General features: G+C 62.5%; 58 protein-coding genes and 1 tRNA gene (2 of these 59 only partly in view). 31 read left to right on the top strand and 28 right to left on the bottom strand.

Annotated elements, in window-relative coordinates:
- The 3 genes from NLY43_RS32160 to NLY43_RS32150 all read right to left on the bottom strand — a co-directional run.
- A protein-coding gene (locus NLY43_RS32160; RefSeq protein ID WP_023710588.1) for an alpha/beta fold hydrolase crosses the window boundary here: on the bottom strand, positions 1 to 527 show its 5' portion. The gene continues 241 nt to the left of window position 1, outside the view; 527 of the gene's 768 nt are visible here — the first part of the coding sequence; it begins with the start codon at positions 525 to 527; the stop codon falls past the left edge of the window.
- A 10-nt stretch (positions 528 to 537) separates the two neighbouring features.
- A complete protein-coding gene (locus NLY43_RS32155) occupies positions 538 to 1110 on the bottom strand; it encodes a DUF192 domain-containing protein (protein ID WP_023691205.1) in 573 nt (190 codons plus the stop codon).
- Positions 1111 to 1223: 113 nt separating this feature from the next.
- Entirely contained in the window at positions 1224 to 1820 is a 597-nt protein-coding gene (locus tag NLY43_RS32150) for a cold-shock protein (protein ID WP_031198162.1), read from the bottom strand.
- Between the two features lie 355 nt (positions 1821 to 2175).
- On the opposite strand from NLY43_RS32150, the gene NLY43_RS32145 reads away from it, so the two are divergent.
- Together NLY43_RS32145 and NLY43_RS32140 are read left to right on the top strand one after the other, a co-directional pair.
- Positions 2176 to 2616 (top strand): VOC family protein, encoded by a 441-nt coding sequence (locus NLY43_RS32145; RefSeq protein WP_023667513.1) that lies wholly within the window; start codon positions 2176 to 2178, stop codon positions 2614 to 2616.
- Positions 2617 to 2749: 133 nt separating this feature from the next.
- Positions 2750 to 3043, top strand: a complete 294-nt coding sequence (locus NLY43_RS32140) for a DUF2218 domain-containing protein (RefSeq protein ID WP_023702485.1) — start codon at positions 2750 to 2752, stop codon at positions 3041 to 3043.
- A 105-nt stretch (positions 3044 to 3148) separates the two neighbouring features.
- Here the strand turns inward: NLY43_RS32140 and NLY43_RS32135 are convergent, their stop codons facing one another.
- Genes NLY43_RS32135 through ilvA form a run of 3 tightly spaced genes read right to left on the bottom strand, consistent with a single transcriptional unit; the run spans position 3149 to position 5312 of the window.
- Positions 3149 to 3484, bottom strand: a complete 336-nt coding sequence (locus NLY43_RS32135; RefSeq protein ID WP_023695392.1) for an outer membrane protein — start codon at positions 3482 to 3484, stop codon at positions 3149 to 3151.
- Positions 3481 to 4059, bottom strand: coding sequence for a DUF1697 domain-containing protein (locus NLY43_RS32130; protein ID WP_023713253.1), 579 nt, complete (start codon positions 4057 to 4059; stop codon positions 3481 to 3483). Before NLY43_RS32130 ends, NLY43_RS32135 begins: the two co-directional genes overlap by 4 nt.
- Entirely contained in the window at positions 4056 to 5312 is a 1257-nt protein-coding gene (ilvA, locus tag NLY43_RS32125) for a threonine ammonia-lyase IlvA (protein ID WP_023710591.1), read from the bottom strand. Before ilvA ends, NLY43_RS32130 begins: the two co-directional genes overlap by 4 nt.
- A gap of 124 nt (positions 5313 to 5436) precedes the next feature.
- On the opposite strand from ilvA, the gene NLY43_RS32120 reads away from it, so the two are divergent.
- The 3 genes from NLY43_RS32120 (at position 5437) to NLY43_RS32110 (ending at position 9314) form a co-directional block, all read left to right on the top strand.
- Complete coding sequence (locus tag NLY43_RS32120; protein WP_023710592.1) at positions 5437 to 6840, top strand: aminopeptidase P family N-terminal domain-containing protein; 1404 nt, start codon at positions 5437 to 5439, stop codon at positions 6838 to 6840.
- A gap of 100 nt (positions 6841 to 6940) precedes the next feature.
- On the top strand, positions 6941 to 8014 hold the full coding sequence (locus NLY43_RS32115; RefSeq protein WP_023710593.1) for an alpha/beta hydrolase: 1074 nt from the start codon (positions 6941 to 6943) through the stop codon (positions 8012 to 8014).
- A gap of 133 nt (positions 8015 to 8147) precedes the next feature.
- The gene (locus NLY43_RS32110) at positions 8148 to 9314 is read left to right on the top strand and encodes an alpha/beta hydrolase (RefSeq protein WP_023710594.1); all 1167 of its coding nucleotides are present in this window, start codon (positions 8148 to 8150) and stop codon (positions 9312 to 9314) included.
- A 21-nt stretch (positions 9315 to 9335) separates the two neighbouring features.
- On the opposite strand, the gene ade is transcribed toward NLY43_RS32110, so the two are convergent.
- Positions 9336 to 11147 (bottom strand): adenine deaminase, encoded by a 1812-nt coding sequence (gene ade, locus NLY43_RS32105; RefSeq protein WP_023710595.1) that lies wholly within the window; start codon positions 11145 to 11147, stop codon positions 9336 to 9338.
- 262 nt (positions 11148 to 11409) lie between these two features.
- Between ade and NLY43_RS32100 the strand changes: the two genes are divergently transcribed.
- The 5 genes from NLY43_RS32100 (at position 11410) to NLY43_RS32080 (ending at position 15650) form a co-directional block, all read left to right on the top strand.
- Entirely contained in the window at positions 11410 to 12261 is an 852-nt protein-coding gene (locus NLY43_RS32100) for an alpha/beta fold hydrolase (RefSeq protein ID WP_023695399.1), read from the top strand.
- Positions 12262 to 12388: 127 nt separating this feature from the next.
- Positions 12389 to 13051: an outer membrane protein gene (locus tag NLY43_RS32095; protein ID WP_023710596.1), complete on the top strand. Its 663-nt coding sequence runs from the start codon at positions 12389 to 12391 to the stop codon at positions 13049 to 13051.
- A 128-nt stretch (positions 13052 to 13179) separates the two neighbouring features.
- Positions 13180 to 13265 (top strand) — tRNA-Leu (locus NLY43_RS32090).
- 1097 nt (positions 13266 to 14362) lie between these two features.
- A complete protein-coding gene (locus tag NLY43_RS32085) occupies positions 14363 to 14530 on the top strand; it encodes a hypothetical protein (protein WP_023710598.1) in 168 nt (55 codons plus the stop codon).
- An 871-nt stretch (positions 14531 to 15401) separates the two neighbouring features.
- Positions 15402 to 15650: a hypothetical protein gene (locus NLY43_RS32080; RefSeq protein ID WP_023695401.1), complete on the top strand. Its 249-nt coding sequence runs from the start codon at positions 15402 to 15404 to the stop codon at positions 15648 to 15650.
- Here the strand turns inward: NLY43_RS32080 and NLY43_RS32075 are convergent.
- A complete protein-coding gene (locus tag NLY43_RS32075; protein WP_023710599.1) occupies positions 15647 to 16510 on the bottom strand; it encodes an ATP-dependent DNA ligase in 864 nt (287 codons plus the stop codon). The genes NLY43_RS32080 and NLY43_RS32075 overlap by 4 nt on opposite strands.
- Before the next feature lie 85 nt (positions 16511 to 16595).
- On the opposite strand from NLY43_RS32075, the gene NLY43_RS32070 reads away from it, so the two are divergent.
- On the top strand, positions 16596 to 16817 hold the full coding sequence (locus tag NLY43_RS32070; protein ID WP_023710600.1) for a hypothetical protein: 222 nt from the start codon (positions 16596 to 16598) through the stop codon (positions 16815 to 16817).
- Positions 16818 to 17562: 745 nt separating this feature from the next.
- Positions 17563 to 17718: a hypothetical protein gene (locus NLY43_RS32065; RefSeq protein WP_156935492.1), complete on the top strand. Its 156-nt coding sequence runs from the start codon at positions 17563 to 17565 to the stop codon at positions 17716 to 17718.
- 416 nt (positions 17719 to 18134) lie between these two features.
- On the opposite strand, the gene NLY43_RS32060 is transcribed toward NLY43_RS32065, so the two are convergent.
- Together NLY43_RS32060 and NLY43_RS32055 are read right to left on the bottom strand one after the other, a co-directional pair.
- Positions 18135 to 19106, bottom strand: coding sequence for an ATP-grasp fold amidoligase family protein (locus tag NLY43_RS32060; protein ID WP_023710602.1), 972 nt, complete (start codon positions 19104 to 19106; stop codon positions 18135 to 18137).
- A gap of 89 nt (positions 19107 to 19195) precedes the next feature.
- Positions 19196 to 19774, bottom strand: a complete 579-nt coding sequence (locus NLY43_RS32055; RefSeq protein ID WP_023667531.1) for an NUDIX domain-containing protein — start codon at positions 19772 to 19774, stop codon at positions 19196 to 19198.
- A 143-nt stretch (positions 19775 to 19917) separates the two neighbouring features.
- Between NLY43_RS32055 and NLY43_RS32050 the strand changes: the two genes are divergently transcribed.
- The 4 genes from NLY43_RS32050 (at position 19918) to NLY43_RS32035 (ending at position 21969) form a co-directional block, all read left to right on the top strand.
- Entirely contained in the window at positions 19918 to 21015 is a 1098-nt protein-coding gene (locus NLY43_RS32050; protein WP_023710603.1) for an NADH:flavin oxidoreductase/NADH oxidase, read from the top strand.
- 7 nt (positions 21016 to 21022) lie between these two features.
- Positions 21023 to 21307 carry an SH3 domain-containing protein gene (locus NLY43_RS32045; RefSeq protein WP_023710604.1) on the top strand — a complete coding sequence of 95 codons (285 nt, stop codon included), beginning with the start codon at positions 21023 to 21025 and terminating at the stop codon, positions 21305 to 21307.
- Between the two features lie 84 nt (positions 21308 to 21391).
- Positions 21392 to 21670, top strand: a complete 279-nt coding sequence (locus NLY43_RS32040; RefSeq protein ID WP_032891817.1) for a DUF982 domain-containing protein — start codon at positions 21392 to 21394, stop codon at positions 21668 to 21670.
- A gap of 59 nt (positions 21671 to 21729) precedes the next feature.
- A complete protein-coding gene (locus NLY43_RS32035; RefSeq protein ID WP_023667535.1) occupies positions 21730 to 21969 on the top strand; it encodes a DUF2188 domain-containing protein in 240 nt (79 codons plus the stop codon).
- Between the two features lie 116 nt (positions 21970 to 22085).
- Here NLY43_RS32035 and NLY43_RS32030 read toward each other — a convergent pair whose 3' ends face one another.
- Positions 22086 to 22358 (bottom strand): hypothetical protein, encoded by a 273-nt coding sequence (locus tag NLY43_RS32030; protein WP_023710605.1) that lies wholly within the window; start codon positions 22356 to 22358, stop codon positions 22086 to 22088.
- A gap of 64 nt (positions 22359 to 22422) precedes the next feature.
- Positions 22423 to 23424 (bottom strand): alpha/beta fold hydrolase, encoded by a 1002-nt coding sequence (locus NLY43_RS32025; protein WP_023710606.1) that lies wholly within the window; start codon positions 23422 to 23424, stop codon positions 22423 to 22425.
- A gap of 174 nt (positions 23425 to 23598) precedes the next feature.
- Between NLY43_RS32025 and NLY43_RS32020 the strand changes: the two genes are divergently transcribed.
- The 7 genes from NLY43_RS32020 (at position 23599) to NLY43_RS31990 (ending at position 27963) form a co-directional block, all read left to right on the top strand.
- Entirely contained in the window at positions 23599 to 24339 is a 741-nt protein-coding gene (locus NLY43_RS32020) for a competence/damage-inducible protein A (protein WP_023681539.1), read from the top strand.
- Positions 24340 to 24437: 98 nt separating this feature from the next.
- Positions 24438 to 25271, top strand: a complete 834-nt coding sequence (locus NLY43_RS32015) for a universal stress protein (RefSeq protein ID WP_023681540.1) — start codon at positions 24438 to 24440, stop codon at positions 25269 to 25271.
- An 86-nt stretch (positions 25272 to 25357) separates the two neighbouring features.
- Complete coding sequence (gene gpt / locus NLY43_RS32010; protein ID WP_023667540.1) at positions 25358 to 25858, top strand: xanthine phosphoribosyltransferase; 501 nt, start codon at positions 25358 to 25360, stop codon at positions 25856 to 25858.
- A gap of 206 nt (positions 25859 to 26064) precedes the next feature.
- A complete protein-coding gene (locus NLY43_RS32005) occupies positions 26065 to 26562 on the top strand; it encodes an NUDIX hydrolase (protein ID WP_023667541.1) in 498 nt (165 codons plus the stop codon).
- A 185-nt stretch (positions 26563 to 26747) separates the two neighbouring features.
- Positions 26748 to 27068, top strand: coding sequence for an ArsR/SmtB family transcription factor (locus NLY43_RS32000; RefSeq protein ID WP_023681541.1), 321 nt, complete (start codon positions 26748 to 26750; stop codon positions 27066 to 27068).
- On the top strand, positions 27065 to 27529 hold the full coding sequence (locus NLY43_RS31995) for an SRPBCC family protein (protein WP_023688339.1): 465 nt from the start codon (positions 27065 to 27067) through the stop codon (positions 27527 to 27529). Before NLY43_RS32000 ends, NLY43_RS31995 begins: the two co-directional genes overlap by 4 nt.
- 20 nt (positions 27530 to 27549) lie before the next feature.
- Positions 27550 to 27963, top strand: coding sequence for a GFA family protein (locus tag NLY43_RS31990; protein WP_023710607.1), 414 nt, complete (start codon positions 27550 to 27552; stop codon positions 27961 to 27963).
- A gap of 43 nt (positions 27964 to 28006) precedes the next feature.
- On the opposite strand, the gene NLY43_RS31985 is transcribed toward NLY43_RS31990, so the two are convergent.
- The 6 genes from NLY43_RS31985 to NLY43_RS31960 form a co-directional block, all read right to left on the bottom strand.
- The gene (locus tag NLY43_RS31985; RefSeq protein ID WP_023710608.1) at positions 28007 to 29824 is read right to left on the bottom strand and encodes an ABC transporter ATP-binding protein; all 1818 of its coding nucleotides are present in this window, start codon (positions 29822 to 29824) and stop codon (positions 28007 to 28009) included.
- 389 nt (positions 29825 to 30213) lie between these two features.
- Positions 30214 to 30624 carry a GNAT family N-acetyltransferase gene (locus NLY43_RS31980; protein WP_023710609.1) on the bottom strand — a complete coding sequence of 137 codons (411 nt, stop codon included), beginning with the start codon at positions 30622 to 30624 and terminating at the stop codon, positions 30214 to 30216.
- Between the two features lie 70 nt (positions 30625 to 30694).
- Complete coding sequence (locus tag NLY43_RS31975; protein ID WP_027050400.1) at positions 30695 to 31645, bottom strand: diacylglycerol kinase catalytic domain-containing protein; 951 nt, start codon at positions 31643 to 31645, stop codon at positions 30695 to 30697.
- Between the two features lie 13 nt (positions 31646 to 31658).
- Positions 31659 to 32543, bottom strand: coding sequence for an SPFH domain-containing protein (locus NLY43_RS31970; RefSeq protein ID WP_023691182.1), 885 nt, complete (start codon positions 32541 to 32543; stop codon positions 31659 to 31661).
- A gap of 34 nt (positions 32544 to 32577) precedes the next feature.
- Positions 32578 to 34293: an NAD+ synthase gene (locus NLY43_RS31965; RefSeq protein WP_023691181.1), complete on the bottom strand. Its 1716-nt coding sequence runs from the start codon at positions 34291 to 34293 to the stop codon at positions 32578 to 32580.
- A gap of 62 nt (positions 34294 to 34355) precedes the next feature.
- A complete protein-coding gene (locus NLY43_RS31960) occupies positions 34356 to 35072 on the bottom strand; it encodes a DNA-3-methyladenine glycosylase I (protein WP_023710610.1) in 717 nt (238 codons plus the stop codon).
- A 91-nt stretch (positions 35073 to 35163) separates the two neighbouring features.
- Between NLY43_RS31960 and NLY43_RS31955 the strand changes: the two genes are divergently transcribed.
- Both NLY43_RS31955 and NLY43_RS31950 read left to right on the top strand, forming a co-directional pair.
- Positions 35164 to 35727 carry a DUF1003 domain-containing protein gene (locus tag NLY43_RS31955; RefSeq protein WP_023681550.1) on the top strand — a complete coding sequence of 188 codons (564 nt, stop codon included), beginning with the start codon at positions 35164 to 35166 and terminating at the stop codon, positions 35725 to 35727.
- Positions 35724 to 36332 carry a DedA family protein gene (locus NLY43_RS31950; RefSeq protein WP_023710611.1) on the top strand — a complete coding sequence of 203 codons (609 nt, stop codon included), beginning with the start codon at positions 35724 to 35726 and terminating at the stop codon, positions 36330 to 36332. Before NLY43_RS31955 ends, NLY43_RS31950 begins: the two co-directional genes overlap by 4 nt.
- A gap of 3 nt (positions 36333 to 36335) precedes the next feature.
- Here NLY43_RS31950 and NLY43_RS31945 read toward each other — a convergent pair whose 3' ends face one another.
- From NLY43_RS31945 to NLY43_RS31935, 3 genes are all read right to left on the bottom strand, one after another.
- Positions 36336 to 36923, bottom strand: coding sequence for a hemerythrin domain-containing protein (locus NLY43_RS31945; protein WP_023681552.1), 588 nt, complete (start codon positions 36921 to 36923; stop codon positions 36336 to 36338).
- A gap of 43 nt (positions 36924 to 36966) precedes the next feature.
- Complete coding sequence (locus NLY43_RS31940; protein WP_023681553.1) at positions 36967 to 37326, bottom strand: diacylglycerol kinase; 360 nt, start codon at positions 37324 to 37326, stop codon at positions 36967 to 36969.
- A 75-nt stretch (positions 37327 to 37401) separates the two neighbouring features.
- Positions 37402 to 37821, bottom strand: a complete 420-nt coding sequence (locus NLY43_RS31935) for a GFA family protein (protein ID WP_023681554.1) — start codon at positions 37819 to 37821, stop codon at positions 37402 to 37404.
- A gap of 338 nt (positions 37822 to 38159) precedes the next feature.
- Here NLY43_RS31935 and NLY43_RS31930 point away from each other — a divergent pair, with 338 nt between their 5' ends.
- From NLY43_RS31930 to NLY43_RS31920, 3 genes are all read left to right on the top strand, one after another.
- Entirely contained in the window at positions 38160 to 39230 is a 1071-nt protein-coding gene (locus tag NLY43_RS31930) for a GGDEF domain-containing protein (RefSeq protein ID WP_023681555.1), read from the top strand.
- Positions 39231 to 39335: 105 nt separating this feature from the next.
- On the top strand, positions 39336 to 39731 hold the full coding sequence (locus NLY43_RS31925) for an MbcA/ParS/Xre antitoxin family protein (RefSeq protein ID WP_023667557.1): 396 nt from the start codon (positions 39336 to 39338) through the stop codon (positions 39729 to 39731).
- Positions 39691 to 40461: an RES family NAD+ phosphorylase gene (locus NLY43_RS31920; RefSeq protein ID WP_023710613.1), complete on the top strand. Its 771-nt coding sequence runs from the start codon at positions 39691 to 39693 to the stop codon at positions 40459 to 40461. Before NLY43_RS31925 ends, NLY43_RS31920 begins: the two co-directional genes overlap by 41 nt.
- Positions 40462 to 40519: 58 nt before the next feature.
- On the opposite strand, the gene NLY43_RS31915 is transcribed toward NLY43_RS31920, so the two are convergent.
- The gene (locus tag NLY43_RS31915) at positions 40520 to 41893 is read right to left on the bottom strand and encodes a class II 3-deoxy-7-phosphoheptulonate synthase (protein ID WP_023710614.1); all 1374 of its coding nucleotides are present in this window, start codon (positions 41891 to 41893) and stop codon (positions 40520 to 40522) included.
- Between the two features lie 271 nt (positions 41894 to 42164).
- On the opposite strand from NLY43_RS31915, the gene NLY43_RS31910 reads away from it, so the two are divergent.
- Positions 42165 to 42494: a hypothetical protein gene (locus NLY43_RS31910; protein WP_198025442.1), complete on the top strand. Its 330-nt coding sequence runs from the start codon at positions 42165 to 42167 to the stop codon at positions 42492 to 42494.
- Entirely contained in the window at positions 42491 to 42772 is a 282-nt protein-coding gene (locus NLY43_RS31905; RefSeq protein ID WP_023710616.1) for a hypothetical protein, read from the top strand. The genes NLY43_RS31910 and NLY43_RS31905 overlap by 4 nt, the downstream gene beginning before the upstream one ends.
- On the opposite strand, the gene mfd is transcribed toward NLY43_RS31905, so the two are convergent.
- Together mfd and NLY43_RS31895 are read right to left on the bottom strand one after the other, a co-directional pair.
- Complete coding sequence (gene mfd, locus NLY43_RS31900) at positions 42769 to 46260, bottom strand: transcription-repair coupling factor (protein WP_023710617.1); 3492 nt, start codon at positions 46258 to 46260, stop codon at positions 42769 to 42771. The genes NLY43_RS31905 and mfd overlap by 4 nt on opposite strands.
- A 10-nt stretch (positions 46261 to 46270) precedes the next feature.
- Positions 46271 to 46558: an FAD assembly factor SdhE gene (locus NLY43_RS31895; RefSeq protein ID WP_023681561.1), complete on the bottom strand. Its 288-nt coding sequence runs from the start codon at positions 46556 to 46558 to the stop codon at positions 46271 to 46273.
- 314 nt (positions 46559 to 46872) lie between these two features.
- On the opposite strand from NLY43_RS31895, the gene recG reads away from it, so the two are divergent.
- Positions 46873 to 48981 (top strand): ATP-dependent DNA helicase RecG, encoded by a 2109-nt coding sequence (recG, locus tag NLY43_RS31890; RefSeq protein ID WP_023710618.1) that lies wholly within the window; start codon positions 46873 to 46875, stop codon positions 48979 to 48981.
- Here the strand turns inward: recG and NLY43_RS31885 are convergent.
- The 4 genes from NLY43_RS31885 to NLY43_RS31870 all read right to left on the bottom strand — a co-directional run.
- On the bottom strand, positions 48933 to 49703 hold the full coding sequence (locus NLY43_RS31885; RefSeq protein ID WP_031193123.1) for a DUF502 domain-containing protein: 771 nt from the start codon (positions 49701 to 49703) through the stop codon (positions 48933 to 48935). The two genes, recG and NLY43_RS31885, sit on opposite strands and share 49 nt — an antisense overlap.
- Before the next feature lie 92 nt (positions 49704 to 49795).
- On the bottom strand, positions 49796 to 51619 hold the full coding sequence (glmS, locus tag NLY43_RS31880; protein ID WP_023710619.1) for a glutamine--fructose-6-phosphate transaminase (isomerizing): 1824 nt from the start codon (positions 51617 to 51619) through the stop codon (positions 49796 to 49798).
- A 195-nt stretch (positions 51620 to 51814) separates the two neighbouring features.
- Complete coding sequence (gene glmU, locus NLY43_RS31875; protein WP_023710620.1) at positions 51815 to 53188, bottom strand: bifunctional UDP-N-acetylglucosamine diphosphorylase/glucosamine-1-phosphate N-acetyltransferase GlmU; 1374 nt, start codon at positions 53186 to 53188, stop codon at positions 51815 to 51817.
- Between the two features lie 792 nt (positions 53189 to 53980).
- Positions 53981 to 54511, bottom strand: the 3' portion of a protein-coding gene (locus NLY43_RS31870; RefSeq protein ID WP_023710621.1) for a cytochrome c biogenesis CcdA family protein. 219 nt of this gene lie beyond the right edge of the window; the window shows 531 of its 750 coding nt (coding positions 220–750); its start codon lies off the right edge, out of view; its stop codon occupies positions 53981 to 53983.

Here is a 54511-nt window from a genome sequence, read left to right as displayed (position 1 = left end):
AATGCCCGGCGGTCGCTGCGCGTCTGATCGGCAAAGGCGCGAAAGGAGCGACCGCGCGGATGGCTGGTGGCGGCCGGATCGTCGGCCAGCAGCGCCTCGGCGATCGGATCCCAGTCGCCGACGCCGTCGACCATGCCGATGCCGAGGCCGCCGAAGACCAGCGTCGCCACCTTGTCGGGATCGGACAGCGCCAGGAACGCCGCGATGCGCGCGCCCATCGAATAGCCCATGACATGCGCGCGGCCGATGCCGAGATGGTCGAGCAGGGCCGCCGCGTCCGAAGCCATTTTGGCCGGGGTGTAGTCGGCCTCGTCATAGCTTTTCAACGACGAGCCGTGGCCGCGATTGTCGAAGGCGATGGCGCGATAGCCGGCATCGTTCAGCGTCTTGAACCAGCCGGGCGATACCCAGTTGACATAGTGGCTGGAGGCAAAGCCGTGGATCATCAGCACCGGATCGCCCGCCCCCGACGCCGGCCGGCGGTCGAGGAAGGCGAAGTCGAACCCGTCATGGGAGAAGAATTGCATCGGGAGCGGCTCAGCCGGCGCCGGGCGTGGGCGCGTTGCCCTTGTCCGATGGCGGCATGCCGGGGCCGGACACCGTGCCGACGGCCGGATGGCGCAGCAGATCGCCATGGTCGATGCCGTTTTTGGCGGCGGTGCCGGCCTTGAGCTCCAGCACGAAGCGCACTGGCACACCCGGCGAGATGACTGCATCGGACAATGGAGTGCCGTGCTTGACGGCCCGGACCTTGCCGTCCTGTCCAACAAAGATCAGGTCGAGCGGCATCGGCGTGTTGTGCATCCAGAAGCCGACCTGCTTCTGCATCTCGAAGACGAACAGCATGCCATGATTGTCGGCCATATCCTGGCGATACATCAGGCCGGCCTCGCGTTCCGAGTCGGTGTCGGCGACTTCGATCGAAAAGGATTTATCGCCCCCTTTCGTCGCCACGACCAAGGGTGTCGGATCGACGGGAAGGATCATCGCCTGACCGCCGGCGATCGTCTGCTGGGATGCGGTCGGCTGCCCGGAATAGAAGTAAGCGCCTGCGGCTACCGCAACGATGACGCAGAGCGCGCCCGCTGTCAGCCAGTTCCTGTACGCCATTGGAAATCCTCGACCAAAGACCATGATCCCTAAAAGTGGTCTCAGGTATTCGGATAAGATCGTGGTGAAACCAAGAAAAACGCCGTCCTGACTTCCTCAGGAAGGCTCGCGTCCTAATGCGCGACCGGCAAGGTGCCCATATCGGGGTGAATCTCGGCAGCCATGAGGCCCTTGTCACCGCGTCCGAATCGCACCAGCACGACCTGTCCGGGCCTGAGCTCGGTGATGCCATAGCGGCGCAGCGTCTCCATATGGACGAAGATATCCTCGGTGCCCTCGCCGCGCGTCAGAAAGCCGAAGCCCTTGGTGCGGTTGAACCACTTGACCAGCGCCCGCTCGAGCCCGCTTTCCGGCGTCACCGCCACATGGGTGCGCTGTTCCTGCATCTCGGCCGGATGGACCGCCGTAGTGGTGTCCATGGACAGCACCCGGAACGCCTGCAAACCGCGGTCGCCGTGCTTGACAAGGCACACGACACGCGCGCCCTCCAATGCCGTCTGAAAACCGTCCTTTCGAAGGCAGGTGACATGGAGGAGGATGTCGCCCGAAGAACCGTCATCGGGTAGTATGAAACCGTAGCCCTTGGCCACGTCGAACCATTTGATGGCGCCGGCGATTTCGACAAGGTCGGCGGTATCGCCGCCACTGTCGCGCTTCAGGGCGTCGTCAAGGTTCTCATCCCGCCTCGTGAAAGAGGCCTTATCCCCCATAAGAACGCCCCCTTTTTTTCAAGAAAACCGCAAGTGATTCTTGACATTAGATTAACACCGCCGCTTCCGGGGTGTGCAAGACCTGCCGTGCCTTTTTTCACGGTTGAATACAGGAATAGCTGACTTGTTGTTTGCCGGCGTCGCTGCCGACTGCAATGGCGATCCATCAAGGCGGTCAACCGGTCGGCAATTTGCAAGGGATTTCGCCGAAATCGGCAACCACTTGTGTTCGACGCTTTTGTCAGAGCAATCTGATTTTTCCAAAACCGGTGACCACTTTCAGTCGATGCTCGTTGCCCTTCGGCGGGGTGGACCTTATGTTGCCTCGCAACCCAAACATCCCCGAGGAAATCCCATGCGCTACCTCCACACAATGGTCCGTGTCGCCGACGTCGATGTCTCGCTCGATTTCTACTGCAACAAGCTCGGCCTTAAGGAAGTGCGCCGCTACGAAAACGAGCAGGGCCGCTTCACGCTGATCTTCCTCGCCGCCTCCGAGGATGTAGAAAGCGGCATCACTGAGAAGGCGCCGCTGATCGAACTGACCTACAATTGGGACCCGGAGGAGTATAAGGGCGGACGCAATTTCGGCCACCTCGCCTATGAGGTCGACGACATCTACGCCACCTGTCAGCATCTGATGGACAATGGCGTCATCATCAACCGGCCGCCGCGCGACGGCAACATGGCCTTCGTCAAGTCGCCGGACGGCATCTCCTTCGAACTGCTGCAGAAGGGCCCGGCCAAGCCCAAGGCTGAGCCGTGGGCATCGATGCCGAACACCGGCACCTGGTAGCGATCACGCCATCTTGAGCGAGGCGGCCGCGCCGACAAGCCGGCCGCCTTTGCCATTTCGAGCAACGGCACCTATTTACCTGCCTGTCGCGCCAGCCAAGCAAAGCCAGTGCCTCACCCAGGAGAATTGATTTATGCCGACCAGCCGTGCCGATGTCTCCACCGCGTATGCCAGCCGCTATTTGCAGCAGTTGTGCAAGCACTGGGCGCACAAATTTCCCGTCGAGTTCGATCCGAACCACGGCACCATCGATCTGTCACTCGGCCGCACGGTTCTCGATGCCGATGCGGCAGCGCTGCATATCACGGTGTCGACGGATGAAAGCGGATCGCTGGAGCGCATGGAGAGCGTCGTTGCCGATCACATCAAGCGCTTCGCCTTCCGCGAGGAGCTGACTTTCGAGTGGAAGCAGGCTCCGGCGACCTGATCTGCGGTCAGCCGCAACGCCGAACGCCGGAAGCTGCCAGCCCCGGACAACGTTATGGCGTCACTTGGTTGCGACGCCATCTGAATTGTCGGAACGACGGATCGATCAGAACTTGTAGTTCAGGCCGATCTTGATCGTATGGGCGTCGATCTTCACCCTTGCGTCGTTGCCCTCGATATCTGTCAAACGGACCTTGCCGAAGTCGAAGTACTGGTATTCCAGCTTCGTGGTCCATTTGTCGGCGAAGGCCCATTCGACACCGCCACCGATCGTATAGCCGAAGCGGCCTCCGCTCCTCGATGCGCTGCTGTCCGGGTCGGGCACCCCGTCAAAATCGAAAGTATCGCCATAACTCAATTTGTAGTGAGTCGCCGCCGCGCCGCCCTTGTTGTTTAGCCGAGGCTTAATTAGCATCGCGACCGCAACGCAGAAGCGGTTCAAAGCGAACGCGCTATCTGCAGCAGCGCCAGCACCGACCGCCAGTTGCGCGCGGTGCCCGGCACTTTCAGCATGCGCGGGATCAGCCCGGCGAACACCGATTTGCCGAGCCCGTCCGGCGCCTTGAGGTAAAGCACGTCGCCCTTGACCTCAAAGCTTTCCGGGCCGGTGCATTTTTCGGCAAGCCTGGCGATCTCGTCCGCCGTCGGCTGGCGCTCCAGCGTGTAGGCGTGAAGCTTGGTCGGATCGCCGGCGACTTCCGGATACGGATTCTCCTTCACCAACCGTTCGAACCAGGAGAGATCGCGCACCATGATGCGCGAATGAAAGCCCCATTTCTTCTCGAAAGCGGCTTCGATCTGTTTCGTCAGCGTGGCGGCGTCGCCCTTCCTGGCCCGGAACACGACATTGCCGCTCTGTACATAGCTGGCGACGTCCGAGAAACCGAACTCTTCGAAAAACGCTCGCAACTCCGCCATCTTGACGATGCGGTTGCCGCCGACGTTGATGCCGGAAAACAGCGCGACGAAGACCACCCTTCGCTCTTCGAGCTTCGGGTGGCAGGCTGTACCGCTCATATGATCAACCCGGCCAGGGTCTCGTTGTCGGTGATGTCCTGATAGTGCACGCCCTCGGCCTCGAAATTTGCCCTCAGCAGATCGAAGTTACGCCGGTCTTTGGTTTCGATGCCGATAAGCACAGAGCCGAAATTGCGTGCCGATTTCTTCAGATATTCGAAGCGAGCGATATCATCGTCGGGACCGAGCAGTTCGAGGAAGTCGCGCAGCGCGCCCGGCCGCTGCGGAAAGCGGATGATGAAGTATTTCTTCAGCCCCTCGAAGCGCAGCGCCCGCTCCTTCACGTCGGGCAGCCGCTCGAAATCGAAATTGCCGCCCGACACCACCGCGACGATGGTCTTGCCGCGGATTTCCTTGCGCGAAAAATCCTTCAACGCGTCGATCGCCAAGGCACCGGCCGGCTCCAGCACCACACCTTCGATGTTGAGCATCTCGATCATGGTGGCGCAGAGCCGGTTCTCAGGGATCAGCCGCACCGCCTGAGCGGCGAACTCCTTGAGGTGGCGCAACGGCTCGCGGCCGATCTCGGCCACCGCCGCGCCGTCGACGAAATTGTCGACATTGGCGAGCCGGACGCGCTTGCCGCTGGCGAGGCTCTGATGCAGGCTCGGCGCACCGGCCGGTTCGCAAAAGACGTAGCGCGCGTCACGTTGCTGATCGGCGAAATAGTGCGTCACCCCCGCGGCCAGGCCACCGCCGCCGACCGGCAGCATGATGATGTCGGGCATGCGCGCGCCTGGCATCTGGTCGGCGATCTCATAGGCGACCGTCGCCTGCCCCTCGATAATATCCTTGTGGTCGAAGGGCGGCACCATATGCGCGCCGGAACTTTCGGTGAATTCGAAGGCGGCGCGGTAGCAGTCGTCGAAGAAGTCGCCGACCAGCCTGATCTCGACGAAATCGCCGCCGAACAGCCGCGTCTTGTCGATCTTTTGCTGCGGCGTCGTCACCGGCATGAAGACCACGCCCTTCTTGCCGAAATGGCGGCAGACGAAGGCAAAGCCCTGCGCATGGTTGCCGGCCGAGGCGCAGACGAACAGCTCGGCCTCGTTGCCGGCGGCAAGCGCCTTGCGGAAAAAGTTGAAGGCGCCGCGGATCTTGTAGGAGCGCACCGGCGAAAGATCCTCGCGCTTCAACAACACCCGAGCCCCCGTCTTCTTCGACAGATAGTCGTTTTCCTGCAGCGGCGTTTCGGGAAAGATCTCGCGGATCGCGGCTGCGGCGGTGGCGACACGGGAGGAGAAACTGTTCATGGCGCCGTCACCTCTGGATCGAATGGTTCGAAGGCGAAGCCTATTGCACAATTCGCCGTTTGCAGCCACCGATGCGGCGCGGCCGCTTTGACGCGCCAGCAGGAAATCCATTGGAGCCATCTTCATGCCTGTTTCGGCTGTCGCCCTGAAGACCGTAGACCTTCCTGAATTCGGCGAGCCAACAGTGATGCCGCTAGTTCAGCGGCGGACCTACGAAGCACGCATCGAGGCTCTGCTGGCGCGCGGCGCCAAGGCCGGGCTCGACGCCTTTGCCGTCTATGGCGACCGCGAGCACGCGGCCAATGTCGCCTATCTCAGTGGTTACGATCCGCGTTTCGAGGAGACGTTGCTGGTCATCGTCCCCGGCAGCCAGTCAAAGCTTCTCGTCGGCAATGAGGGCTGGGGCTATGCCGAAATCTGCGACGGGCCTTACGAGCGCGTCCTCTACCAGACCTTCTCGCTGCCGGCGCAGCCACGCGACCGCTCGGCCTCTCTATCCGACACGCTTGCCGCCTGCGGCCTGAAGGCCGGCCAGAAGATCGGCGCCATCGGCTGGAAGCCGTTCGGCCCCGGCGATGGCGGCTTTGGCGAGACGACGCTCGACCTGCCTTCCTTCATCGCCGATACGCTGCGCACACTGGCCGGCGACAGAGGCGCGGTGGTCAACGCCGCCAACCTGTTGATGAATCCATCCGACGGTCTACGCGCCATCAACGAGGCAGACCAATTGGCGTCCTTCGAATTCGCCGCGACCTTTTCCTCGCAGGGCCTGCGCAACGTGCTTGGGAATATTGAGCCCGGCATGAGCGAATTGCAGGCCGCGCGGCTGATGGGGATCAACGGCCTGCCCCTTTGCTGCCACCCGATGCTGTCCGCCGGCAGGCGTGCGCCCTACGGCTTGCCTAGCCCGCACCTCGACATCATCAAGCGCGGCGATCCCGTCACCATGGCGTACGGCATCCAGGGCTCGCTCAACGCCCGCGCCGGCTTCCTGGTCGAGAGCGCGGCCGAACTGCCGCGCGAGATAAGCGACTATGTCGAACAGCTGGTAGCGCCCTATTTCGCCGCCGTCGTCGACTGGTACGAGACCATCGGCATAGGCGTTGCCGGCGGAGCGCTTTGGAAAGTCGTGCATGACCGCATAGGCGACCCGTTCTTCGGCGTCTCGCTCAATCCCGGCCATCTCGTCCACATCGACGAATGGATGCATTCGCCGGTGTTTTCCGGCTCGGACATCAAGCTGCAATCGGGCATGGCGCTGCAGGTCGACATCATTCCGGCGACCGGAACCAGCTATTTCACCACCAACATCGAAGACGGTATCGCGCTTGCCGATGAGGCGTTGCGCGAGGAGATCGCGGCCCGTTATCCCGAGGCATGGCGCCGCATCGAGGCGCGCCGCGCCTTCATGGGCGATGTGCTCGGCATCAGGCTCAAGCCCGAGGTATTGCCCTTCTCCAACATCCCTGCGTTCCTGCCGCCATTCTGGCTTTCGCGCAACAGTGCGATGACCGTGGCTCGACGCTGACCACATTTCGGCTGGACACGACTTACTTCTGCCGCACTCTCACTGTCCGGGAGGTGCCGCGGGGGTATATGGGCCTTTTGGCCGGAGTGGAATTTTTGACGTGCGTTTGAAGACGATTTGCATTCTTGCACTTGCCCTGTTGATCGCCGGCTGCGGCGGCCGCAAAACCGAGGAACTGCTCGGCAGCGCCGTCATGTCCACGCCGGTGACCGAAATCTCGGGCAATCACTCGATCTTCATTGCCACCACACGCAAGAAATCCGACGATCCCAACAAAGTTTTCGACGGCGAACGCTCGGCGACGCTGAACTACGCCCGCGTCACCGTCACCGTTCCCGGCACCCACCAGACCGGCCAGATCGAGCGCCGCTCGCGCGGCAAGTCGAACGACCCGGCGAAATACTTCATGGCTTCCGAGGTCGTCGGCTACGATGCGCAGCCTCAATTCTCAAGCGCGCTCAATGCCGACATTGCCGCGCGCGGCGGCCGCGTCATGGTCTTCGTGCATGGCTACAACACCGGCTTCGACGACGCGGTCTACCGCCTGACCCAGATCGTCCACGATTCCGGCTATCCCGGCACGCCGGTGCTGTTTTCCTGGGCATCCGGCGCCAGAACCACCGACTATGTCTATGACAAGGAAAGCGCCAGCGCCGCCCGCGATCAGCTGGAGGTGACATTGCGCATGCTGCAGCAGTCCGGCGCGCGGCGCATCGACATCGTCGCCCACTCGCTCGGAACCTGGGTGACCATGGAAACGCTGCGCCAGATGGCCATCACCGGCGACCGCGATCTCGGCGGCAAGCTCGGCGATGTCGTGCTGGCTTCTCCCGACATCGACGTCGACGTCTTCAAGAGCCAGATGCGCCGCTACGGCAAGCCGGACAAGCCGTTCATCCTGCTGCTCTCCAACGACGACCGGGCGCTGCGGCTCTCAGGCCTGATCGCAGGCTCGCGGCCACGCGTCGGCGACTACAAGGATGCCGCCGACCTCGCCGCTTATGGCGTCACCGTGGTCGACCTCTCCAAGGTCAAGGGAGGCGACAGCTTCAACCACACCAAGTTCGCCGACAATCCCGAACTGGTGAAGATGATCGGCCAGCGGCTGCGCGAGGATGACGGCTTTGCCAGCGACCAGACGGTGACCGACCGCATCAGCGCGCTCGGACAATAAGGCTGTTGCCTTGCGGCGACCGTCGCCGCGTGAGGTCGCGAATGCCGCTCGGCCCGATCACTTTCAACTGGACCGGGCCGGTCTGTGCCTCTACGACATTGAAATCGGCGCCAATGCGCCAGCGGGAGCCCGCTTGAACGAGCGATGGAAGACTGTCATCCTGGTCCTTGCGTTCGCGCTAGCTGCCGCCGGCTGCGCCGGCCCCAACACCCATGACCTGTTGAACGAGACGACGGTTTCGGTGCCTGCCTCCGACATCGCGGCCACCCACGAAATCTTCGTCGCCACCACCCGCAAGCAGGCGACCAAGGACCCACGCCAGGTGTTCGATGGCGATCGCTCGCTGACCACCAGCTACGCCCGCGTCGACGTCACCGTGCCGAAGGTCCACCAGGTCGGCGCCATCGAGCGCGCCAAGGGCTCGGCCAATTCGAACCCGGCCAAGCAATTCACCGCCACCGACGTCGTCCACTATGGCGACGCCTCGCAATTCGCCAAGGCCGTCGGCGCCAACATCACCATGAATGGCGACCGCGCGCTGGTCTTCGTCCACGGCTTCAACAACGGCTTCGACGATGGGGTCTACCGGCTGACGCAGATCGCCCACGACACCGAATATCCGGGTACGCCGATCTTGTTTTCGTGGGCTTCGAGCGGCAAGACCACGGGCTATATCTACGACAAGGACAGCGCCAACGCCGCGCGCGACGACCTCGAGGCGACGCTCAGGATGCTCGCCAAGACAAAGGTCAAGAGCATCGACATCATCGCGCATTCGATGGGAACCTGGGTGACGATGGAAGCGCTGCGCCAGCTCGCCATCACCGGCGACCGCGATCTCGACGGCAAGCTCGGCCGTGTCGTCCTGGCATCGCCCGATATCGATGTCGACGTCTTCAAGAAGCAGATGATCCGCTACGGCAAGCCCGACAGGCCGTTCGTCATCCTGCTTTCCGCCGACGACCGTGCTCTGAGACTGTCCAGCCTGCTATCCGGCGACAAGCCGCGCGTCGGCGACTACGGCAACGCCGCCGACATTGCCAGTTACGGCGTCGTTGTGGCCGACCTCAGCCAGATCAAGGGCGGCGACCGCCTGAACCACGCCAAATTCGCCGACAACCCGTTCCTGGTGCAATTGCTCGGCAACCGTCTGCGCGCTCCAGCCGGCCTGGCATCGGACGAACCCACGCAGGGCCAGATCGACAATCTCGGCCGAGGCCTCGGCAAGGCAGTCGGATCCGTCGCCGAGATCATTATCACCACGCCATTCAAGGTGCTGACCATCGCCACCGGCGGATGAGAGCCAAGCAGCGGGCTGATCTCAGATAAAAAGATCGACCTTCTGGAACGTCGTCACGTCGATCAGGCCGACATCGGAAATCCTGAGCTCCGGAATGACGACCAGCGCCAGCAGCGAGTGCTGCATGTAGGCGTTGTTGAGCGAGCAGCCCATCTTGCGCATCGCCTCGGTCAGTTTCTCCGCCTTGGCCGCCACGATTTCCGCCCGCTCGTCCGACATCAGCCCGGCGATCGGCATTTCGACCAGCGCAAGCTCCTTGCCCTTCGAAAACAGCACCACGCCCCCGCCGACCTCGCCCAGCCGGTTGACGGCCAGCGCCATGTCTTCCTTGTTGGTGCCGACGCAGATGATGTGGTGGGCATCATGTGCGACGCTCGACGCCATGGCGCAGTCGCCCATATAGCCGAAGCCTGAGACGAAGGCATTGGTGACGCCGCCGGTGCCGCGGTGGCGCTCGACCAGCGCGATCTGGCAGATGTCGTTGCGGCGATCCATGGCGACCAGCCCGTCCTCGACCGGCAGGTCGGCCTCCAGCGCCCTTGTCGGCGCCTGGTTTTCGATCACGCCGATGACCCGCACCCGCACCTCGTTGGCGCCCTTGGGCGCCGCAATGTCGAAGTCGCCTGGCTTCAGCTTCTTGCCGAGCTTGACGGTGTTCTTCGCCGATTTGGGGTAATCATAGGCCGGAATGTCGATCTCGAGCTTGCCGCCCTTGGCCAGCCTGATACCGCGGCCATAGACCTCGTCGATGGTCATGGCGGCAAGATCGGAGACGATCAGCAGATCGGCCAGCCGTCCCGGCGCGATCGAGCCCAGTTCGCGCTCCAGCTTGAAATGCTGGGCGGTATTCAGCGTCGCCATCTGGATCGCCGTCACCGGCTTCAATCCCTGCTGGATGGCGTGGCGCACCACCCGGTCCATATGGCCTTCATGCACCAGCGTGCCGGAATGGCTGTCGTCGGTGCACAGGATCAAGTTGCGCGGGTCGAGACCGCTCTCGGTCACCGCCTTGATCTGCGAGGCAACATCGTACCAGGCCGAGCCCAGCCGCAGCATTGCCTTCATACCCTGGCGCACACGGGCGATTGCGTCCTCGGCGCGTGTGCCTTCATGGTCGTCCTCCGGCCCGCCGGCGACATAGCCATGGAACGGCAGGCCGAGATCGCGCGACGCATAGTGGCCGCCGACCGTCTTGCCCGCTCGCACCGTGGCGGCTATCGAGCCCGACATCACCGGATCGTTGGCCACGACACCGGGAAAATTCATCACTTCGCCGAGCCCGACGATGTTTTCCCAGGTCATCGCTTCCGCGACATCGGCGACCGTCAGTTCGGCCCCGGCATGCTCCAGCCCCGGCGCGGACGGCACGCAGGACGGCATCTGGACATGGACGTTGATCGGCATGGCGACGGCCTCGTCATGCATCAGCCGCACGCCGGGCAGACCCAGCACATTGGCGATCTCGTGCGGATCGATGAACATCGAGGTGGTGCCGTGCGGGATGACGGCGCGGCAGAACTCGGTCACCGTCACCATGCCGCTCTCGACATGCATGTGCGCGTCGCACAGGCCGGGCACCAGATAGCGGCCGCCGGCATCGACCACCTTGGTGCCCTGGCCGATGGCATGGCTGGCATTCGGCCCGCAATAGGCGAAGCGGCCGCCGGCAACGGCGATGTCGGTGCCGGCTATGATTTCGCCGGAGTGCACGTTCACCCAGCGGCCGTTTCGGATGACGAGGTCGGCCGGCTTGCGCCCCGTTGCGACGTCGACCAGATGCTTCGCCATCTCGGTCCAGGGCTTGGGTTTCGTCGCCGACGGCTGCTTGGCCATGAAAGACTCCTGTTTGCCCGACTGTGCCAAGCCGGCAAGGTTTTGGCCAGCGATCACGGACGAAATCCGTCGATGAGAATTCGCCCGGGGCGGATGCGCCGCACCTGCTCACCCCGAGGGCAGGCATCAGCGGTGCGGTCATTCAGTTTGGCTTGTGCCGCCACTTATGCTACCATTCTGGCTATGGTGCTGATTTGCGCCGACGACCCGCCGCGAGGCGGGTTTTTGTTGTGATGAGCCCGAAACCTCCTGAGGTGAAGTCATGATCCGGTTCCTGAAAGCACTCGCCTTCGTCACCCTGTTCCTGATCTCGGCCGGCTTTGTATCCGCCGAGGAACGTTGGCAGACCTTGCCGGAGCCGGCGGCGATGCCCAAACCGGATCAGAGCGGGTATGCGCCGGTCAACGGCATCCAGATGTACTATGCCGTTTTCGGCGCCGGTGATCCGATTCTCCTGATCCATGGCGGCCTTGGCCATGGCGACATCTGGGCAAGCCAGGTGGCGACGATGTCCAAGACGCACAAGGTGATCATTGCCGACAGCCGCGGCCATGGCCGTTCTACCCGCACCGAGCAAGCTTACGGCTATGACCTCATGGCGTCGGACTATCTTGCGCTGCTCGACTATCTCAAGATCGACAAGACCGCTCTTGTCGGCTGGAGCGACGGGGGCATTATCGGCATCGACATCGCGCTGCATCATCCGGAGCGGCTGACACGGCTCTTTGCGCAGGCCGCCAACGTCACCACCGATGGCGTCGATCCGGGTGTGCTGACCAACAAGACCTTTGCCGCCTATATCGACCGCTCGGGCCGCGACTACAAGAAACTGTCGAAGACTCCCGACCAGTACGATGCCTTCGTGGCGCAGATCAGCCACATGTGGGAGTCGGAGCCGGCCTGGACCAAGGAACAGCTCGGCAAGATAACCACGCCGACCGCGATCGTTGCCGGCGACCATGACGAGGCGATCAAGCGCGAACACACCGAATACATGGCCTCCGTCATTCCGGGCGCCAAGCTCATCATCCTGCCCAACGCCAGTCATTTCGCCATGCTGCAGGCGCCGGACGAATATAGTCAGGCGGCGCTGGACTTCATCGACGCCAAATAGCGCCCCCAGCTGAGCACCCAGCGCAGCAACGGGTACATTCCGATTGTTGAACAATGGGTTCCGTTTTGCGGCGAATAGGATTACCTTCCGGCAAGGCGCCTTCTGAACCGCCTTTTCGGAGAACTCGATGCGCTGTCTGACGATTGCCAGTGCCGGATTTCTGATCGCTCTGGCCGCGCCGGCATTCGCCGCCGACCCGATGGCGGTGCCGATGACCGAACCAGGCTTCGACTGGACCGGCTACTATGCCGGCCTGCAGGCCGGCTACGGCTGGGGCCAGTCCGACATATCAGTGACGGAAGGCGCGCCGTTTTCCATCTCGCCCGATATTGACGGCGGTTTCGTCGGGGGCCATGTCGCCGGCCTGTGGCAGTTCGACCAGGCAGTGCTCGGCGCCGAGGCGGAGCTCAATTATTCCGCCGTCGACGGTACGGCCGTGTCAGGCCTTGGAAGCACATTCCGCACGGACATCAAGTGGTTCGGATCTGTCGACGCCAAAGCGGGCTTCGCCATGGACCGCGTGCTGGTCTACGGCGTCGGCGGCGTCGCCTTTGCCGGCATCGAAACTTCGCAAGTCGCGGGCGCGTCGTTCGCCGGCACACGCACGAATGTCGGCTGGACGTTGGGCGCCGGCGTCGACTATGCGCTGACCGACAAATTCATCGTCGGCGCGCAATATCGCTATTATGATTTCGGCTCCGAGCACTATGACGTGGCGGAACCCTTCAACGATCGCGATCAGGATGTGATGCTGAACGCGGTTAGTATTAATCTCAGCTACAAATTCTGAGCCTTCTCGGCGACTGAGATTTTCGCCACAACCAATTGTTTTGAAATCGCGAACCACCTTTCATGAGTCCGACACTCGGCAAAAGATGGCTTGACGGGTTTTCGCTGGCGTCTGAAAAGGGCTGGCCTGCGGACGTGGCGGAATTGGTAGACGCAAGGGACTTAAAATCCCTCGATCTCTGATCGTACGGGTTCGATTCCCGTCGTCCGCACCAATTGAAATGCTTAGGATTCGTTCTGTAAGAACTCACTGGCTACCATAGAAAAGGCTGACGCGGGTAGCCGTAGAGCCGGGATACAAAGCCGGGAACTGCCATGCTGGAGTTTTGGTGTTCGGTATTGGCTGCCGTAAGAACAGTGACGGGGCTGACGGCGCAACTGCGCTTGAGCCAAATCCCGAACCTGTAGCCTTTTCGGTCGTAAGCTCGGCAGTTGGGGATCTAATGCAGCCGAAAAACGACGGTATCCGTGTCGCTGGATTTGCATCGAATGCCGACCAAAACGCCGAGTTCATAGTCATCGACGTGCCACGGTCGGAACGTCGACCACATCGCAGCGATCAAAAGCAATATTACAAGCGTGCTGGTAGCTCTTCATACCTATGGAGCATGTCGACATCGAGGATGCCTTCCGAAGTACCGGAACTTACAATGAAGGCCGACATGAGAAATACCCGTCGTCCCGCCTTGACGGTCATTATGAGATCAGGATGTGGCCGCAGAACGGGAGCCGGCTGGGGCCGCAGCGGCCTCAACCCGGTGGGCATGCCCCGTCGCGATTTTAAGAAGAGTTGCAGCCGTTTCCTGTGGCGTCCAACCTTGCGCTTCTGACGCAGTCACCAAGGCCGCAAACGCGGCTTCTAATGCGACTTCACAGTTCACCTCACGGTCTGGGCTATCCTCTGGCAATATCGGGGGTTCGACGGATTGGGACATCGTGACTTCTTTCAAAGGGGAAAAACCCGCCGCCCCAGCCTTTTGCCACTCAAACATTTCAGCAAAGGATCATTCCAGCTATCAGCAGCGTGATTAGAACTGACAACGGCACGGCCAGAAGACCGACCAACTCAACATTTCTTGTGTTTTGTCGCTTGTCCATCTTCGTCGCCCGCATGTCGTTGGCTTTGGCATCTTGCCGTCAACGTGCAGCTGTTGGAACCAACCACAAGTGCCGCTGATCGGAGATTCAGTCGGTGCTGCATATTAGCAACACATTGTGGAACGATCGGGCGGCATCAGCCAATTGCTTTTGAATGCCCTTGCACTTGCTTCGTACGATTCCGTACAGTTTCCCCCATTGGGGGAGGCGGCCGATGGACCATGACGAGGAAGGCTACAGCATTGACGCCTTCGATTTCGATGTGGTGTGCGAGACCTTCAGGAGATCCGTTCGGGAGCTGAACCTGGCTGAAGAGCATTGGGTAGACCACGCGAAGGCGCTCCTACGGGAATTCACCGACAGCGCAGCCCTAGTTGGTTAGAATCGTACCCCGGTCCTGCCACGGAAACCTTTTCCAAGGTTTGCCGCGTCATAGAGGCATCACAGAAGCTCTCGGAACAGATTGCCCAGCGCGGAGGCCTATTAACGAAAAAGCTCGCCACCTTGAGGCAACGGGCATCGCCAATGCCCTCAGACAGCCCTGCCTGGACGTGTGGCGTCCTGTCCGGCCCTCGCCATTGATTTCGTCGGCAAGCTTGTCTTTGGCCTCGTCATAGGTCTTGAAGTTGGCATCGGGATCGCAATCGCCGGCTGCCAAGGATGCCGGGCCGCTGGCCGACCTATCAGTCAGGCGTCCGAAGCCAGAGCGTTATAAAGCAGCAAACACGCCAGGATAGAAACGGCGCTGCCTAGCAGCTGGTCTGCCGTCAGGCCGGAAAAATAGACAAGATGAAACGTCACCATCGCTCTACCAATCACGGTTCGGAACACTGCCGAATTAACCGTTAGCCGACGCTAATGTTCCGCTCTGGACTCACTACCGCTTTGGAAGAATCCTGCCGCAGCGATCAGCGCCCCGCCCGACCTTGATCTCAACGTCGGTGCCACAAGGCTTTCCTTCGTTCGCATGGTTCGCAGAGATTAGCATGATCGCATACTCTCATCATCCGGCGTCGTCTCCCTCACAAAGCAGCGCCGGTAAGGCTCGGCGCCCTTCTTGTTTGTCCCGTGTGCCAAAGGAGGTCGCCGGGCCTGCCGTTGCTCATCTTTGCTGGTGGTTGCTCCTGATGGCTGCGCTTGACGCCGTCGCCCTACTGCTACCTGCGGGGTAAGGCCGGCGAGCCCTCTTGTCAGGCAGTCCGGCGTGTAGGATTATAGTCCTCGTTGCGGCGACCCCTCAATGGAGAGCGCCAATGGCCAGAACCAAACCTTCGGAACAACTTTCCCGGGCTGAAATCGAGCGCTTCCTGGCGGCAGCCGAAGCGCTGCACAAGAGCATCGTCGGGCCGCTCCTGGCGTACCACGGCGAGCACTACCAAGCTCTACGTAAGGTCCATGGACCCCTGTTGAAGTCGATCGAGACCATCACCGGCCAGAGGGCGAAGTTCATCCAGTGGAACGGGACAGGACCGGCACAGCCCCGGGACAAGCCTCCGGGCTAAGTCTCCTCCCGGAAATCCAGCAGCTTGGCATGGCGAAGCTTCTCCTCGCCCTTCAGGAACCGCACGCGGCCGACCAGGCCCGGCTTTAGCCATTCGGCCTTGTCACTCTTGAGCCCTTTCGGCGCCGGCCCGCCCATCTTGCCTTGCACGCGGTCCCATAGGCGCTGGCGCTTGTCCGCCTTGAAGGTGACGAAGGCGCCGCCGGCATAGTGGCCTTTGTCGGCCATCAGCACCATGGCAGGCTTGCCGGCCTCGCGCTGCACGCCGATGATGTCCATCTCCTTTTCGGCATAGCACTTGATCTTGCGCCAGTTCGTCGTTGGACCCGACCGATACTTGCTGCCCTTCCGCTTTGAAACGATACCTTCAAGCCCAGCCTGGTCGACCAGATGAAAGACGGCGTCGCCAGCGCCCGGCATCGCTTCGCTGAACTGGATTCGGCCGCCGTGCGGGATCAACGCCCGGAGGATCTCGCGACGGTCTTCCACCGGCGTGTTCCGCAAGTCATGCCCGTTCAGGTGCAAGAGGTCGAATGCTAGCAGATACAGATCGCGCGACGGCTTGCGGCTGGTCGCGGCTGATTGATGCGCATGGAAGTCGGATAGGCCAGCCTCATTGATCGTAATGGTCTCGCCGTCGATGATGAAGTCTTTCGCCTCGATCGCTTCCGCCTCACCGGCAAGTTGGATGTAGCGGCCCGTCCAATCATAACCGTTCTTGGTGATCAGCCGAATCCCGTCATCATCCTTGATGACCTGGGTGCGGTAGCCATCGAATTTGATCTCATGAATCCAATCATCGCCCATCGGCGGCGTGTCGACCAGTTCGGGTTCCATGGGCTTGATGAATTTCAGACGCATGCACTGACTCGCAGACTGCGACTTCAATTAGCTAGCGCTAAATTAGTTCCGGAACATTTTAGACGAATTGGATGTTTGAAGGGCTATGAAGATCGAAGCCGACCAATGCCGGGCAGCGCTGACGCTCATCCGGCGCACAATGGAAGAGCACTGTCCTCCTGGCGTGCTGCCGAGCGAAGAGATGGTCAATGGGCTCTATGGTCCGGAACTGATGCATGAGGCGGAAGCCATTGCCGCCGGCATCGTCGCAACCATTGACCAGCTGCAATTGCCCGTGATGAAACCGCCGTCCCCTAGTATCAAATAGAGACCGACACAGGGAAGGTCGCTTGGCCGCGCGATCGTGGGCTCGCAACGACCGGCGAGGCGATGCCGGCCCCACCAAGGGTTACAGCCCCTCGACCAGCAGCGAAGGCGGCTCGCGGCAGTGCAACGCCCGAAGTTTCGAGGCGACAATGTCCACCGAGCGTAGCCAGCGCGCGTTGTGCTGCACAAGGACTGAGGCAGCGGCACGGCCGCCCGGGCTACTCCAAAGGCGGCTCTTCGCTCTGTGGAGCCAAAACGGTGATATCCATCCTGGCGATTGTCGATGCGGCGCGCCCCTGGGCGCCAGAATCCGTGTCGCCACTTTCTGCCGCCATTGCCTTGGCGCGATGTCCTACGGTGTCTGCGCTTTTGCCTGGCGCAAATCCTTCGCTTTGCCTGGCGCAAATCCTTCGCCCGGTTCTGTCTTTGCGGGTTTCGGTCGAGTTTCAGCTGCCTGCCGATGTTGGTTTCCAATCGCCGAGACCATTGATACCTCCCCTTGATGAGGCCGCGACTGTACCTGTCAAGGCTGTAGCGAGGCTGATCACTTAAGTGGTCGGGTTGCACCCGCTCGTCGTGGCTCTCCGATCACTGGGCTCTCGATGCCTTGGCGCTCGCGGACGTCTGGTCGGGTGGGAAGTTCAAACTCAGCCGCCCTTTGCGGCACCGGCTTCGCCCGACAACTAGGAACGATTTCGGCCGCCATGTGTTACGCAATCATGAATCTCGCGGATCCCGGATCAACAATGGCAACCGATCTTTTCACGATGCAACTCGCTGATGCTCAGCAGCGCATCAAACAGACCGAGTTCGCGCTGGTACTCAGCGAGAAAATGGTGGCTGAGAACCTCGCTTTATCCAGCAGGATACGATCGGCGAGGCGGCGTGTCCTGAAGGCCTGAAGGCCGGAAGGCCTCTGGCGACAGTCGACTCAACAAGCTGAAAGAGTTCTTCAAATGATCTCGACCCAGTCCGGACGTGGGAGAGCTTGCCGGTAACCTTAGCGGTAATCGGCCGAGTCGCAGCAGGAAGCGCGCTGAAAACTTGCTCGATGAAGACTGCGGCGTCGCTATGAATCTCGCCTTGTGTTGCCGAATCCGATCTGCGCAAAGGCGCGTGGTCGAGACCAGGCAGCGGCTCACGAAGATTGATCCCAGCAGGGCAAATTGACCGCTACGGCTCAGTTGAGGCAGCACTTCGAAATCACGGCTATTGACCTGCTGAGCTATCAGTTTCCCTCGATCTCTAATCGTATGGGTTCTCCGCACCACCCTTCGCTCTTCGAGCTTCGGGTGGCACGCCACCCAAGGCAGCCATCTCAAACGTCGAGATAGCCGGCGGCGACGAGCATCGCCTTGTATCGTTGGGCAAATCGGCTGGGCAAACGACTGAGGTAACCTGACGCGCCAATATCCCAATGCGCGCCCAGTTCGCGGTCGAAGGCAGCCGGGTCGAATTGCAGCAAGCCGCTGCGTGGGTAGACCGTGAATTCTCCGAAGATCGGCTCCCCCTCCTCCTCGTAGAAATCGACACGCACCATGTCGAACTCGCTGCCGAGCGCCTCGGCTGCCTCGATCATCCGCGCCAGGCTCTTGGGAGGGGGAATTTCCAGGCTCGAGTCGATCGCGCCCTGGACGATGTTCAGCGGGCGCCAATCGCGATCCAGGTGGCCGGTATTCTTGACCGTGGAACGGAAGGCGACGACGACAATGTAGGCGACGTGGCCAGCCAGCACACAGAATTTGTAGTCGACCGGGTCATAATCCTGGTCCTTGCCGACAAGCGCTTCGACGAAAACCCGCCGCTCTATGTGCGCATAGCTGCGCTCCAGCTTGCGGGCGCCATAGGTTTGGCCAAGGTATTCCGTCATCTCGGCAATGATCGCCTCCCGGTCGGCGTTGGCCGGATCACGAACGATGACATTCATGGCGCAACCGTGGTTGCATTTGACGGCGTAGGGGATTTTCAGGTCATCGAAAGGGATCTGGCGCGGATCGTCGCCCTGCCACAGCACCTCCGGGATGGCGAGCCCGGGAAGCCGCTCCCTGACGATTTCCTTGGACTTGAGCTTGTCGAGAAGGCCGGTAAAGCGAGGATCGTCATCGAAAATCTTGCGCCAGTGGATCTTTTCCGTGAACGTCACCGGGGCTGCAAAATTCGGCAGATGCCGCATCCGCTCAAGGAAACGCTGGGTCAACCGGCGGTAGCGGACAAGCAGCGCGGCGTTCAGCAACAGGAGAGATGCCCGCGCGCTGTTTCGCTTCAGCCATGCCTTTGCGCCACGCGCCATTCCGGTGTCCTTGCAACCTGCGCAACTTCATCCGCGAAGTGGACGTGCCACCCTGCCCGCAGCAGTGAGGCACGTCGAGCTTCGCCGAGCTAGCCCTTCATCGGGTACAGTTTCAAATGCTGGATCAGGATGATCGTCTTGGCGTCGATGATGCGGCCGTCTGAAATGCCGGCCAGCGCTTCATCAAGAGGCATTTCCAGAACCTCGATGTCCTCGCCCTCGTCGGCCGCGCCGCCGCCGGCCGAGATGCGGTCGGCGGGTGAATAGCGCGCCACAAAGAACCACAGCCGTTCGGTGACGCTGCCTGGGCTCATATAGGGGGAAAACAGCCGCTCGATGTTCTGTAAGCGATAGCCGAGCTCTTCCTCGGCCTCCTTGAGGATGGCGGTTTCGGGATCGTTTTTGTCGAGCAGGCCGGCGCAGGCCTCGATCAGCGGTTCGCGGTGGCCGGTGACGTAGGCGGGGTAGCGGAACTGCCGCACCAGAAGCACCGTCTGACGCTCGGGATCGAAAGGCAGGATCACCGCGCCGTCGCCACGATCGTAGGTCTGGCGAATCTGCGTCTCCCACTGCCCGTCTCGCCGACGGTAATCGAGGACGGTCTTCTTCAGAACCGCCCAGTCGTCGGACAGGACTTCCTCCGAGCGGATGCGGATACGATCTTCCATGATGAGCTCCAAGCTGTCGGCGCCATGGCGTAACCGCGAACGGTTTTGCGCGCAACCGAAACGGCGAAGCTTTCACCGCCTCGTGTCTGGTGCCGGCAACTGCCATCGCCTAAATAGCTGCAGTCCCTCTCCGGAGTTTTTTGATGACCGCAGCGCTTTTCCAGCCGATCGCCCTCGACGGCCTGACCTTTCCGAACCGTATCGCGGTGGCGCCGATGTGCCAGTATTCCGCCGAAGATGGCTCGGCCAGCGACTGGCATCTCTATCACTGGATGAACTTGGCGATGTCGGGCGCCGGCATGGTCACCGTCGAGATGACCGACGTCGAACGGCGCGGCCGCATCACCCATGGCTGCCTCGGCCTCTATTCCGACGACAACGAGGCGGCCGCCCGGCGCACGCTGGATGCAGCGAGGCGCGTCGCCGCGCCGGAAACGAAATTCGGCATTCAGCTTGCCCATGCCGGCCGCAAGGCCTCCAACCGAAAGCCCTGGGAAGGCGGCGGCCCATTGCAGCCGGGCGAGGATCCCTGGCAGACCGTCTCGGCCTCGGCCATCGCCTATGACACCGGCTGGAATGTGCCGCATGCGCTGGAGGAGGATGAAATCCTGCAGCTTGTCGAGCGCTTCACTCAAGCCGCGAGGCGGGCCGAGCGCGCCGGCTTCGACTTCCTCGAGTTGCACGCCGCGCACGGCTATCTGATCTTTCAGTTCCTGTCGCCGCTTTCCAACCAGCGCACCGACCGCTGGGGCGGCTCGCTGCAAAACCGCATGCGTTTCCTCATCGAGATCGCCAAATCGGTGAGGAAGGCGGTTCCAAACCTGATGCTTGGCGCCCGCCTGTCGGTAAAGGACTGGGTCGATGGCGGTTTCGAGGTCGCGGACGCGATCGAGGTGGCCAAAGCCTTGAAGGCGCTTGATGTTGCCTATCTCTGCTGTTCGAGCGGCGGCAATTCGCCGTTGCAGAAGCTGCCGACCGGCCCCGGCTATCAGGTGCATCTGGCCGAAGCGGTGCGCAAGGGCGCCGGCATCCCGACACGGGCTGTCGGCCTGATCGACGATCCCGCGCAGGCAGAGGCGATCGTCGCCGACGGCCGCGCCGACATGGTCGCGCTGGCCCGCGCCTTCCTCGCCGATCCGCGCTGGGGCTGGCGCGCCGCAGCCACCTTCAGCGAAAAAATCCATCCCGCGCCACAGCTCGCCCGCTCGGTGACCACGATGCAGCACTGGACGAAGGGCTGAACAGGCAGTGCCGACGGTGGTCGCGCTGTCGTTCGCCGCGTCGTCTCCGGTCGGCGCGCAATATTACGAAGGAACGGTGCACGGCCTGTCCAGGCACTACGATCTCGATACCGGCAGCGGGTTTCTCGCTGTGCGCGCACGGCCGAACTTGTCGTCGCGCATGATCGGGCAATTGTTCAATGGCGACCACACCGAGATTTTCGACCGCCGCGGCAACTGGTACCAGGTCGAAATCGGCGGACGGACCGGCTGGGCCAACGCCCGCTGGCTGCGCAACGACTGCGGTTACTGAGACCAACGATTGCGGTTGGTGAGACGTTTGGGCGCAGGCTGACGGCCACTTTTGCAACCATATTGGCTGCTTTGCGTTGCGGCCATCATGGATAACAAACCTTTTGAAACCCCGGTCGTGGTCGAACTCGGCCATGTCGGCAAATATCGCCAGATCCGCAGCACCCAGGAAGCGGCGGAGTGTCTGATGACGGTGTGGCCGCTCAATCGCGGCCCGCGCCATCGTGATGCTCTCGACACTTGCCTCAAAGTGCTGGAAGGTTATCGTTCGACGGCCGATGCACGCAGGGCCTTGATCGAAGCGGCCAAGGAATCGGAAGTGCTGGTTCCCGAAGACCGGCTGCCAGACGCCAAGTTGCATTGAAGCCCAAATTGCAATGAAAAACGGGCCGCATTGAGCGGACGGACGAACCGGAGGATTTCATGGCGAAGCTGACTTACAAGATCGTCGAGCATGACGGGGGCTGGGCCTACAAGGTCGGTTCGACATTCTCGGAGACATTCCCGACCCACCAGGATGCGCTGCGCGCCGCCGAGATCGCCTCGGCCGAACAGCAGATCGCCGGCGCCACGGACGGCATCCAGTATGAGGATGCCGAAGGCAAGTGGCACGACGAACTGGCCGACGGCCGCGACCGGCCGCAGACCGAAGTTTCCGACTGATCCTTGCCCCTCAGCTTTCGCTGCCGGCCGTGGATGCTCGCCTAAGCAATTCCCTTGGGATTGCGTCAAAACAAACAGGCGGGACATCCTGCCGGTCAGTCGAAGCCGCGGCTTGATCACTTGCCGCAATATTGATCGTTCACGTTGGGCCTCACATTTCCATAGGGTCCTGACGGGTCGGAGGCGCACGGCCCCGTAGCGCCGCCATAGCCTTGGCTGCCGTCGGCATTGATGCTGCCGGTGGTGCTCTGGTCGACGGTCGATGACTGGTCGTTCCCGAACGGCCACCAGCTGTGATGGTTGGAATACGTGCCGTCCGATGACTGCGCCATCGCCGATGTGGCAAGACCGATCGTCAGCACGGATGCTGCAAAGACTTTCCTGTACATTGAATTACTCCGTATCCGCCGCCTTGGGTGCGACACGGGGTAAACCGGATATCAGCCGAATGGTTCAGTGAAATTGTTGTGAGGCTGTGGTGAGGTCTTGGCCGGCGAATGCCCGCTCGGCAATGCGCTTGATGAAGGCGATGACGCGGTCCGGCTCGACGAATTGCGGCATGTGGCCGAGGCCTTCGACTGTCTCGAAATCCAGCCCTTCGATCCTGTCCTTCATCGGCTCCCCATGTGTGCGCATGGCGATGACGCGATCGGCTGTCCCGAAGAAAATGCCGGCCGGCATGGCGATCTCTCCATAGCGCTCTTCTATGCGGCCAAGATCCTGTTCGACCGCTACGAAATCGGTGGAGGTCGCATGGAAATGGCTTGGCCTCAGCCCGAGCCATCCGCCGCCATCGATCATGTAGTCGGCGGGAACGGCCTGCGGCGAGAAGATGAACTCCAGTGTGGGCCGCGCATATCCGAGGCTTGTCGGTATCGCGACGGTGTAGGCCATGATCCAGCGCCAAATCCTCGAACGGATATAGAGCAGTCCCGCTTTTTCGCGGACGCCGGCTTCCAGATGGGTCAGCGGCGCCAGCAAGGCGATGCCGGAAATCGCGCCGGGATGCTCCAAGGCCAGGGTCAGCGCGACGGCGCCCCCCAGCGAGTGCCCGACCACGAGCGGCCTTTCCAGCCCGAGTGTTTCGATGAAGCGCCTGATGATCTCGGCCTGTTCAGGCAGACGGCCGGTGGCTCCTCGCGCGCGAACAGAATAGCCCGATCCCGGCCGGTCGAGTGCAATGAGGCGGTAGCCAGGGCCAAAGCGCTCAAACAGCGTGTGGCGAAACTGGTGGAGCTGCGCGCCAAGTCCGTGCACGAACAGGATCGGCCGTCCCTCGCCCGTTTCGACATAATGGATGCGGCTGCCGTCGATCTCGACGAAGTTTCCGCTGGCCGGCACCAGCCTTTCGGCCTTGGCGGCAATCCAGAGCGTAGCGGCCACCAGGCAGGCCACGATGACGAGAGCCAGCACGGACAGGCCGGCGACAAGCCACAGCAGAATCGATACCAGCATGTTTCACCCGGGGAGCGGACCGGCGCGCACCATCACCCACTGACGAACGCTCGGCAAGGCAGATGGCGGCTTGTGTCGGCATTGCCGCCAGTTCGATGTCGCGCTATCTCAGGCGACCTTCTTTCTGCCTCAGGCGACCTTGTCTGCCAACGGGCCTGTTTGCCGGAGCCTTCCATGCCTGAAATCGTCACTGCCGCCATGCTTGTCATCGGCGACGAGATTCTGTCCGGCCGCACCAAGGATAAAAATATCGGCCACCTCGCCGACATCATGACGGCCATCGGCATCGACCTGAAGGAAGTGCGCATCGTTCCCGACGAGGAGGACGAGATTGTCGCTGCGGTGAATGCCGTACGCGCCCGCTACACCTATGTCTTTACCACCGGCGGCATCGGCCCGACGCATGACGACATCACCGCCGATTCCGTTTCCAAGGCTTTTGGGGTGCCGTGCGAATACGACGCCAAGGCCTATGCCATGCTGGGCGAGAGCTATGCCGCGCGCGGCATCGAATACACCGAGGCCCGCAAGCGCATGGCGCGCATGCCGCGCGGCGCCGACCATATCGACAATCCGGTCTCCGTCGCGCCCGGCTTTCGCATCGGCAACGTCCATGTCATGGCCGGCGTACCGGCGATTTTCCAGGCCATGCTCGACAATGTCGTGCCGACGCTGAAGGCCGGCACCAAGATGCTGTCGGCCACCGTCCATTGCCCGTTCGGCGAAGGCCTGATCGGTGGTCCCCTGGGCGATATCCAGAAGGCGCATCCCGACACCATCATCGGCTCGTATCCGAAATATGGCGACGGCAAGTTCTGGACGGAGCTGGTCGTCCGCGCCCGCAGCCAGGAGGCGCTGGATTCGGCACGCAAGGACGTCGAGGCGATGGTGGCCGGCTTCACCGCCGCCAATTGACCCTGGGTTCGCGGCCCATCGCCGGGCCGGAACCAAGCACCGCACTCCCACGTTTTCCCTCGGGCGCAGCACGCGCCGGCAGATTTGAGGGATTTCGCATGCGCTTCAAGACCATCGTCGCCATATTGCAGAACGAACAGGACGCCGAACGCGTGCTCGACTGCGCCATCCCGCTTGCCGACCGGTTCGAGAGCCATCTCATCGGCATCCATGCCGAAGCGCTGCCCGTTCCCTACACCTCGGCAACCGGCTTCCCCGACACTGAGTTCCTGCAGGTCTCCGCCGACATGAACCGCGAGCGCGCCGAGAAATTGCAGGCGCTTTTCGTTGGGCGGATCGAGAATTCCGGCCTTTCCTTCGAATGGCGCAGCCTCGAGAGCTTTTCCGGCGACAGCGCGCTGACGGGTATTTCCAGCGTGCGCGCCGCCGATCTGATTATTGCCGCGCAGCGCGAGACCGGGGGCGACACGAGCGCCGATGTCGACACGCTGGTTTACGATGCCGGCCGGCCAGTGCTGGTGGTGCCGCATGAGGGGCCGTTGGTCACCACATTCAAACATGTGCTGCTGGCCTGGAACGGCAGCAAGGAGGCGGCGCGTGCCGCCTTCGACGCGCTGCCCTTCATCATCGAGGCCGAAAAGACCGACATTCTGGTCATCGATCCGCCGGATACGCTGGATGACAACCCGGAAGCCGCCGGCGCCGAGATCGCCGCGGCACTCTCCAGGCATGGCGCAACGGTCAGCGTGTCGGTGCAGAAATCGGGTAATGCTTCGGTCGATGACGTCATCCAGACCCGGATCGCCGAGACCGGAGCCGACCTTCTGGTGCTCGGCGCCTACAGCCATTCCTGGCTGCGTCAGCTTTTGTTCGGCGGCGTCACGCGCACCGTGTTGCGCAGCGTGCCGGTTGCGGCCTTTTTGTCGCGGTAACTCCACAGCTGGCCCCGCCCTTGCCAATGCCCTGACTTTCCAGTTAATTCCGCGCGCATTCCACAATGTTGCGCGCGGAGTGCAGAATGTCCCTTCCCGAAAAAGCCTTTCCGGTCTCCTGGGACCAGTTCCACCGCGATGCCCGGGCGCTCGCCTGGCGGCTTGCCGGCGCCAACAAGGGTCAGTGGAAGGCCATCGTCTGCATCACCCGTGGGGGCCTGGTTCCCGCTGCCATCATCTCACGCGAACTCGGCATACGCGTCATCGAGACGGTCTGCGTCGCCTCCTATCACGACTACACCAGCCAGGGGCAATTGCAGGTGCTGAAGGAGATCACGCCGGCGCTGCTCGCCGATGATGGCGCGGGCGTGTTGATCATCGACGACCTCACAGACACCGGCAAGACGGCAGGCATCGTGCGCGCCATGATGCCCAAGGCGCATTTCGCCACCGTCTACGCCAAGCCGAAAGGCCGGCCGCTGGTCGACACCTTCATCACCGAAGTCAGCCAGGACACCTGGATCTACTTTCCCTGGGACATGGGTTTCACCTACCAGAAGCCGATCGCCGACGATCACGCCGGCTGATTCGCGCCAGCCCCATTTCTGCCCAGACGGCCAAACCCGCCCCGTCTGCTATGAAAACAGACACTGGAAGGCACATTATTCTGTCGAATCGACGCCTGTTGGCGGATTGGACGGTTGGTGTGATGTTTTTTACTTTTAAGACTTACACTTGTCGGTAAGATTCATACGGCGGCTAACGATTCTGAGGGCTGGGGTAGCTTTCACTGATGCTGACGACACCGGCGACACACGACCATCTGGCTGAAAGGGTCCGCAAGCTCTTCGGCACTTCGCCTTGTCGCCTGCAGGTTGCCGCTTTGCCATGGCGCAATAACGAAGACGGCGTCGAGATCATGCTGATCACCAGCCGAGACACCGGGCGTTGGGTGCTGCCGAAGGGCTGGCCCGAGGCCAGGGAGCCGCTCTGCGAGGCAGCGGCGCGCGAGGCGGGCGAGGAAGCCGGATTGCGTGGCAAGATTTCGCTTTTCGAGGCCGGTCGTTACTTCTACGCCAAGGCCCTCGCGTCCGGCGAGGAAGTCCCTTGCGAAGTGCTGGTGTTTCCGCTGCAGGTCGAGCACGTTGCCGACCGCTGGAAGGAAAAGCGCGCGCGCACCCGCAAATGGGTCAATGGGGCCGAGGCCGTACGCATGGTCAACGAGCCGGACCTCTGCCAGATCATCGCCCATTTCTGCGCCGATCCCGACAAGTTCGTCGTTAGAGCCTAGCTCACAGCCACCGCTGCATAGTCCTGCGCGCCCGCACCGGTTCTTGCCCCGATTCCGGGCTCGGTGCTTCGCTCCGCGCGCCAGCAATCCGACACTATAAATCCCTCCCCTTCAGGCCAAGCTTAGCCACAGCTTGACATGCAGGCATTTACCTGCATATTGTGTCTTCAAGATGAGTGAGACCGATGGACGCCGACAAGGTTTTCAAAGCGCTGGGCGACCCGACCCGCAGAATGCTGCTCGATCTTCTGTGTGAGAAGAACGGCCAGACGCTCGGCGAGCTTTGCGAAAATCTCGACATGGCGAGGCAATCCGCCACGCAGCACATCGATCTGCTGGAAGCGGCCAATCTGATCAGCACGGTCAAGCGTGGCCGCGAGAAGCTGCATTTCATCAACCCCGTGCCGCTGCACGAAGTCTACGAGCGGTGGGTGCGAAAATTCGAACGGCAGCGGCTGAGCCTGCTGCACGACCTGAAACAAGAACTCGAAGGAGACGACCAATGACCCGGGAAACCACCAGTTTTGTCTACGTGACCTACATCAGATCGACGCCACAAAAGGTGTTCGAAGCCATCACCAGGCCCGATATCGCCAAGCGCTACTGGGGCCACGAAAACGTCTCCGACTGGAAGCCCGGCTCGAAATGGGAACACATCCGCGCCAATGACGAACGGACCGTCGAACTCGTTGGCAAGGTCGTCGAAATCTCGCCGCCAACCCGGCTGGTCATGAGCTGGGCCAACGCCTCGCAGGCCGACGATCCGACCAAGCACAGCCAGGTGACGTTCGCCATCGAGGAATACGACACCATGGTCAAGCTGACCGTCAGCCATGACGAGCTCGAAGCCGGCAGCGGCATGGCCAAGGGCATCAGCCAGGGTTGGCCGGCCGTGCTGTCCAGCATGAAATCCTTCCTCGAAACCGGCACGGGCATCGACCTGTTCGCCAAGCCGAAATCGGCCTGAAGCAACCGCGGAGAACGATGATGACCAAGCACTTTACCGGCGGCTGCGCCTGCGGCGCGATCCGCTATGAGGCCAGCGGCGAGCCGATCTTTCAGAACCACTGCCAATGCCTCGATTGCCAAAAGCGCAGCGGTACTGGCCATTGTTCCTATGTGACCTTCGGCCGGCGCGCTGACGTAAAGATCACCGGCGAGCCGAGCACGTGGCGGATGATCGCCGACAGCGGCAATGAAAAAGCCCAGGCCTTTTGCCCGACCTGCGGCACGCCGGTCTACGTAACGTTCGTCCCCATGCCGGAGGTGACGGCTATCCAGGCCACGAGCCTCGATGATCCCGGCCAGTTCGACCCGCAGGCGGTCACCTACACCGTGCGCGGCCACGCCTGGGACACGATCGACCCAGCGCTTCAGCCATTCGAGCGAATGCCTGGATGAACCAGGCAGAGCCCTATCCCTCGGATAGGGCTCTGCGTTCAGCTCAGATCACCAGGCCCTTGGTCAGTTCCAGCGCCTGCCGCTCGAACAGGCGGCGGTAGATGCCGCCCTTCAGCCGGATCAGCTCGTCATGCGAGCCTTCCTCGATGATCTTGCCACGGTCGAACACGAGCAGCCTGTCCAGCGCTCGCACCGTCGACAGACGGTGCGCGATGACCAGCGTCGTGCGGCCAACCATCAGCCGCTCCATCGCCTGCTGGATCAGTACTTCCGATTCCGAATCGAGGCTCGATGTCGCCTCGTCCAGGATCAGGATGCGCGCATCCGCCAGGAAGGCGCGTGCGATCGCCACCCGCTGGCGCTCGCCGCCCGACAGTTTCACGCCGCGTTCACCGACCAGCGTGCCGTAGCCCTTCGGCAGGCTGGTGATGAAGTCGTGCGCGCTGGCGAGCTTGGCGGCATGCTCGATCTCGGCCTGCGTGGCGTCCGGACGGGCATAGGCGATGTTTTCCGCCAGCGAGCGGTGGAACAGGATGGGCTCCTGCTGGACGATGGCAATCTGCGCGCGCAGCGACGCCTGTGCAACCTGGGAGATGTCTTGGCCATCGACCAGGATCCTGCCGCCGCTGACATTATAGAGACGCTGGATCAGCTTCACGAAGGTCGTCTTGCCCGAGCCGGAATGGCCGACCAGTCCGACCCGCTCGCCCGCCGCTATCTCCACCGAAAAATCGCGGTAGAGCGGCAGGCGATGGCTGCCATAGTGGAAGCCATAGTGGAAGGTGACGTTATCGAAGGCGATGTGGCCATGCGTGATCCGGATCGGCTTGGCGCCGGGCCGGTCCTCGATGCCGAGCGGTTGCGACTGGAAATCGACCAGTTCCTCCATGTCGTTGACCGAACGCTGCAAATTGCGGATATGCGTGCCGATGTCCCTGAGGTAGCCCTGCAGCACGAAGAACGAGGTCAGCACGAAGGCGACATCGCCCGCACTTGCCTGGCCCCAGGCCCACAGCATCAGCGACAGGCCGATTACTGCCGTCCGCAGCACCAGCAACATGGCGCCTTGCGTCGTGCCGTTGATGGTGCCGCGCACCCAGGTGCGGCTGGTCCGCGCGCGCCATTTGGCGACGACCTTGGCAAGACGCGTCTCCTCGCGCGTCTCGGCACCGAAACCCTTGACCACGGCATTGCAGCTCACCGCATCGGCAAGCGAGCCGCCAAGCCGCGTATCCCAGCTGTTGGCGAGCCGTGCCGCGGGCGCGACATAGCCGAGCGACAGCAGCGCCGTCACCGTGATGAACAGCAGCGAGCCGACTGCCACGACCAGCCCCATCAGTGGCCAGAACCAGCCGAGCAGCAACGTCGAGCCGACCAGCATGGCGACCGACGGCAACAACGCAATCAGGATGGTGTCATTGAGCAGGTCGAGAGCCCACATGCCGCGCGTGACCTTGCGCACCGTCGATCCGGCAAAGCTATTGGCGTGCCAGTCGGTTGAGAAGCGTTGCACGCGATGGAACGCGTCGGCGGCGATGTCGGCCATCATCTTCAGCGTCAGCTCGACAATGCCCATGAAAGCCAGGTTGCGCAGCACCACGCCGGTCATCGCCAAAGCGATGAGCGCGAAGAACGCCGCCATTGCCGCATTCCACGCGACATCGTCAGCCAACGCACTGCTGGCGACGGCGTCGACCAGCCGGCCGGAATAGAGCGGCGTCAACACGTCCGCTATGGTCGACAGCAGGAAGCTGCCCATGATCAGCGAAAGCCGCCACGGCTGGCGCCGCCAGTGGCTGAGCGTGAAGCCAAGAACGCTGCGAAAGGCGCTTGCACGCAGATCGATTCGAAAACGAGCCATGATGTCATCCGGGCGCAAATCTGCCCGGTCCCGGTAAGGTCTGAAAATTGAAAACCGCGCTGGGCAATTCGCCCGGGGCTGCGGAGGTTCGGCATAGGTGGCGGCGCGCCCGATTTGCCGGGTGGCGACCGGCATAGGCAGAAGCCTTTGCTCGACCCGGCATCGGTGCGAAGGACAAACCTTCGCCGGACGCCAGGTGAGACCTAGGCTTCGCGGCCTCGCATTACCATGTGAAATACTGCCATTCGGACCTCCCGCAAGGCACTTGCGGAGCGGTCCTTATAGAGACGCCATGAAGGATCGCCAAGGCCGGGCACGTGGCAAAGCGTAACTGGTCCAACCAGTGAGGTTATCTTGCAACAACAGCCGGTCAACCCCCTCGCTATGCCTCATTCCGGGTTGCGATCGAGGCGCATGTAGCGGCCGTCGATCGATGCCTTGAAGCCCAGCTTCTCATAAAGGCCATGCGCGTCACTGGTCGACAGGCTCCAGTGCGAGACCGTGCTGAGTTCAGGGTGGTTGATGAGCGCCCGCACCAGTTGCGTGCCAATGCCTTGGCCGCGATGCTGCGGCCAGATGATGATGTCGGCGAGATAGGCAAACACCGTACGGTCGGTGATGGCCCGGCCAAAACCGACTTGGTTCCCATCGATATAGGCCGCGGTGCAGAACGAGTTGGCAAAAGCGCGGCGATGAAACTCATCGCTGCGGCCGGCGCCCCAATAACTCGCCATCAACAGGTCGGAGGTCGCCCGGAAGTCGATCCGTGACATGTCGAAGCTGATCTCAGAGTCGGGCATGGTGCCTCGCAAAGAATGAGGGCGGCCGAATTTCGGTCCGGCCCGTGGTTTGGTTACCGACCTGGCGCGCTTACGGCACCACGAGATAGGCCTTCTGGTCGGCGATCGCGATGGTCACGTCGGTGCCGGAATTGAACTCGACGAAATCGAGCTCCATCCCGTCGCTGAAGATTACGCCGCCCCTGCTCTGCCGCGAAGAAACCACCAGCGGCCGGTCGCGGGTGATGACGCCATGCACAAGCGACACGCCGGTCGTGTTGCTCGGAAACGGTTCGCGCACCGAAAAGAACAGCTGTTCGCCTTCGCGGTCATAGCCTTGCGGCGGCACGGTCGGCACGGAGTTGTCACCATAGGCCGCAGCCAGTCCCGCGGCGCCCGCCATCACCGAGCGTAGCCAGCCGGTAGAGCCGGCGCCCGTGGAGATGATGATGCCGCTCGACGACTGGCGCTCGGTCCTGCCGCCATAGGTCAATTCGTAGCGCGCCGAGACATGCGTCGAGGCGCCAACGAACAGATCGTTGAAGGCGATCAGCCGGCGTCCGTCATTGGAGCGCGCTTCGGCCATCACCACCGCCTGGCGCTTCGCCTTGCCGGCGATCGTCAGGCCGAGGACCTTTTCGGTATCGTCGGCATTCCACGGCAGCAGCACGCCGTCGAAAAGCGCCGGGTTCGGGTTGATGCCGATCAGCGGCTGGTACGGGAGGTACTTCGCGGTGTTGGACACCAGCCCGTCCTGACCGAGCGCGATCACCGCGTCGGAGCCGAATTCGAACTGCGGTACCAGTTCGCGGTCGAGCCGCAACTGTTTGAGGCCTTGGGGAAGCGAACCCATCACCCGGTCGAGCGCCTGGTGATAGACGTCATGCGCCGCCTTGACCGGGTCGAAATTCATGCCGGCCTGCCGGAGATAAAAGCGCGCCTGTCCCTGCGTGTTGAAGCGCGTCGTCAGCTCCTCCAACTCGGTCTTGCGGGTGACGACGATCACCCGGTCGATCGGCCTGCCGCTCTGGTCGCTTGCCACCCGTGCTTGCCTTTCAGGACCCGGCTTTCGGCGTGGAAAGCTGGCTGAGCGCGCTGGTGAGCATGTCAGGCGTGATCGACAGATTGCCGACCGAACCGCCCTTTTCCGCCCAGGCCTTGAAAGCCATCGCCGTCAGCACGTGCGCCGGCGCCGACGAATAGACGGTGAGTTCGAGCTGTTGGGCCTTGGCTTGCGCCTCGGCAAGCGTCAGCTTGTTGCGCGCCTCGGTATCGACCAGCAGCTTGTTGCGTTCGGCAAGCTCGATTTCGGTCGCCAGCTCGCTCTGCTTGATCTCGCGCTCCTTCTCCACGCCCCAGGCACGGCGCCCATAGATCGCGGCATCGGCCTGGCGCTGCAGCGCCTCGCGATATTCGGTCTGGAGCGCCTTGCGGATCTCCGGCGTCGGCTGGACCGAGGTGATGTGAACCTCCTCGATCGACAGGCCGGCGGTCGCGGCAATCGGATCGTTGCGCAGCAGTTCGGCCAGATTGCCGCCGAGCTTGGTCACCTCGGCCAGCGCCTGTTCCAGCGTCATGCTCGAAACCACCGCGCGGGCGCGGCTCTGTATCGCCAGCACCAGGCGTTCGGCGATCTTCTCACGGCCGTCGCCGACGACGTCGGCACGGCTGAGCTTGGCGCTGAAGTCGAAGCCTTCGGCCGCCTTGAGCGGATCGACAATGCGGTAGCTGACGGAACCCTGGATCGCCAGATCCTGGAAATTCGCCGTCGTCTCGGTGAAGATGAAAGGGTTGTCGAGCGACGTCACCGGCACCATGGCGATGGTGGTGCCGAACGTCCCGTACCAGAAGGAGATGCCGCGCCCCTGCTCACGGACCTTGCCGTTCTTGAAGCGCAGGATGTGATACTCAGGCGTTCCCTTGAAATAGCTGATAAACATGCGGCCCCCCAAGGTTCATCAATTTGATCGATGCTTAACCGCGATCCCTGAAACGGTTGGTGATGGGATAGCGGCGGTCGCGGCCAAAATTCTTCCGGGTGATCTTCACGCCCGGCGCCGCTTGCCGGCGTTTGTATTCGGCAATGTAGAGCAAATGTTCGACGCGCGTCACCGTCGCCCGGTCATGGCCGCGCGCGACGATGTCGTCGACGCCCATCTCGTTCTCGACCAGGCATTCCAGAATGTCGTCCAGCACCGGATAGGGCGGCAGCGAATCCTGGTCGGTCTGGTTCTCGCGCAATTCCGCCGACGGCGCCTTGTCGATGATATTCCTGGGGATCACCTCGCCTGAGGGACCGAGCGCGCCCGGCGGCACATGGCTGTTGCGCCAGCGCGACAGCGCATAGACCTGCATCTTGTAGAGGTCTTTTATCGGGTTGAAGCCGCCATTCATGTCGCCATAAAGCGTGGCGTAGCCCACCGACATCTCGCTCTTGTTGCCCGTGGTGACGACCATCGAGCCGAACTTGTTGGAGATCGCCATCAGGATCGTGCCGCGCGCGCGGCTCTGTAGATTCTCTTCGGTGATGCCTTCCTTGGTGCCTTCAAAAAGCTGCGCCAGCGTGTGTAGGAAACCCTCGACCGGTTCGAAGATCGGCACGATGTCATAGCGGCAGCCAAGCGCACGGGCGCAATCCTCGGCATCCTTCAGCGAATCCTCCGAGGTATAACGGTAGGGCATCATCACCGCCCGCAGCCGCTCCTCGCCGAGCGCATCGACGGCCAATGCGGCGCAGATCGCCGAATCGATGCCGCCGGAGAGACCCAGCACGACGTTCTTGAAGCCGTTCTTGTTGACGTAGTCGCGCAGGCCGAGCATGCAGGCGCGGTAGTCCGCCTCCTCGCTCTCGGGGATTTTCGACATCGGCCCTTCCGAGCAGACCCAGCCGTCGAACTCTTCTGCGTTTTGCGCGCCTGCGGCGACGCGGTTGCGCTTCCAGGTGGTGACGTCGACAGTTTCCTCGAACTGGCTCATCTGGAAGGCGAGCGTCTTGTCGGCGCCGATGGCAAAAGAGGCGCCGTCGAAGATCAGCTCATCCTGGCCGCCGATCTGATTGGCATAGATCATCGGCAAACCGGTCTCGATGACCTGGCGGATAACGACCTGATGGCGCACGTCCATCTTGGCGCGGTAGTAGGGCGAGCCGTTCGGCACCAGCAGGATTTCCGCGCCGCTCTCGGCCAGGGTTTCACAGATCCCGACGTCGCCCCAGATGTCCTCGCAGATCGGAATTCCGATGCGCACACCGCGGAAGTTGACGGGTCCCTGAGCCTCGGGGCCGGCCTGGAAGACGCGCTTCTCGTCGAACTCGCCATAGTTTGGCAAATCGAGCTTGTAGCGCTCGGCGAGGATCTTGCCGCCATCGGCGACGATGATCGAATTGTGGGTGCCGCTCTTGCGCTTCAACGGCGTGCCGATGATGACGCCCGGCCCGCCGTCGGCGGTATCTCCGGCGAAGTCCTGAGCGGCCTTCTCGCAAACCTTGAGGAAGGCCGGCTTCAGCACCAGGTCCTCCGGCGGGTAACCGGCAAGGAAAAGCTCGGTGTAGAGCACGATGTCGGCGCCCTGGCGGGCGGCATCGGCCCTGGCCTCGCGCGCCTTGGCAAGGTTGCCGGCGACATCGCCGACCGTCGGGTTGAGCTGGGCAACGGCGATGCGCAGAATATCGGGTGCGGTCTTCTGGGTCATCTGTGCGGTTTAGCGCGGCAAATTTGCCCGGGCAATGGCGTTCGTTTGGACCAATTCGGTGATCAGTCATCGCCCATATATTCGCGCAGCGATTGCGGCGAATGGTTCTCTCCGATCGACATCGCCAGAATGCGCGAGATGTGCCGGCGCGGCAGGCCGGTTTCCTGCGCCCATTTGTTGATCTGCGCCTGAATCCTGTCGAGATCCCTCTTCGACGTCGGACTTTCGGCGATGTCGAGGCCGGCGTCACGCAAAGCCGCGACCATATCGGCCGAGATGACGAAGGCGTCCCATTGCAGCCAGCGCAGGAAATACTGGCCGGTGTTGCCGCCAAGCCGGCTGCCATGCTTGCCGAGATACGCCATCAGCCCGACCTGGTCGTCGTCAGGCCACTCCGCGAGGAATTTGCCGAAACCGCCATGTTCCTTCGACACACGCTCAACGAAGGCGGCGTTGTCGCGGACGGATTTGATCTTCTGCGGGTTGCGCACGATGCGTTGATCAGCCGTCAGGTCGTGCCAGAAGTCATCAGGTTGAAACAACAGCCGTTTCGGCTCGAAATGGAGAAACGCGTCCTCGAACCCGGGCCATTTCTGTTCGATAACGCGCCAGACGAAGCCGGCGGCAAACACCCGCTCGGCCATCGTCGACAGGATGCGATCGTCCGTAATGTCGGCAACGGCAGCATTGTCAGGCGCCGGCCCGAGCAGCGAGGTCAGCACCGCGTCGCCGCCTTTGCGTTTTGCAGCACGGGCGCGAATCTTCGCGAAATCGGGCATCCTGCATCCTCGCGCCGCGCTTTTGACGAAACGCCATCTTCCTATATGCAAACGAGGCTGCCAAGCCGACGCTTTTCCTATGGAGACATCCATGCACAAAACCGTGCCAGAACTGGCCAACCGCTGGCTGAAGCGAACGCCGGAGGGCCTCAGCGAGCTCGAGCGGCGGGTGTTGCAGAGCACTGTCGACCGCAAGCCCATCTCGCAGGATATCAACGACAGCCTCACCGGCCTTCAGGGCGCCGGCGACCGGATCGCCGATGCCATTGCCCGCATCGGCGGCTCGTGGACGTTCATCCTGTCCTTCATTGCTTTCCTGGTGCTGTGGATCGGCGCCAATTGGTGGCTGCTCGGGCGAGACTCGTTCGACCCCTACCCCTTCATCTTCCTCAACCTGGTGCTGTCGATGATCGCCGCCTTGCAGGCGCCGGTGATCATGATGTCGCAGAACCGACAGGCCGCGCGCGACCGCATCGACGCCGCGCATGACTATGAGGTCAACCTCAAGGCCGAGATCGAGATCATGGCTCTGCATGAAAAGCTGGACGAACTGCGCCACAGCCAGATCATCTGCGTGCGCGAGGACATCGCGCGCCTGGCCGAACAGGTGAACCGCATAGACGAAAAACTGTCGGGCCGGCAAACCTCTCAATGACCGGGATCGTCCATCACCTCATCGAGCAATATGGGTTGATCGCGGTTTTCCTGGGCTGTGTCGCCGAAGGCGAAAGTGCGGCCATCCTCGGCGGCTTCTTCGCCCATCAGCATGTCTTCATCCTCTGGAAGGCTTTCCTCGCGGCCGCCATTGGCGCCTTCGTCGGCGACACGTTTTTCTTCATTCTCGGCCGCAGCTTTGCCGACCATCCCAGGGTGCTGAAACTGAAGGCGAGGCCCGGCTTCAACCACGCCTACCGTCTCGTCTCGTCCCATCCCAACATCTTCGTCCTGTCCAACCGCTACATCTATGGCCTGCGCCTGGTCGGCGGCATCGCGGCCGGTTTCGCCAGCATTTCGGTAGCGCGCTTCGTTATCCTCAACGCGGTGTCGTCGCTGGTCTGGGCGGCTTTGTTCTGCGGCGTCGGCTACGTCTTCGGCCTCGGGGCCGAGCAGATGATCGGCAAGGCACTGCTCCATCACGAACGGCTGCTGATCGCGCTTGCCATAGGTCTGGCTTTCGCCATCCTTGCCTGGCTCATCGCCCGCACCGTCGCCGGCAAGGAGCGCGCCAAGGACGCCCGCGACAGCGAAACCACATCGTAAGGTTCAGTCGTCGTCCTCGACCAGAGCCCGGTCGCCGCGATCGAGGATCAGCGGGATGATGAGATCTTCCTCGTCGGCCAGATGCCGCTTCAGCGTGGCGATCAGCCGGCTGTTCTCGTCCGCATAGGCGTCGGCGGCGAAGCGCTGCCTGTCCTCGCTCTCCTCGAGCGTGCGGATGAAGGCGTTCGCCGTCTCGGCGTTGCGCTCCAGCCCCTCATGAATGGTGTGATGGTCGGCATCGAGGATTTCGAAGCCGCGCTTCAGGCGCGGCTCCGCCTTGGCGAAAGCCGGGAAATATTGGTAGTCCTCGACATTGTGGTGGCCGTCGAGATTGCCGAGAAAGTGGTTCAGCCGCGGCGCGAACCAGCGCGCGAAATCCGGCGCCGTCAGCCTGCCTTCGCGATAGTCGCCAATGCCGGTGGTGAGCATGCCGCCCAGCTCTCGGAACATGTCGTGCCGCTGCAGCCACATGTTTGCCATGCCGTGGATGTTGGCGTGGCCCTGCCATGTCTCGCGCGGATATTTTTCCGCCAGCCAGCGCAGGTCTTCCGGCAGGCCGGCTCTTTCAAGCAGCAGAAAATTGGCTTCCACGACGTCAGTCTCCTTTGGTGACTAACATATGGGAGCGTTCAGATCAGATCGGTAGTCCCGTGATGCGCTCGATGAGGGCGATTCCCCAGACGCCGGCGACGATAATAACCGAAATCAGCACCGCCAGCGAGCCGCAGTCCTTGGCGAGCTGGATGTCGACGTTGAACTCGCGACTGAAGGCATCGCAGGCTGCCTCGATGCCGGTGTTCAGCACTTCGACCATGATGAGCAGCAGCACCGCGCCGATCAACAGCGCGTAGCCGCGCCACGAGACCGAGACGAACCAGCCGAGCGGCAGCGCCAGCACCAGCAGCATCAGTTCCTGCTGAAATGCCCTTTCGCTGGCGGCGAGCTTGCGAAAGGCTCGCACAGAATTGAAGTAAGCACCGATCAGCCGCTGCATGCCGCATCCCCTTCGAATCACCGGCAGGGGATATCGCAATGGCTGGATCAAGGGAATAAGGCAGCCGCCGCAAAATCACTCCTCCGCAACCTTGATCGGCGGCGTCGACTTCTCGAACTGCGGCAGTCCATCGTCGATCGTATAGTAATCGCCCTTGTCGCCGACAAAGATGTGGCATTGGCCTTCGAGCCCGGTCGGGTTGTCGAACGATCCGGCCAGAACCGAGACATAGGCATCCTGACCCGGCTTCCAGAACAGCACCGAGCCGCAGATCTTGCAAAAGCCGCGCTTGGCAAAGGAAGACGATTCGTACCAGCTGATGTTGTCGGCGCCGGTTATCGTGATGTCGCCGTCGGCGACGTTGGTCGCGGCGTAAAAATGCCCGCTCTGCTTGCGGCACTGCGAACAGTGGCAATAAATGACTCCGCGCAACGGCCCTCGCGTCTGGAAACGCACGGCTCCACACAGGCAAGATCCGCTGTGGTTGTTGCTCATCCCTGCCTCCACCAGCCATCGTTCACGGCTTCGCCGCTGGCCGAGAGGATTTCAGTTTTGCCGCAGCCGGGCACCGGCAAATGCGACATGGGGTGGGCGTGTTCGGACCTGACCTCAGGATCTTTGCAAACCATTTCTGCAGCCTGCGGTAGAACGGACGCGTTACCTGGCGGCACATTAAGGAAACTTTAGCGCCGGCGCATCTATGGTCGTTGCCAAGCGAATGTCGCGATTGGGGACGTGTCTTTCGCAGGATGATCCGAAATACGGCTGGCACTCTCCGGTCGGCGGCATCTCGCACGGTCTGCGATGGTTCCCAGAGGCAGAGTGAACAGAACATGCAGCCGGCAGCCGTCCAGACCGACCGAAACAGCGACATTGCAACAGCCGTTGTGGCGACCATGCGTCAGCTCGGTGTGCTTGGCCTGCCGCGCAATTACGAAATCTTCTACGAAGCACTGAAAGGCACCAACCGCGAACTCGGCCTGGCCGTCGTCGCGCTCGGCAACCAGCCGACGCAGGACGATCTCGACCGCATCGGCCGCGCTTTCTTTGCACAGCATCACGGTCCCGGCATTGTCGAGCAGGCGCGCGACGTGCTGGCCAGGGAACTCGAGGACATCGCCTTGCTGCTGCGCAGCGAACGTAGCCATATCGAGAAATACGGCAAGATCCTCGATGAGACATCGAGTGGCCTCGCCAACCGCAGCCTGCTTTCGCAGGATCTGCTGCAGAAGGTCGCCAGCGCCATGGCGGCGGCCACCAACTCGACCCTCGACCACGGCAAGCAGGTTGCAACCACGCTGAGCGACAAGACGGCGGAACTGGAGAGCGTCAAGTCGAAGCTTGAGGAGTACAAGCGGCTCGCCGACACCGACCCCTTGACCCATATCTGGAACCGCCGCGCCTTCGACAAGCAAATCACGGCGATTTACACCTCCAACAAGGGGATCCTGTTCAACGCCCTGATCCTTGCCGACATCGACCATTTCAAGGGTGTCAACGATCGCTACGGCCACCCGGTCGGCGACAAGATCATCCAGATCGTCGCTGAAATCTTCCAGACCAGCATCCGTGAAGACATGTTCGTTGCCCGCACCGGCGGCGAGGAATTCGCGCTGATCGTCGAGGGCGCCAGCGAGGATACCACTTACGAGATCGCCGAACGCATCCGCGTGCTGATCGAACAGACGCCGTTCACCAGCAGCCAGACCGGCGCCAATTACGGCACGGTGACCGTTTCCATGGGCATCTGCATGGCTTCCGAAGCGGAAAGCCCGGAGGATCTTTACACCAAGGCGGACCGGGCGCTCTACCGCTCCAAGGTTGGCGGGCGCAACCGCGTCACCCGGCACTCGACAATGGCCGGCCGCACCGGCAAGAACTGGCTGCTATACAAGAAAGACTGACGCTTCGGCGTGCAGCCAATTCCCGGGCACAGGCAAATTTATCGGATCCCGCCTCTTTCCATATGAATTTCAGTGGACTATATTTTCCATGGAAAGAGAGAGGCCATGTCTGTTACACAACCCAATGCCGCCCCTGATCTCACCGCGACGGCGGCCGAAAACGCGGTTCTGACCAAGGCCACGCTGCGCGCCGCCGAACTCTTGGATATAACCGCCAGGGTGCTTGCGTCGATCATCGGCGTCTCGGAAGCCACGGTTTCACGCATGCGCAGGCAGGAATTCCTGCTGGAGCGCGGCACCAAGCCGTTCGAACTCGCGGTGCTGTTCGTGCGGCTGTTCCGTTCGCTCGATGCCATTGTCGGCGGTGACGAGACGATAGCCCGGGCATGGCTGAAGAACGCCAACACGGCTTTCGATGGCAGCCCGCTTGAAAAGATCCTCACCATTACCGGGCTTGTCGATGTCATTGCCTATCTGGACTCCCGACGCGCTCTCGTCTGAAGCCGTCCGGCTCGACGGCAAATACTGGCGCATGGTCGAGGCGCAGCACCGCGTCTCGACGCTGAAGATCGTCGACACGCTGGACGAACAGGCGCTGCTCGAGGATCTGATCGAGGAGACCAAGCCGCAAATCCCCATGGAATGCCGGCATCTCCACTATCTCCTGGCGACGCCCTTCCGCTACGGCTCGATCTATCCCTACGGCTCGCGCTTCCGCCGCGCCGGCCGCACTCTTGGCGTCTACTACGCGGCGGAGACGATCATGACGGCGGTCGCCGAAATGGCCTTCTACCGCTTGTTGTTCTTCGCCGATTCGCCCGAGACGCCATGGCCGCACGACGCCGCCGAATACACCGCCTTCGCCGCCGCGATCCGTACCGACAATGCCATCGACCTGACGCGGCCGCCGCTCGACCGCGACCGGGCCCATTGGACGCATCCGACCGACTATGCCGCCAGCCAGGCGATTGCCGATGTCGCGCATGAGGCTGGGCTGGAGGCGATCCGTTACCGTTCGGCGCGCGACCCGAAGGGCGTCAATGTGGCGCTGCTGACATGCCGCGGCTTTACCAAGGCCAAGCCGCTGGAGCCGCATACCTGGCGCGTCCGGCTGGGCTCCCTCGGCGTCCAGGCGATCTGCGAATTTCCGGAAAGGCGCATCGAGTTTTCCAGAACCGCCTTCGCCAATGATCCCCGGCTCAACGGATTGCGCTGGGAACGCGGGCGTTGATCTAAACGAAAAGCGCCGGATTTCTCCGGCGCTTTTCCACTTCAATCTGAAAACAGGTTCAGCCGTTAGCCACCTGCTTGTGCTGCACCGGATGGCTCTTCTTCAAGAGATCCGACACCAGGAACGCCAGCTCGATCGCCTGGTCGGCGTTGAGGCGCGGGTCGCAATGGGTGTGATAGCGGTCCTGCAGTTCCTCTGCGGTGATGGCGCGGGCGCCGCCGGTGCATTCGGTGACGTTCTTGCCGGTCATTTCGACATGGATGCCGCCGGGATGCGTGCCTTCGGCGCGATGCACCTCGAAGAAGGTCTGGACTTCCTTGAGGATGCGGTCGAACGGCCGCGTCTTGTAGCCGGCTGCCTCGATCGTGTTGCCGTGCATCGGATCGGATGACCACACGACGCTGCGGCCTTCCTTCTGCACCGCGCGCACCAGCTTCGGCAGATGGTCGGCGACCTTGTCGGAGCCGAAGCGGGCGATCAGCGTCAGCCGGCCCGGCTCGTTCTCCGGATTGAGCAGGTCGATCAGCTCCAGCAAGCCGTCCGCCGTCAGCGACGGACCGCATTTGAGGCCGAGCGGGTTCTTGATGCCGCGGCAATATTCGACATGCGCATGGTCGGGCTGGCGGGTACGGTCGCCGATCCAGATCATGTGGCCTGACGTTGCGTACCAGTCGCCCGAGGTCGAATCGACGCGGGTCAGTGCTTCTTCATAGCCAAGCAGCAGCGCTTCGTGGCTGGTGTAGAAGTCGGTCTCGCGCAGCGCGTAATTGGTCTCGGAGGTGATGCCGACGGCCTTCATGAAGTCCATCGTCTCGGTGATGCGGTTGGCGAGCATGCCATACTTCTCGCCTTGCGGGCTGTCGGAGACGAAGCCCAGCATCCAGCGATGCACATTCTCCAGGCTGGCGTAGCCGCCTTGGGCGAAGGCACGCAGCAGGTTAAGCGTCGCCGCCGACTGGCGGTAGGCCATTTCCTGGCGGGCCGGGTCGGGAATGCGCGACTTCGGGTCGAACTCGATGCCGTTGATGATGTCGCCTCGGTAGCTTGGCAGCGTCACCTCGCCCTTGGTCTCATTGTCAGACGAGCGCGGCTTGGCGAACTGGCCGGCGACACGGCCGACCTTCACCACCGGCTGCGCGCCGGCAAAGGTCAGCACCACCGACATCTGCAGGAAGACGCGGAAGAAGTCGCGGATGTTGTCGGCGCCATGTTCGGCGAAACTCTCGGCGCAATCACCGCCCTGCAGAAGGAATGCGTCGCCGGCAGCGACAGCCGCAAGCTGCTTCTTCAGCTTGCGCGCCTCACCGGCAAAAACCAGCGGCGGAAAGGTGGCGAGCTGGGCTTCCGTGTTCTTCAGCGCGGCGAGGTCCGGATAGGCAGGAACCTGCTTGATCGGCTTTGCTCTCCAAGAATTCGGCGACCATTTCGTCATCGCTGCACCCAAACGCTCTTTCCAGCAGGCTTTTGCCCGCCATTCCCGCCCCATATGGGGATGGCGGCTCCATACACGAAGCCGATTTTCTATTCTAGACCGGAATTCAAGCGCTGGCGAATGATGGGGAGCTCCATGCCGCGACCCACTTTGGCTTCTTATCTTCGCGACGGCTGTGCAATATCCCTTGGTGCCAGAATCGATCCTCACCGATCTAGTCGCGCCGGTCATCGTCCGCTGCGCAACAATTCTCCATGGAGTCCCTATGTCCGTGTCCGCCTACCTTGACCGCGTGCGCCGCGAGCAAGGCCTGTTTACGATCGAAGAGGTGGTTGGCCTGTCCGAGCGCGGCAACGTGATCTACGACCCCTACTCCACGCTGATTTCCGCAGGCGCCGTCATCGGGCGAGGCAACGTCTTCTTCCCCGGCGTCTACCTGTTCTGCACCGACGATGGCGCGCTGGAGATCGGCGACGCCAACATTTTCCACGCCAACACACTGTTCGAAGCATCCGCCGGCGCAATCCGCGTCGGCTCACGCAACCAGTTTGGCGAAGGCGGTTTACTGCAAAGGCCAACAGGCCGGGAGCCTCGATCGTGATCGGCGATCAAGGCCGCTATCTCAACGGCGCGGCGGTGTTCGGTGAGACGGTGCTCGGTTCGGGCAGCCAGCTTCTCGGCGCGATCACCGTCGACAGTTGTCGGCTGGAACCGGGCGGCAGTTTTCGTGAGTCCGACCCCGACCGCCGGGCCGGATTGCTGAAAGGCGCCGGCGCCGCGCGCGGCTTCACCGTGCCTGCCGGGCACGTCATCGTCGGCGCCGGCACGTTCTCGGCATCCGACCTGCAGTTGCAGTCGAATTTCCATCCGAAAGTCTAGGTGGCCACCAGCCGCGCCAACTGCGTCATGACGACAGCCGAGCCCGCCAGACGCTTCTCGGCTGTCGGCCAGTCGCGGATGAAGACCACGCTGTGGTCAGCCCTGATCTTGGCCAGCGAGCCCTGTTCGCCGATGTACTTGACCAGCCCGACCGGGTTGGAAAACTCGCGCTTGCGGAAATGGATGACGACGCCCTTGGGGCCGGCATCGAGTTTTTCGACATTGGCCCTGCGGCAGAGTGCCTTGATGAAGACGATCTTGAGCAGATGCTTCACTTCCTCCGGCAGCGGGCCGAAGCGGTCGATCAGCTCGGCGCCGAAAGCATCGATCTCCTCGGTGTTTTCGAGATCGCCAAGGCGGCGGTAGAGCGCCAGCCTGAGCTGAAGGTCCGGCACGTAGCTTTCCGGGATCATGACAGCCGTGCCGACAGCGATCTGCGGCGACCAGCCGCCGTCCTGGACCTCGCCGGAGTCCTTCACCTCGGCCACCGCCTCTTCCAGCATCTGCTGGTAGAGCTCGAAGCCGACCTCCTTGATGTGTCCGGATTGTTCTTCGCCGAGTAGATTCCCGGCGCCCCTGATGTCGAGGTCGTGGCTGGCGAGCTGGAACCCGGCGCCAAGCGTGTCCAGCGACTGCAGCACCTTCAGCCGGCGCTCGGCCGTGTCGGTGAGCTTGCGGTTGGCCGGCAGCGTGAACAACGCATATGCCCGCACCTTGGAACGGCCGACGCGGCCGCGCAGCTGGTAGAGCTGCGACAGGCCGAACATATCGGCGCGATGGATGATCAGCGTGTTGGCGGTCGGAATGTCGAGCCCGGATTCGACGATGGTGGTCGACAACAGCACGTCGTACTGGCCGTCATAGAAGGCGTTCATGATGTCGTCGAGTTCGCCCGGCGGCATCTGGCCATGGGCCACCGCCACCTTCAGCTCGGGGACGGATTCGCGCAGGAAATCATGGATTTCGGCGAGATCGCTGATGCGCGGAACGACATAGAAGGAATGGCCGCCGCGATAGCGTTCGCGCAGCAGCGTCTCGCGGATGACCAGCGGGTCGAAAGGCGAGATGAAGGTGCGCACCGCCATGCGGTCGATCGGCGGCGTGGCGATCAGCGACAGTTCGCGCACGCCGGTCAAGGCAAGCTGCAGCGTGCGCGGGATCGGCGTCGCCGACAGCGTCAGCACGTGGACGTCGGTCTTGAGGTCCTTCAGCCGTTCCTTGTGCTTGACGCCAAAATGCTGCTCCTCGTCGATGATCAGCAGGCCGAGATTCTTGAACGAGATCGCCGACCCGAGCAGTGCATGGGTGCCGATGACGATGTCGACCTGCCCCTCGGCGATGCCTTTCTTGGTTTCCGCCAGTTCCTTGGCGCCGACCAGCCGCGAGGCCTGGCTGACGCGGATCGGCAGGCCGGAGAAGCGCTGCGAAAAGGTCTTGAAATGCTGGCGCGACAACAGCGTCGTCGGCACCACGACCGCGACCTGGAACCCTTCCATCGCCGCGATGAAGGCGGCGCGCAACGCCACTTCGGTCTTGCCGAAGCCGACATCGCCGCAGATCAGCCGGTCCATCGGCTTGCCGGCGCCGAGATCGTCCACGACGGCATCGATCGCGCCCTGCTGGTCGTCGGTCTCCTCATAGGGAAAGCGCGCCGAGAATTCGCCGTAAAGCCCTTCCGCCGGCACCATGGGCGGCGCGGTACGCATCTGGCGCTCGGCGGCAATGCGGATCAGCTGTCCGGCCATGTCGAGCAGGCGCTTCTTCAGCCGCGCCTTGCGCGACTGCCAGGCGCCGCCGCCGAGCTTGTCCAGCGTCGCCTCGGCTGTGTCAGAGCCGTAGCGCGACAGAAGCTCGATGTTTTCCACCGGCAGGAACAGCCGGTCGTCGCCGGCATAGTGGATTTCCAGGCAGTCATGCGGCGCGCCGACCGCCTCGATGGTGCGCAGGCCGATGAAGCGGCCAATGCCGTGATCGGCGTGGACGACGATGTCGCCGGCCGACAGAGACGAGGCCTCGGCAATGAAATCCGAAGCGCGCTTCTTGCGCTTCGAGCGGCGGATCAGCCGGTCGCCCAGAATGTCCTGCTCGGCGACGACAACCAGCTGTTCGGTCTCGAAGCCGGATTCCAGCGGCAGCACCGCAAGGGCGGCCTGGCCCGGCTCGAGCTTTTCGGCTTCGGCCAGCGTCGCCACCGGCACGAGATTGCCGAGATGATGCTCGGCCAGGATCTGGCCAAGCCGGTCGAGCGAGCCTTCGGTCCAGCCGGCGACGATGACCCGCCGGCGCGCCGCGCGCTCGTCGGCGATGTGTTTTACGACGACATCGAAGACGTTGATGTTTGGGTCAGCCCGTTCCTCGGCAAAGCTGCGGCCATGGCGCGAACCGCCATGGAAGACCTTCCTGGCCCCGACATCCGGCGCATCGAAAGCAGTGAAGTCGATGGCTTCGCGCGGTCCGAGCGACGCCACGAGGTTTTCCGGTGAGAGATAGAGCAGGTCCGGCGCCACCGGCTTGTAGGGCACGGCGTCCTTCAACGCGGCGTCGGCCTGTTTGCGGCGCGCTTCGTAGTGGTCGAGGATCAGCGTGTGACGCTCAGCCAGCGCTTCGTGCGCCAGATGGTCGAAGATGACAGGCGCATCCGGCAGATAATCAAACACTGTCTCCAGCCGCTCGTAGAACAGCGGCAGCCAGTGCTCCATGCCGGCAAAGCGCCGCCCTTCGCTCACCGCCGCATAAAGGCCGTCGTCGCGCTGCGGCGCGCCAAAGGCTTCGATATAGGAGCGGCGGAAGCGGCTGATGGTTTCGGGGGTCAGCGCCACTTCACTCATCGCCTGCAGCGCCATCGACTTGCGCTGGCCGGTGGTGCGCTGCGTGGCGGCGTCGAAGACGCGGATCGATTCCAGCGTGTCGCCGAAGAAATCGAGCCGCAGTGCTTCCGTCCAGCCGGGTGCGTAGAGGTCGAGGATGCCGCCGCGCACGGCGAATTCGCCGATACCGCGCACCGTCGGCACTCGCTCGAAGCCGGAAATCTCCAGCCGGGACACCAGCGCGTTCATGTCGATTTGGTTGCCGGGCTTTGCGTGGAAAGTCTGCGCTTCGACCAGATCGGCCGGCGGAATGCGCTGCAGCAGCGCATTGGCAGTGGTCAGGATGACCGCGCGATGCGGCTTTTTTGCCAGCGCGATCATCGCCGTCAGGGCGTCGAGCCGCTTGGCGGCGGCATCGGAGCCTGGCGAAACGCGGTCATAGGGCAGGCAATCCCAGGCCGGCAACTCCAGCACCGGCAGGCCGGGGGCGGCAAAGGTCAGCGCCTCGATGATCGACGGCAGGCGCTGGCCGTCGCGCGCCACGAACAGCACCGGTTTGTCAGGCGCAATCTCATGGATCGCCTGCACCAGCGCAAAGGCTTCGTAGCCATCGGCAACGCCGTCGACGATGAACTGGCCGGCACGGCCTTTCGGCAGACCGATTTTGGGAATGAGGCTCATGGTTGCACGTTTAAAATGTCATGGTCCGGCGCGATGCCAGGATCTTTTGCAGGACGGCACAGTCGATATTCCTGGGAACCGGGCGTTCGCCGGTGACCATGGGCAGGAATTCGGTGTCGGGGATGTCGAGGAGCCTTTCATATTGGTCGATTTCATCGCCGGTCAAGGCGCCGATCTCGTTGTCGGCAAACGTACCGAGGATAAGGTCCATCTCGCGCATCCCGCGATGCCAGGAGCGGAACAACAGCTTGCGGCGCCTGATATCCAGCCCCTCGCTTGATCGTTTCGTCCCGGTCATCGTGCCGCATCCTTGCTTGGTGCGGCGCATATAGCGTGGATAGAGGGCGGTGTCAGCCTTGCAACGCACGGGTGGGCGGCTAAACATCCCTGGTGTGAAGAACACTCCTGACAACGCTGGTGCCGGACACCGCCCGCACTTCACCCTCCCCCTTGTGGGGAGGGTCGGCGAGCACGCTTCGCAAAGCGAAGCGAGTGAGACGGGGTGGGGGTGCGGCGCTGACCTACCGACTTCCTCGAAAGTTAGCCGCGCACCTACCCCCATCCCGCTCCGCTTCGAGGATCGACCCTCCCCACAGGGGGGAGAGTGAAGCCATGCGCCCCTCCCTCCTCGACCCTCTCTTCGTCCCGATCACTTCGCTTGCCGGCGTCGGCCCCAAGGTTGGCGCTCTGATCGAGAAGGTGGTGGCGGCCGATCTCGGCGAACGGCCGGCGCGCGCCGGCGACCTGTTGTTCGTTCTGCCGCACACCGTCATAGACCGCCGCAATCGTCCCGGCATCGCGCTTGCGCCGGCCGGCGCCATCGTCACGCTCGACGTGCGCATCGACCGCCACCAGCCGCCGCCGCGCGGCAACCGGTCGGTGCCTTACCGCGTCTATGCCCATGACGACACTGGCGAGATCGGCCTGATCTTCTTCCACGCCCATGCCGCCTATCTCGAAAAGGCGATGCCGGTGGGCGAGCATGTCGTCGTCTCCGGCCGCATGGAGTGGTTCAACGGCCGCCCGACCATGGTCCATCCCGACCATATCGCCCTGGTGAGCGAGGCGGAAACACTGCCGCTGGTCGAACCGGTCTATCCGCTGACCGCCGGCCTGTCGGGCAAGGTGCTGCGCCGCGCCATCGGCCAGGCGCTCGGCCGGCTGCCGGAATTGTCGGAATGGCAGGACGGCGCCTTCATGCGCAAGCAGACTTTCCCCGCCTTCGCCGACGCGCTCGCCCGCATCCACTATCCCGCGGACCCGATCGATGTCGCCATCGAGGGGGTGGCATGGCGCCGCCTTGCCTATGACGAGCTTCTCGCCGGCCAGGTCTCGCTGGCATTGGTGCGGGCAAAAGTGCGCCGCCTGTCGGGCCGGCCGCTCATCGGCGACGGTCGCATCGTTGAGAAACTGCGCGCAGCCCTGCCCTATTCATTGACCGGCAGCCAGGAATTCGCGCTTGCCGAAATCAATGCCGATCTGGCCGACCCCGAGCGCATGCTGCGCCTGCTGCAAGGCGATGTCGGCTCCGGCAAGACGGTGGTGGCGCTGCTGGCCATGGGGCGCGCAGTCGAGGCCGGTGGCCAGGCGGCATTGATGGCGCCGACCGAGATCCTGGCGCGCCAGCATCTGGCGACGATCACGCCTTTGGCCGAACAGGCCGGCCTGCGCGTCGCTATCCTGACCGGCCGCGAAAAGGGCCGCGAACGCACTGAAACGCTATCAGGTCTCGCCAGCGGCGAGATCGACATCGTCGTCGGCACCCATGCGCTGTTCCAGGAAACGGTGACCTATCACGACCTCGTCTTTGCCGTGGTCGACGAGCAACACCGCTTCGGCGTCCACCAGCGGCTTGCCATCACCGCCAAGGGCGACGCCCCCGACATGCTGGTGATGACGGCGACGCCGATCCCGCGCACTCTGGTGCTGACCGCCTTCGGCGACATGGACGTCTCCAAGCTGACGGAAAAACCGATCTGCCGCCAGCCGATCCGCACCGTCACGCTGCCACTGGAACGGCTGGACGAGTTGGTCGGTCGCATGCTGGAAGCGGTTGCCGACGGCCAGAAGATCTACTGGATCTGCCCGCTGGTCGAGGAATCCGAAGAGATCAAGCTGATGTCGGCCGAGGACCGTTTTGCCTCGCTGCAGCCCTTGTTCGGCGATCGCATCGGCCTCGTCCACGGCCGCATGAAGGGTGCCGAAAAGGACGAGGCGATGCGCGCCTTCAAGGCCGGCGAAACCCGCATCCTGATCGCCACCACCGTTATCGAGGTCGGCGTCGACGTGCCGGACGCCACGATCATGGTCATCGAGCATGCCGAGCGTTTTGGCCTGGCGCAACTGCACCAGCTGCGCGGCCGCGTCGGGCGCGGCGACAAGCCTTCTTCCTGCGTGCTGCTTTACAAGGACCCGCTCGGCGAGACGGCAAAGCGCCGGCTGTCGGTGATGCGCGAGACCGAGGACGGTTTCCTGATCGCCGAAGAGGATCTGAAGCTGCGCGGCGAAGGCGAATTGCTCGGCACCCGCCAGTCCGGCACGCCGGGCTTCCAGGTGGCGCGCATCGAGGTGCACGCCGACTTGCTCGAAGCAGCCCGCGACGATGCAAGGCTGATCCTGTCGCGCGACCCGGAACTACAGTCTGAGCGCGGCGAGGCGCTGCGCCTGCTGCTCTATTTGTTCGGCCGCGACGAGGCCGTACGGCTCTTGCGCGCCGGCTGAGCGCCCTCGGCGATCAGCCCGCCAAGCGGCGGGTTGGCGAGATCTCCGTCGATCGGCTGGCCGTTCATCGTCACCATTTTCGGCTTGACTTCGGGCGCCACCAGCCCGGCCGAGACGATCAGCCTGGCGCCGTCCTCGATCGTCATGTCGAGCAGCACGATGTCGGATTTCGGCACGTACATCAGGAAACCGGTGGTAGGGTTCGGCGTGCACGGCATGAACACGGCAATCATCGGGTCGCCTGCATGGTCGAGCTTCTGGTTGATCTCGGTTTCCTTCTCGCTGGCGACGAAGACCAGCGACCAGACGCCTTTTCGCGGATATTCGACCAGCCCGACCTGGCGGAACATATCGCCCTTGTTCGACAGCACCGTCTGGAAAATCTGCTTCAGCGAACCGTAGATGCCGCGCACCAGCGGCATACGGCCAAGCAGCCGTTCGCCGAAATTGACGATGGCGCGACCGACGATGTTGGCGGTCATGAAGCCGATCAGCGTGATCAGCACGAGCGCCACGATCAGGCCGAAGCCGGGCACCGGAAACGGCAAATAGGTGTCGGGGCTGTAGCGCGCCGGAATGTACGGCTTCACCCAGGAATCGACCCAGCCGACGAACGACCAGGCGATATAGGCGGTGATCGCCAGCGGCGCGCAGACGATAAAGCCTGTGAGGAAATAGTTCCTCAGCCGGGTCATGCCGGAAGTTCTGGGAGCATCGGACATGGTTCACCGGGGATGCGGGTTGCAGCGCCACACTAGTGAAGCGGACGGCGCTTTGGAACTGCGAAGTTTTTTAGACCCCCGATGAGCGCCGACTACTCCACGGTCACCGATTTCGCCAGATTGCGCGGCTGGTCGACGTCCGTCCCCATGAACACGGCGGCGTAGTAGGCCAGCATCTGGATCGGCAGCGCATAGATGATCGGCGAGATGATTTCCGGCACGTCAGGCAGGATGATCGTCTCCATCGTCTTCAAGCTCACCTGAGCCGCGCCCTTGGCGTCGGTGATCAGGATGATCTTGCCGCCGCGCGCCGCCACCTCCTGCATGTTCGACACAGTCTTTTCGAAGATGCGGTCATGCGGCGCGATGACGATGACCGGCATGTTTTCGTCGATCAGTGCGATCGGGCCATGCTTCAGTTCGCCCGCGGCATAACCCTCGGCATGGATGTAGGAGATTTCCTTGAGTTTCAGCGCGCCTTCCATGGCGAGCGGGAAATTGGTGTCGCGGCCGAGATAGAGCACGTCCTTGTAGCGCGAGATTTCGCGCGCGATGCGCTCGATCTGCTCCTCGAGCTTGAGCACCTGGTTGGCGTAGCGAGGCGCCTCCGAAAGAGCGCGCACCAGCGTCTTTTCCTCGTCCTTCGAGATCGTGCCGCGGGCCACACCCGCACGCACCGCCAGCGAGGCCAGCACCGAAAGCTGGCAGGTGAAAGCCTTGGTCGAGGCGACGCCGATCTCCGGCCCGGCCAACGTCGGCAGCACGACGTCGGATTCGCGCGCCATGGTCGATTCGCGCACATTGACGATGGCGCCGATCTTCATGCCCGCCTTGCGGCAATAGCGCAGCGAGGCCAGCGTGTCGGCGGTTTCGCCGGACTGCGAGATGAAGAAGGCAGCATCATCAGCCGATAACGGCATTTCGCGATAGCGGAATTCCGAGGCGACATCGATGTCGACCGGCAGCCGCGCATAGCGCTCGAACCAGTATTTGCTGATCAACCCCGCGAGATAGGCGGTGCCGCAGGCCGAGATCGCCAGCCGGCCGATCTTGGCGAAGTCGAACGGCAGTTCCAGCGGCTTCGACACGCCAGAGACGAAATCGACATAGTGCGCCAGCGTATGCGAGATCACTTCGGGCTGTTCATGGATTTCCTTTTCCATGAAATGGCGGCGGTTGCCCTTGTCGACCATGAAGCTGGTCGACAGTGATTGCTGGCGCTTGCGGGCAACCTCTTTGCCGTCGATGTCGAAGATGGTGACGCCATCGCGGCGCACCACCGCCCAGTCGCCGTCTTCGAGATAGGTGATGGAATTGGTGAACGGCGCCAGCGCGATGGCGTCGGAGCCCAGAAACATCTCGCCATCGCCATGGCCGACGGCCAGCGGCGGGCCATTGCGGGCGCCGACGATGAGATCCTCGTCGCCGGTGAACATGATGGCCAGAGCAAAGGCGCCTTCCAGCCGCTTCAGCGCCTGGTGCGCCGCCTCGATCGGCTTCAGCCCTTTGGCAAGCTGCCGCGCCACCAGATGCGCTACGACCTCGGTATCGGTCTGCGACGAGAAGGAATAGCCGTCGCGGATCAGCTCATCGCGCAACTCGGCGAAATTCTCGATGATGCCGTTGTGAACGATGGCGACGCCGTCGGAGAAATGCGGATGGGCGTTGGTCTCGTTGGGCACGCCATGCGTGGCCCAGCGCGTGTGGCCGATGCCGATCGTGCCATTGAGCGGCTCGTCCTTCAGCCGGCGTTCGAGGTTGATCAGCTTGCCTTCGGCGCGGCGGCGGCCAAGCCGGCCATGCTCGACCGTGGCGACACCGGCCGAGTCATAGCCGCGATATTCCAGCCGCTTCAGCGCATCGACGATGAGCGGCGCGACCTGGCTCTGGCCGACAATTCCGACGATACCGCACATATGCCTGCCCCCAATTCCCGCTGGAAAACCAGTCCCGATGGAAAACCAGCGCTATCTAGGGATTGCCGGCCCGCCGCGAAAGTCACTTTGCGTTTCGTCTGCTGTAACGGAACGCTTCTCAACCCGATGCACTATGACACACCGCTCTTGCAATCCGGTTACCGCAATTCCTCGGTTGTTCAATTGCTTCGGCGGTTAATGGTCGGTGCCGGCCTTTTTCTTCGCCGCTGCGGCAGACGCGAAGCGCTCGCGCAATTCCTTGCCCTTGCCGGGAATGGTCTTCTGGCGGGCGCGGCCGAAGGCCAGCGCATCGTCCGGCACGCTTTCGGTTATGACGCTACCCGAGGCGATGTAGCCGCCCTTGCCGATCGTAACCGGCGCCACCAGCGACGAGTTCGAACCGATGAAGGCGCCCTCGCCGATGTCGGTGAAAAACTTCGAGTAGCCGTCATAGTTGCAGGTAATGGTGCCGGCGCCGATATTGGCCCCCGCGCCCACACGGGCATCGCCGATATAAGTCAGATGATTGACCTTGGCGCCTTCCTCGATGACCGCCTGCTTGACCTCGCAGAAATTGCCGACCTTCGCCTTGTTGCGAAGATCGGCACCCGGCCGCAGCCGCGCGAACGGCCCGACAACGCAGTTGGAGGCAATGGTGGCGCCTTCGATGTGGCTGAAAGCGTGGATCTTGGCGCCGGTTGCAATTTTCACGCCCGGTCCGAACCAGACATTGGGCTCGACGATCGTATCGGCGCCGATTTCGGTGTCATGCGAGAAATACACGGTTTCCGGCGCGATCAGCGTTACGCCCGACCGCATGGCCTCGTAGCGCCGGCGCACCTGCCAGATGCCTTCGGCCTGCGCCAGTTCGGCTCGGTTGTTGATGCCGAGCGCACTCTCGAAGCTGGTTTCGGTGGCAACGACATCGAGCCCTTTCGCACTGGCGATCTCGACGATGTCGGTGAGATAGAACTCGCCCTTGGCGTTCTTGTTGCCAACCTGGTCGAGCAGGTCGAGCGCATGCTTGCCCGCCACCGCCATCATGCCGGCATTACAGAAGCCGATCTTCTTTTCCTCGGCGGAGCAGTCCTTCTCCTCGCGGATGGCGGTGAGCTTGCCGCCCTTTTCGATCAGCCGGCCATAGCCGGTCGGGCTGGGCGGGCGGAAGCCGATCACCACAACAGCCGCGCCATCGGCAAGCTTTTGCCGCGCGGTCACCAGGGCTTCAGCGTCGATCAGCGGCGTGTCGCCGAACATCACGAGAATATCGTCATAACCCTTTGATATCGCATCGCCCGCAGCCAGCACGGCATGCGCAGTGCCGAGCCGCTTCTCCTGCACGAAGGTCTCGGCCTTGGGCGCGAACTTCGCGGCCGCCTTGCGCATATCATCGGCGCCATGGCCGATCACCAGCGCCTGGCTGGCAGCACCGGCTGCCTCGGCCGCTTTCACCACATGGGCGACCATCGGCAGTCCGGCGATCTGGTGCAGCACCTTCGGCATCGCGCTCTTCATGCGCGTGCCTTCACCGGCGGCGAGAATGACGGACAAGCAGGATCTGGTTTGCATGTTGGGAGTTTCCGAGGACCGAGATTCGTTGCAGTCTTAGCACCGGAGGCATCGCGGTCCAATGCGGCTGAATTTCGGTAGAAACCTAACAAAGACCCTTGGCGGTCGTCAGGTAAGTATGGTCATCCGCAGGAGACAGAAAGTGCTTTGGGGATGAATACCCAGATTTCGTTCCCGCGAGCTGTCAGTTGGGCCTTTCGGTCCGATTTCGACAAACGGCGGCGATTTGAGTTGGAGAATTCGCCTGCTTTTGACGAGATTGTAGAGCGAATATGCAAGGAAGCCGCTTCAAGAAAGATAGATGCGTCTGTAAGGCCCGGGAACCGAGCCGAATTATTCGGGTGTCATCGCGCTGGGTTTTGTTTGCGGGTTAAGCCAACGACCTTTGACATTTTCTTTAATAGCCCCACGGGTTTGCGAGCTCAGTATCTAGTTCATCCTGATCTTGGACAGGCGGCAAACTGCGTGTTGATCGCGGCTCTCAGATTGCAGTTGCTTGATGCCTATAAGAAGGAATCGCTACCGATTGCGCATAAAAATTGGTCAATCGACAACTCCATCGACGCAACATCGGCAAGGATATGGCGATACGAGTTGGTCTCTACCGCACCCAAACACGATCTTAACATCCCAGGGTGGGACGGACATGGATCGTCCGCCCCAATGGGAGAATGCTTAGTTGTAAATGGTGCGTGGATCGACTCGGATGGCCAGGAGGTAGTCATTCCGGAGAAGATCGGACGGCGATTTGAAGTGCACAGAAGCGGATATTCCTAGGGTCAAGCCCAGCACCTACCCCAGCCGGCCCAGCACCGGAAAATTCTCCAGCAGCCAGTAGGACACCGTCTGCACGCCGCCGGTGAGAAAGAACACCCCGGCGACGACCAGCAGCGCGCCGATCGCCTTTTCGACGCGACCGAGATGGACGCGGAACCTGCCGAGGAAGCGCATGAAGGCGCCGGAGAACAGGGCAGCGATCAGGAACGGAATGCCGAGGCCAAGCGAATAGGCGGCGAGCAGCAGCGCCCCCTCGCCCACCGTCTCGCGGCCGCCGGCCAAGGTCAGGATCGGCCCCAGCACCGGGCCGATGCACGGCGTCCAGCCAAAGGCGAAGGCCAGCCCCATGACATAGGCGGCGACCATGCTGGCAGGCTTGCCCTGCGACTGAAAGCGCGCCTCGCGCGACAGAAGTGGTATGCGCAGGATGCCGAGGAAATTCAGCCCCATCAGGATGATCAGCACCCCGGCCGCCATCGCCAGCGGCTCCTGCCAGACGCGCAGCCAGTGGCCGATGGTCGAGGCGCCGGCGCCAAGCGCCACGAA

The sequence above is a fragment of the Mesorhizobium sp. C416B genome (genome assembly GCF_030323165.1).
GTDB lineage: Bacteria > Pseudomonadota > Alphaproteobacteria > Rhizobiales > Rhizobiaceae > Mesorhizobium.
The sequence above is the reverse complement of the archived record's forward strand: the minus strand, read 5'-3'. Positions and strand labels throughout refer to the sequence as shown.

What these genes read in the sequence shown, in the direction of transcription:
- NLY43_RS32005 (WP_023667541.1), top strand. Translation starts at nt 26,065, where the DNA reads ATGCTGACGACACCGGCGACACACGACCATCTGGCTGAAAGGGTCCGC.
- NLY43_RS32100 (WP_023695399.1), top strand. Translation starts at nt 11,410, where the DNA reads ATGATCCGGTTCCTGAAAGCACTCGCCTTCGTCACCCTGTTCCTGATC.
- NLY43_RS32145 (WP_023667513.1), top strand. Translation starts at nt 2,176, where the DNA reads ATGCGCTACCTCCACACAATGGTCCGTGTCGCCGACGTCGATGTCTCG.
- NLY43_RS31885 (WP_031193123.1), bottom strand. Translation starts at nt 49,703, where the DNA reads ATGTCCGATGCTCCCAGAACTTCCGGCATGACCCGGCTGAGGAACTAT.
- NLY43_RS32075 (WP_023710599.1), bottom strand. Translation starts at nt 16,510, where the DNA reads ATGCGTCTGAAATTCATCAAGCCCATGGAACCCGAACTGGTCGACACG.
- ade (WP_023710595.1), bottom strand. Translation starts at nt 11,147, where the DNA reads ATGGCCAAGCAGCCGTCGGCGACGAAACCCAAGCCCTGGACCGAGATG.
- NLY43_RS32050 (WP_023710603.1), top strand. Translation starts at nt 19,918, where the DNA reads ATGACCGCAGCGCTTTTCCAGCCGATCGCCCTCGACGGCCTGACCTTT.
- glmS (WP_023710619.1), bottom strand. Translation starts at nt 51,619, where the DNA reads ATGTGCGGTATCGTCGGAATTGTCGGCCAGAGCCAGGTCGCGCCGCTC.
- NLY43_RS31995 (WP_023688339.1), top strand. Translation starts at nt 27,065, where the DNA reads ATGACCCGGGAAACCACCAGTTTTGTCTACGTGACCTACATCAGATCG.
- NLY43_RS31915 (WP_023710614.1), bottom strand. Translation starts at nt 41,893, where the DNA reads ATGACGAAATGGTCGCCGAATTCTTGGAGAGCAAAGCCGATCAAGCAG.
- NLY43_RS31930 (WP_023681555.1), top strand. Translation starts at nt 38,160, where the DNA reads ATGCAGCCGGCAGCCGTCCAGACCGACCGAAACAGCGACATTGCAACA.
- NLY43_RS31940 (WP_023681553.1), bottom strand. Translation starts at nt 37,326, where the DNA reads ATGCAGCGGCTGATCGGTGCTTACTTCAATTCTGTGCGAGCCTTTCGC.
- gpt (WP_023667540.1), top strand. Translation starts at nt 25,358, where the DNA reads ATGTCCCTTCCCGAAAAAGCCTTTCCGGTCTCCTGGGACCAGTTCCAC.
- NLY43_RS31920 (WP_023710613.1), top strand. Translation starts at nt 39,691, where the DNA reads ATGTCATTGCCTATCTGGACTCCCGACGCGCTCTCGTCTGAAGCCGTC.
- NLY43_RS32065 (WP_156935492.1), top strand. Translation starts at nt 17,563, where the DNA reads ATGGCAACCGATCTTTTCACGATGCAACTCGCTGATGCTCAGCAGCGC.
- NLY43_RS32025 (WP_023710606.1), bottom strand. Translation starts at nt 23,424, where the DNA reads ATGCTGGTATCGATTCTGCTGTGGCTTGTCGCCGGCCTGTCCGTGCTG.
- NLY43_RS32060 (WP_023710602.1), bottom strand. Translation starts at nt 19,106, where the DNA reads ATGGCGCGTGGCGCAAAGGCATGGCTGAAGCGAAACAGCGCGCGGGCA.
- NLY43_RS31895 (WP_023681561.1), bottom strand. Translation starts at nt 46,558, where the DNA reads ATGACCGGGACGAAACGATCAAGCGAGGGGCTGGATATCAGGCGCCGC.
- NLY43_RS32095 (WP_023710596.1), top strand. Translation starts at nt 12,389, where the DNA reads ATGCGCTGTCTGACGATTGCCAGTGCCGGATTTCTGATCGCTCTGGCC.
- glmU (WP_023710620.1), bottom strand. Translation starts at nt 53,188, where the DNA reads ATGCAAACCAGATCCTGCTTGTCCGTCATTCTCGCCGCCGGTGAAGGC.
- NLY43_RS32000 (WP_023681541.1), top strand. Translation starts at nt 26,748, where the DNA reads ATGGACGCCGACAAGGTTTTCAAAGCGCTGGGCGACCCGACCCGCAGA.
- NLY43_RS32015 (WP_023681540.1), top strand. Translation starts at nt 24,438, where the DNA reads ATGCGCTTCAAGACCATCGTCGCCATATTGCAGAACGAACAGGACGCC.
- NLY43_RS31985 (WP_023710608.1), bottom strand. Translation starts at nt 29,824, where the DNA reads ATGGCTCGTTTTCGAATCGATCTGCGTGCAAGCGCCTTTCGCAGCGTT.
- NLY43_RS32120 (WP_023710592.1), top strand. Translation starts at nt 5,437, where the DNA reads ATGCCTGTTTCGGCTGTCGCCCTGAAGACCGTAGACCTTCCTGAATTC.
- NLY43_RS32150 (WP_031198162.1), bottom strand. Translation starts at nt 1,820, where the DNA reads ATGGGGGATAAGGCCTCTTTCACGAGGCGGGATGAGAACCTTGACGAC.
- NLY43_RS32140 (WP_023702485.1), top strand. Translation starts at nt 2,750, where the DNA reads ATGCCGACCAGCCGTGCCGATGTCTCCACCGCGTATGCCAGCCGCTAT.
- NLY43_RS32055 (WP_023667531.1), bottom strand. Translation starts at nt 19,774, where the DNA reads ATGGAAGATCGTATCCGCATCCGCTCGGAGGAAGTCCTGTCCGACGAC.
- NLY43_RS31955 (WP_023681550.1), top strand. Translation starts at nt 35,164, where the DNA reads ATGCACAAAACCGTGCCAGAACTGGCCAACCGCTGGCTGAAGCGAACG.
- NLY43_RS32070 (WP_023710600.1), top strand. Translation starts at nt 16,596, where the DNA reads ATGAAGATCGAAGCCGACCAATGCCGGGCAGCGCTGACGCTCATCCGG.
- NLY43_RS31935 (WP_023681554.1), bottom strand. Translation starts at nt 37,821, where the DNA reads ATGAGCAACAACCACAGCGGATCTTGCCTGTGTGGAGCCGTGCGTTTC.
- NLY43_RS32130 (WP_023713253.1), bottom strand. Translation starts at nt 4,059, where the DNA reads ATGAGCGGTACAGCCTGCCACCCGAAGCTCGAAGAGCGAAGGGTGGTC.
- NLY43_RS32085 (WP_023710598.1), top strand. Translation starts at nt 14,363, where the DNA reads ATGGACCATGACGAGGAAGGCTACAGCATTGACGCCTTCGATTTCGAT.
- NLY43_RS31950 (WP_023710611.1), top strand. Translation starts at nt 35,724, where the DNA reads ATGACCGGGATCGTCCATCACCTCATCGAGCAATATGGGTTGATCGCG.
- NLY43_RS31990 (WP_023710607.1), top strand. Translation starts at nt 27,550, where the DNA reads ATGACCAAGCACTTTACCGGCGGCTGCGCCTGCGGCGCGATCCGCTAT.
- mfd (WP_023710617.1), bottom strand. Translation starts at nt 46,260, where the DNA reads ATGAGCCTCATTCCCAAAATCGGTCTGCCGAAAGGCCGTGCCGGCCAG.
- NLY43_RS31960 (WP_023710610.1), bottom strand. Translation starts at nt 35,072, where the DNA reads ATGCCCGATTTCGCGAAGATTCGCGCCCGTGCTGCAAAACGCAAAGGC.
- NLY43_RS31925 (WP_023667557.1), top strand. Translation starts at nt 39,336, where the DNA reads ATGTCTGTTACACAACCCAATGCCGCCCCTGATCTCACCGCGACGGCG.
- NLY43_RS31980 (WP_023710609.1), bottom strand. Translation starts at nt 30,624, where the DNA reads ATGCCCGACTCTGAGATCAGCTTCGACATGTCACGGATCGACTTCCGG.
- NLY43_RS32080 (WP_023695401.1), top strand. Translation starts at nt 15,402, where the DNA reads ATGGCCAGAACCAAACCTTCGGAACAACTTTCCCGGGCTGAAATCGAG.
- NLY43_RS32020 (WP_023681539.1), top strand. Translation starts at nt 23,599, where the DNA reads ATGCCTGAAATCGTCACTGCCGCCATGCTTGTCATCGGCGACGAGATT.
- ilvA (WP_023710591.1), bottom strand. Translation starts at nt 5,312, where the DNA reads ATGAACAGTTTCTCCTCCCGTGTCGCCACCGCCGCAGCCGCGATCCGC.
- NLY43_RS32035 (WP_023667535.1), top strand. Translation starts at nt 21,730, where the DNA reads ATGGCGAAGCTGACTTACAAGATCGTCGAGCATGACGGGGGCTGGGCC.
- recG (WP_023710618.1), top strand. Translation starts at nt 46,873, where the DNA reads ATGCGCCCCTCCCTCCTCGACCCTCTCTTCGTCCCGATCACTTCGCTT.
- NLY43_RS31970 (WP_023691182.1), bottom strand. Translation starts at nt 32,543, where the DNA reads ATGTTTATCAGCTATTTCAAGGGAACGCCTGAGTATCACATCCTGCGC.
- NLY43_RS32030 (WP_023710605.1), bottom strand. Translation starts at nt 22,358, where the DNA reads ATGTACAGGAAAGTCTTTGCAGCATCCGTGCTGACGATCGGTCTTGCC.
- NLY43_RS31965 (WP_023691181.1), bottom strand. Translation starts at nt 34,293, where the DNA reads ATGACCCAGAAGACCGCACCCGATATTCTGCGCATCGCCGTTGCCCAG.
- NLY43_RS32155 (WP_023691205.1), bottom strand. Translation starts at nt 1,110, where the DNA reads ATGGCGTACAGGAACTGGCTGACAGCGGGCGCGCTCTGCGTCATCGTT.